Origin of the sequence: Pandoraea commovens (assembly GCF_902459615.1) — a bacterium.
Lineage (GTDB): Bacteria > Pseudomonadota > Gammaproteobacteria > Burkholderiales > Burkholderiaceae > Pandoraea > Pandoraea commovens.
In genome coordinates, this window is sequence record NZ_CABPSA010000009.1 from 57,332 (window position 1) to 115,002 (window position 57,671).

At 62.7% G+C, this 57,671-nt stretch carries 52 protein-coding genes and 2 tRNA genes (2 of these 54 running past the window's edge); 32 read left to right on the plus strand and 22 right to left on the minus strand.

The annotated features are described in order from the left end of the window. On the plus strand, positions 1-1,810 hold the 3' portion of the coding sequence (locus tag PCO31010_RS22075; protein WP_150666173.1) for a penicillin acylase family protein. 638 nt of this gene lie to the left of the window's left edge; the window shows 1,810 of its 2,448 coding nt (coding positions 639-2,448); its start codon lies off the left edge, out of view; the stop codon is at positions 1,808-1,810. Between the two features lie 99 nt (positions 1,811-1,909). Here PCO31010_RS22075 and PCO31010_RS22080 read toward each other — a convergent pair whose 3' ends face one another. Continuing rightward, positions 1,910-3,409 carry an MDR family MFS transporter gene (locus tag PCO31010_RS22080; protein ID WP_150666174.1) on the minus strand — a complete coding sequence of 500 codons (1,500 nt, stop codon included), beginning with the start codon at positions 3,407-3,409 and terminating at the stop codon, positions 1,910-1,912. Positions 3,410-3,763: 354 nt separating this feature from the next. After that, positions 3,764-4,021 carry a GlsB/YeaQ/YmgE family stress response membrane protein gene (locus tag PCO31010_RS22085; RefSeq protein WP_039393436.1) on the minus strand — a complete coding sequence of 86 codons (258 nt, stop codon included), beginning with the start codon at positions 4,019-4,021 and terminating at the stop codon, positions 3,764-3,766. A 308-nt stretch (positions 4,022-4,329) separates the two neighbouring features. Here PCO31010_RS22085 and hemA point away from each other — a divergent pair, with 308 nt between their 5' ends. The 5 genes from hemA (at position 4,330) to PCO31010_RS22110 (ending at position 8,636) form a co-directional block, all read left to right on the plus strand. Next, a complete protein-coding gene (hemA, locus tag PCO31010_RS22090; RefSeq protein WP_039393438.1) occupies positions 4,330-5,616 on the plus strand; it encodes a glutamyl-tRNA reductase in 1,287 nt (428 codons plus the stop codon). Further along, positions 5,617-6,699, plus strand: a complete 1,083-nt coding sequence (gene prfA, locus PCO31010_RS22095) for a peptide chain release factor 1 (protein ID WP_150666175.1) — start codon at positions 5,617-5,619, stop codon at positions 6,697-6,699. Further along, complete coding sequence (gene prmC / locus PCO31010_RS22100) at positions 6,699-7,574, plus strand: peptide chain release factor N(5)-glutamine methyltransferase (RefSeq protein WP_150666176.1); 876 nt, start codon at positions 6,699-6,701, stop codon at positions 7,572-7,574. The genes prfA and prmC overlap by 1 nt, the downstream gene beginning before the upstream one ends. Positions 7,575-7,667: 93 nt before the next feature. Continuing rightward, a complete protein-coding gene (gene grxD, locus PCO31010_RS22105) occupies positions 7,668-7,982 on the plus strand; it encodes a Grx4 family monothiol glutaredoxin (protein ID WP_150666177.1) in 315 nt (104 codons plus the stop codon). A 36-nt stretch (positions 7,983-8,018) separates the two neighbouring features. Further along, positions 8,019-8,636 (plus strand): UbiX family flavin prenyltransferase, encoded by a 618-nt coding sequence (locus PCO31010_RS22110; RefSeq protein ID WP_150666178.1) that lies wholly within the window; start codon positions 8,019-8,021, stop codon positions 8,634-8,636. 48 nt (positions 8,637-8,684) lie between these two features. Here PCO31010_RS22110 and PCO31010_RS22115 read toward each other — a convergent pair whose 3' ends face one another. Continuing rightward, positions 8,685-9,224, minus strand: coding sequence for a VOC family protein (locus PCO31010_RS22115; protein ID WP_174985048.1), 540 nt, complete (start codon positions 9,222-9,224; stop codon positions 8,685-8,687). A 262-nt stretch (positions 9,225-9,486) separates the two neighbouring features. On the opposite strand from PCO31010_RS22115, the gene PCO31010_RS22120 reads away from it, so the two are divergent. The 7 genes from PCO31010_RS22120 (at position 9,487) to PCO31010_RS22150 (ending at position 16,432) form a co-directional block, all read left to right on the plus strand. Beyond that, on the plus strand, positions 9,487-9,780 hold the full coding sequence (locus PCO31010_RS22120) for a hypothetical protein (RefSeq protein WP_150666180.1): 294 nt from the start codon (positions 9,487-9,489) through the stop codon (positions 9,778-9,780). 148 nt (positions 9,781-9,928) lie between these two features. Next, complete coding sequence (locus PCO31010_RS22125) at positions 9,929-10,249, plus strand: hypothetical protein (protein WP_246184727.1); 321 nt, start codon at positions 9,929-9,931, stop codon at positions 10,247-10,249. 725 nt (positions 10,250-10,974) lie between these two features. Beyond that, positions 10,975-11,286 carry a hypothetical protein gene (locus PCO31010_RS22130; protein ID WP_150666181.1) on the plus strand — a complete coding sequence of 104 codons (312 nt, stop codon included), beginning with the start codon at positions 10,975-10,977 and terminating at the stop codon, positions 11,284-11,286. Positions 11,287-11,387: 101 nt separating this feature from the next. Continuing rightward, positions 11,388-13,085: a methyl-accepting chemotaxis protein gene (locus tag PCO31010_RS22135; protein WP_150666182.1), complete on the plus strand. Its 1,698-nt coding sequence runs from the start codon at positions 11,388-11,390 to the stop codon at positions 13,083-13,085. A 116-nt stretch (positions 13,086-13,201) separates the two neighbouring features. Further along, a complete protein-coding gene (locus PCO31010_RS22140) occupies positions 13,202-14,044 on the plus strand; it encodes a CheR family methyltransferase (RefSeq protein ID WP_150666183.1) in 843 nt (280 codons plus the stop codon). Next, a complete protein-coding gene (locus tag PCO31010_RS22145; protein ID WP_150666184.1) occupies positions 14,028-14,555 on the plus strand; it encodes a chemotaxis protein CheD in 528 nt (175 codons plus the stop codon). Before PCO31010_RS22140 ends, PCO31010_RS22145 begins: the two co-directional genes overlap by 17 nt. Next, complete coding sequence (locus PCO31010_RS22150; protein ID WP_150666185.1) at positions 14,552-16,432, plus strand: chemotaxis protein CheW; 1,881 nt, start codon at positions 14,552-14,554, stop codon at positions 16,430-16,432. Before PCO31010_RS22145 ends, PCO31010_RS22150 begins: the two co-directional genes overlap by 4 nt. A 573-nt stretch (positions 16,433-17,005) precedes the next feature. On the opposite strand, the gene PCO31010_RS22155 is transcribed toward PCO31010_RS22150, so the two are convergent. The 4 genes from PCO31010_RS22155 to PCO31010_RS22170 all read right to left on the minus strand — a co-directional run bounded on the left by PCO31010_RS22155 (position 17,006) and on the right by PCO31010_RS22170 (position 21,347). Next, on the minus strand, positions 17,006-18,187 hold the full coding sequence (locus PCO31010_RS22155) for a DUF3734 domain-containing protein (RefSeq protein ID WP_150666186.1): 1,182 nt from the start codon (positions 18,185-18,187) through the stop codon (positions 17,006-17,008). An 83-nt stretch (positions 18,188-18,270) separates the two neighbouring features. Further along, positions 18,271-19,056 carry a 3-hydroxybutyrate dehydrogenase gene (locus PCO31010_RS22160; RefSeq protein WP_150666294.1) on the minus strand — a complete coding sequence of 262 codons (786 nt, stop codon included), beginning with the start codon at positions 19,054-19,056 and terminating at the stop codon, positions 18,271-18,273. A 167-nt stretch (positions 19,057-19,223) separates the two neighbouring features. Next, complete coding sequence (gene ettA / locus PCO31010_RS22165; protein WP_039393466.1) at positions 19,224-20,891, minus strand: energy-dependent translational throttle protein EttA; 1,668 nt, start codon at positions 20,889-20,891, stop codon at positions 19,224-19,226. Positions 20,892-20,957: 66 nt separating this feature from the next. Beyond that, a complete protein-coding gene (locus PCO31010_RS22170; RefSeq protein ID WP_343039223.1) occupies positions 20,958-21,347 on the minus strand; it encodes a 2Fe-2S iron-sulfur cluster-binding protein in 390 nt (129 codons plus the stop codon). 112 nt (positions 21,348-21,459) lie between these two features. On the opposite strand from PCO31010_RS22170, the gene PCO31010_RS22175 reads away from it, so the two are divergent. From PCO31010_RS22175 to PCO31010_RS22190, 4 genes are all read left to right on the plus strand, one after another. After that, complete coding sequence (locus PCO31010_RS22175) at positions 21,460-21,846, plus strand: nucleotide pyrophosphohydrolase (RefSeq protein WP_150666187.1); 387 nt, start codon at positions 21,460-21,462, stop codon at positions 21,844-21,846. 223 nt (positions 21,847-22,069) lie between these two features. After that, positions 22,070-23,182 carry a metallophosphoesterase gene (locus tag PCO31010_RS22180; protein WP_150666296.1) on the plus strand — a complete coding sequence of 371 codons (1,113 nt, stop codon included), beginning with the start codon at positions 22,070-22,072 and terminating at the stop codon, positions 23,180-23,182. A gap of 14 nt (positions 23,183-23,196) precedes the next feature. Then, positions 23,197-23,496: an acylphosphatase gene (locus tag PCO31010_RS22185; RefSeq protein ID WP_150666188.1), complete on the plus strand. Its 300-nt coding sequence runs from the start codon at positions 23,197-23,199 to the stop codon at positions 23,494-23,496. A gap of 64 nt (positions 23,497-23,560) precedes the next feature. Then, positions 23,561-24,019 carry a GNAT family N-acetyltransferase gene (locus PCO31010_RS22190; protein WP_150666189.1) on the plus strand — a complete coding sequence of 153 codons (459 nt, stop codon included), beginning with the start codon at positions 23,561-23,563 and terminating at the stop codon, positions 24,017-24,019. Here PCO31010_RS22190 and infA read toward each other — a convergent pair. Then, the gene (infA, locus tag PCO31010_RS22195) at positions 24,016-24,237 is read right to left on the minus strand and encodes a translation initiation factor IF-1 (protein WP_039393473.1); all 222 of its coding nucleotides are present in this window, start codon (positions 24,235-24,237) and stop codon (positions 24,016-24,018) included. The genes PCO31010_RS22190 and infA overlap by 4 nt on opposite strands. 566 nt (positions 24,238-24,803) lie before the next feature. Between infA and PCO31010_RS22200 the strand changes: the two genes are divergently transcribed. Continuing rightward, a complete protein-coding gene (locus PCO31010_RS22200) occupies positions 24,804-25,280 on the plus strand; it encodes a CBS domain-containing protein (RefSeq protein ID WP_150666190.1) in 477 nt (158 codons plus the stop codon). A gap of 192 nt (positions 25,281-25,472) precedes the next feature. Here the strand turns inward: PCO31010_RS22200 and PCO31010_RS22205 are convergent, their stop codons facing one another. Further along, the gene (locus tag PCO31010_RS22205) at positions 25,473-26,951 is read right to left on the minus strand and encodes an MFS transporter (protein WP_150666191.1); all 1,479 of its coding nucleotides are present in this window, start codon (positions 26,949-26,951) and stop codon (positions 25,473-25,475) included. A 466-nt stretch (positions 26,952-27,417) separates the two neighbouring features. Between PCO31010_RS22205 and PCO31010_RS22210 the strand changes: the two genes are divergently transcribed. Then, entirely contained in the window at positions 27,418-27,933 is a 516-nt protein-coding gene (locus PCO31010_RS22210; RefSeq protein ID WP_150666192.1) for a glycine zipper 2TM domain-containing protein, read from the plus strand. 277 nt (positions 27,934-28,210) lie between these two features. Further along, on the plus strand, positions 28,211-29,626 hold the full coding sequence (locus PCO31010_RS22215) for an undecaprenyl-phosphate glucose phosphotransferase (protein ID WP_246184728.1): 1,416 nt from the start codon (positions 28,211-28,213) through the stop codon (positions 29,624-29,626). A gap of 48 nt (positions 29,627-29,674) precedes the next feature. Here PCO31010_RS22215 and PCO31010_RS22220 read toward each other — a convergent pair whose 3' ends face one another. Then, positions 29,675-30,490 (minus strand): WecB/TagA/CpsF family glycosyltransferase, encoded by an 816-nt coding sequence (locus tag PCO31010_RS22220; protein ID WP_150666193.1) that lies wholly within the window; start codon positions 30,488-30,490, stop codon positions 29,675-29,677. A gap of 138 nt (positions 30,491-30,628) precedes the next feature. On the opposite strand from PCO31010_RS22220, the gene PCO31010_RS22225 reads away from it, so the two are divergent. Both PCO31010_RS22225 and PCO31010_RS22230 read left to right on the plus strand, forming a co-directional pair. Continuing rightward, a complete protein-coding gene (locus PCO31010_RS22225) occupies positions 30,629-32,338 on the plus strand; it encodes an FAD-dependent oxidoreductase (protein WP_150666194.1) in 1,710 nt (569 codons plus the stop codon). Between the two features lie 13 nt (positions 32,339-32,351). Further along, positions 32,352-33,284: an NAD-dependent epimerase/dehydratase family protein gene (locus PCO31010_RS22230; RefSeq protein ID WP_150666195.1), complete on the plus strand. Its 933-nt coding sequence runs from the start codon at positions 32,352-32,354 to the stop codon at positions 33,282-33,284. A gap of 44 nt (positions 33,285-33,328) precedes the next feature. On the opposite strand, the gene PCO31010_RS22235 is transcribed toward PCO31010_RS22230, so the two are convergent. The 4 genes from PCO31010_RS22235 to PCO31010_RS22250 form a co-directional block, all read right to left on the minus strand. Then, on the minus strand, positions 33,329-34,627 hold the full coding sequence (locus PCO31010_RS22235; RefSeq protein ID WP_150666196.1) for a lipopolysaccharide biosynthesis protein: 1,299 nt from the start codon (positions 34,625-34,627) through the stop codon (positions 33,329-33,331). Between the two features lie 52 nt (positions 34,628-34,679). Continuing rightward, positions 34,680-36,374, minus strand: a complete 1,695-nt coding sequence (locus PCO31010_RS22240; RefSeq protein WP_246184729.1) for a glycoside hydrolase family 44 protein — start codon at positions 36,372-36,374, stop codon at positions 34,680-34,682. Then, the gene (locus PCO31010_RS22245) at positions 36,352-37,653 is read right to left on the minus strand and encodes a hypothetical protein (protein ID WP_150666197.1); all 1,302 of its coding nucleotides are present in this window, start codon (positions 37,651-37,653) and stop codon (positions 36,352-36,354) included. Before PCO31010_RS22245 ends, PCO31010_RS22240 begins: the two co-directional genes overlap by 23 nt. 123 nt (positions 37,654-37,776) lie before the next feature. After that, the gene (locus PCO31010_RS22250; RefSeq protein WP_150666198.1) at positions 37,777-38,493 is read right to left on the minus strand and encodes a polysaccharide biosynthesis/export family protein; all 717 of its coding nucleotides are present in this window, start codon (positions 38,491-38,493) and stop codon (positions 37,777-37,779) included. Positions 38,494-38,749: 256 nt separating this feature from the next. Here PCO31010_RS22250 and PCO31010_RS22255 point away from each other — a divergent pair, with 256 nt between their 5' ends. From PCO31010_RS22255 to PCO31010_RS22265, 3 genes are read left to right on the plus strand one after another with little or no spacing between them, the layout of a single operon-like run. Beyond that, complete coding sequence (locus PCO31010_RS22255; protein WP_174985052.1) at positions 38,750-40,879, plus strand: GumC family protein; 2,130 nt, start codon at positions 38,750-38,752, stop codon at positions 40,877-40,879. 18 nt (positions 40,880-40,897) lie between these two features. Then, positions 40,898-41,887 (plus strand): DUF6492 family protein, encoded by a 990-nt coding sequence (locus PCO31010_RS22260; RefSeq protein ID WP_039393485.1) that lies wholly within the window; start codon positions 40,898-40,900, stop codon positions 41,885-41,887. Between the two features lie 13 nt (positions 41,888-41,900). Beyond that, positions 41,901-43,103, plus strand: coding sequence for an acyltransferase family protein (locus PCO31010_RS22265; protein WP_150666200.1), 1,203 nt, complete (start codon positions 41,901-41,903; stop codon positions 43,101-43,103). A 19-nt stretch (positions 43,104-43,122) separates the two neighbouring features. On the opposite strand, the gene PCO31010_RS22270 is transcribed toward PCO31010_RS22265, so the two are convergent. The 3 genes from PCO31010_RS22270 to PCO31010_RS22280 all read right to left on the minus strand — a co-directional run bounded on the left by PCO31010_RS22270 (position 43,123) and on the right by PCO31010_RS22280 (position 43,648). After that, positions 43,123-43,347 (minus strand): hypothetical protein, encoded by a 225-nt coding sequence (locus PCO31010_RS22270; protein WP_039393487.1) that lies wholly within the window; start codon positions 43,345-43,347, stop codon positions 43,123-43,125. A 132-nt stretch (positions 43,348-43,479) separates the two neighbouring features. Continuing rightward, positions 43,480-43,555 (minus strand) — tRNA-Glu (locus PCO31010_RS22275). Positions 43,556-43,572: 17 nt separating this feature from the next. Continuing rightward, a tRNA-Ala gene (locus PCO31010_RS22280) sits at positions 43,573-43,648 on the minus strand. A gap of 223 nt (positions 43,649-43,871) precedes the next feature. Between PCO31010_RS22280 and PCO31010_RS22285 the strand changes: the two genes are divergently transcribed. The 5 genes from PCO31010_RS22285 to PCO31010_RS22305 all read left to right on the plus strand — a co-directional run bounded on the left by PCO31010_RS22285 (position 43,872) and on the right by PCO31010_RS22305 (position 48,996). Further along, on the plus strand, positions 43,872-45,065 hold the full coding sequence (locus tag PCO31010_RS22285; RefSeq protein WP_246184730.1) for a hypothetical protein: 1,194 nt from the start codon (positions 43,872-43,874) through the stop codon (positions 45,063-45,065). After that, the gene (locus PCO31010_RS22290; protein WP_150666201.1) at positions 45,056-46,195 is read left to right on the plus strand and encodes a hypothetical protein; all 1,140 of its coding nucleotides are present in this window, start codon (positions 45,056-45,058) and stop codon (positions 46,193-46,195) included. Before PCO31010_RS22285 ends, PCO31010_RS22290 begins: the two co-directional genes overlap by 10 nt. Positions 46,196-46,245: 50 nt before the next feature. Next, positions 46,246-46,896: a hypothetical protein gene (locus tag PCO31010_RS22295; protein ID WP_150666202.1), complete on the plus strand. Its 651-nt coding sequence runs from the start codon at positions 46,246-46,248 to the stop codon at positions 46,894-46,896. 63 nt (positions 46,897-46,959) lie between these two features. Then, positions 46,960-48,357, plus strand: coding sequence for a CsgG/HfaB family protein (locus tag PCO31010_RS22300; protein ID WP_246184731.1), 1,398 nt, complete (start codon positions 46,960-46,962; stop codon positions 48,355-48,357). A gap of 174 nt (positions 48,358-48,531) precedes the next feature. Then, on the plus strand, positions 48,532-48,996 hold the full coding sequence (locus PCO31010_RS22305) for a CreA family protein (protein WP_150666203.1): 465 nt from the start codon (positions 48,532-48,534) through the stop codon (positions 48,994-48,996). A gap of 45 nt (positions 48,997-49,041) precedes the next feature. Here the strand turns inward: PCO31010_RS22305 and PCO31010_RS22310 are convergent, their stop codons facing one another. Then, positions 49,042-50,991, minus strand: coding sequence for a sigma-54-dependent Fis family transcriptional regulator (locus tag PCO31010_RS22310; RefSeq protein ID WP_150666204.1), 1,950 nt, complete (start codon positions 50,989-50,991; stop codon positions 49,042-49,044). Between the two features lie 325 nt (positions 50,992-51,316). On the opposite strand from PCO31010_RS22310, the gene exaC reads away from it, so the two are divergent. Both exaC and yiaY read left to right on the plus strand, forming a co-directional pair. Next, complete coding sequence (gene exaC / locus PCO31010_RS22315) at positions 51,317-52,837, plus strand: acetaldehyde dehydrogenase ExaC (RefSeq protein WP_150666205.1); 1,521 nt, start codon at positions 51,317-51,319, stop codon at positions 52,835-52,837. A 160-nt stretch (positions 52,838-52,997) separates the two neighbouring features. Continuing rightward, complete coding sequence (gene yiaY / locus PCO31010_RS22320) at positions 52,998-54,146, plus strand: L-threonine dehydrogenase (RefSeq protein ID WP_150666206.1); 1,149 nt, start codon at positions 52,998-53,000, stop codon at positions 54,144-54,146. Between the two features lie 21 nt (positions 54,147-54,167). On the opposite strand, the gene PCO31010_RS22325 is transcribed toward yiaY, so the two are convergent. The 4 genes from PCO31010_RS22325 to PCO31010_RS22340 all read right to left on the minus strand — a co-directional run. Beyond that, complete coding sequence (locus PCO31010_RS22325) at positions 54,168-54,701, minus strand: DUF4410 domain-containing protein (RefSeq protein ID WP_150666207.1); 534 nt, start codon at positions 54,699-54,701, stop codon at positions 54,168-54,170. 280 nt (positions 54,702-54,981) lie between these two features. After that, the gene (locus tag PCO31010_RS22330; protein WP_150666208.1) at positions 54,982-56,340 is read right to left on the minus strand and encodes an MFS transporter; all 1,359 of its coding nucleotides are present in this window, start codon (positions 56,338-56,340) and stop codon (positions 54,982-54,984) included. Positions 56,341-56,408: 68 nt separating this feature from the next. Then, entirely contained in the window at positions 56,409-57,086 is a 678-nt protein-coding gene (locus PCO31010_RS22335; RefSeq protein WP_150666209.1) for an aspartate/glutamate racemase family protein, read from the minus strand. Positions 57,087-57,109: 23 nt separating this feature from the next. Beyond that, positions 57,110-57,671: the 3' portion of an MFS transporter gene (locus tag PCO31010_RS22340; protein ID WP_150666210.1), read on the minus strand. 914 nt of this gene lie beyond the right edge of the window; only the last 562 of its 1,476 coding nucleotides appear in the window; the start codon falls outside the window, past its right edge; its stop codon occupies positions 57,110-57,112.

Here is a 57,671-nt window from a genome sequence, read left to right on the forward strand (position 1 = left end):
ACCCGCGTGGAAGACCCAGGTGCCTGATGGCCTCGACCCCTGCCTGCCGGACGATCTGCTCAAGGTCTTCGACCTCGCCACGCAGGGCGTGAAAATCACCAGGGATTCGTTGCAACACGCCAACGCCGACATTGTCCAGCTCGCCGAGAACGGTCCTTACGACGTCTCCACCGAATCGGCGGAAGGCAGTAACAACTGGGTCGTCTCGCCGCAGAAGTCGGCCACGGGGCGCGCCATCATGGCCAACGATCCGCACCGCGCTTATGCTGCGCCGAGTCTGCGCTACATCGTGCAGGTCAGCACGCCCACACTGAACCTGATCGGCGCGGGCGAGCCTGCGATTCCCGGCGTCGCCATCGGTCACAACGGCACCATCGCCTTCGGTCTCACGATCTTCAACATCGATCAGGAAGATCTCTACGTCTACGAACTCAATCCGGCCAACCCCGACCAGTACCGTTACCGGGGCAAGTGGGTGCCGATGCGCACCGTGCACGAGACGATCGACGTTCGCGACGGCGCGCCGGTTCAGACCGACCTCAAGTTCACGAAGCACGGCCCTGTGATTTATGTAGATGCCGCGAAGCATCGCGCTTATGCCGTGCGCACCGCATGGCTGGAACCTGGCATGTCACCGTACTTCGACGCCATGCGCTACATGCGCGCGAAAACCTACGCCCAGTTCCAGACAGCGCTCGACACGTGGGGCGCACCGACCGTCAATCAGGTTTATGCGGATGCCTCGGGCAATATCGGATGGGTGCCGAGCGGCATGGCACCGATTCGCCCGAACTGGGATGGCCTCATGCCCGTGCCCGGCGACGGACGCTATGAGTGGGCAGGCTTCTGGCGTCGCGATCAGTTGCCGTCCGCGTACAACCCGGAAAGTGGCTACTTCACAACGTCCAACGAAATGAACATGCCCGCAGGCTATCCCTACGCGCAGCGCAAGCTCGGCTTCGAGTGGACGAACGGCTCACGGCATGCGCGCATCGACGAAGTCCTGAAGGCGAAGGACACGGTCTCGCTGGAAGACTCGGAGCAGTTGCAGAACGACATCGTGTCGATTCCGGCGCGGCGTCTGATGGCATTGCTCGCACCGCTGTCGAGCAACGATCCGCGCACGTCCTCGGCGCTCAAGCTCCTGAAGGGATGGGACGCGCACATGGGCGCGGACTCGGCGCAGGCCGCGCTCGAAGAGGTCTGGTTCAGCCGTCATCTGGGGCGCGCATACAAGAATGCGGTGCTGCCGAAGGCCGCCGCCGACACGTTCGGTGCGCCCGACCCGGCATCGATGCTCGACGCGCTCGAACAACCGGCCGTCCGCTTCGGCGAGAACGCTGCGGCCAAACGCGATGCCGTGCTGCTTGCGAGCCTTGGAGACGCCTGGGACGAGATGGTCAAACTGCAAGGGACCGATCCTGGCGCTTGGCAGTGGGGCAAGCTCCAGACGAACCTGAATGCTCACCCGCTCGCCGACGCCGTGGACGCCGACATGCGCGCCAAGCTCAATGTTGGTCCGTTGCCGAAGGGTGGCAGTCCGTTCACGCCGAATCAGTCGACGTATCGCGTGAGCGATTTCCGTCAGACGAACGGGCCGTCGTTCCGGATCGTGGTCGACGTGGGGAACTGGGACAACACGCGTGCGATGAACTTGCCGGGCGAATCGGGTAACCCCGACAGCCCCCACTATCGCGATCTCGCGCAGAAGTGGCTCGACGGCGAGTACTTCAAGCTCCCGTACTCACGCGAGGCCGTGGAAGCGGCGACGGAATCGCGTCTGCACCTCGTGCCGGAGACGTCGCGTTGATGACGTGAGCCAGCGACATCGCCGGAAACGAAAACAGCCGGTGGGTACACTCCACCGGCTGTTTCGAGAACTGCCATTACGAGGCTCGGCCCCTTCGGCTCAATGGCCGCCGGGCACGAACTCCGGCTTGTCTCGCTTCGTGCCGCGCGTGCTGTCGACGGCGTTCGTCGGCACCAGCATGAACAGCAACATCACGCCAATCGAGATCGCGAGGATCGACAGGAACGTCAGGTGCAGCGAGTGTTGCAGTACCGCGCGAATCGCCTGATCGGCCAGCGACGACACGCCGCGATCTTCCAGCACGTGGCGCAGTTGGTCCGACGTCACCGGTGCCAGCCCGCTCGAATGCGTCAGGCCGAAGTTGAGCACAGCGCCAAAGAGCGTCGCACCCAGTGTGCTGCCGAGGTTGCGCGAGAAGATGTTCGACGCCGTGGCGCTGCCACGCTCCGAGGGGCCGACCAGTTCCTGAATCAGCACCAGCGCGCTCACGCTGCCCGTGCCCATCGAGAAGCCCATGATCAGCGAGCCGAAACCGGCCAGCATCGGCGAGCTGCTTGGTCCAAGCAACGCGAAGACAAGGCCGCCGACCGGCATGAGCAGGCTGCCGCCGACCAGCACGCGACGCAGGCCGAAGCGCGTGAAAGTCTTCGCCGCAATCGTCGAGCCGATCGGCCAGCCGACCATGATCATCGTCAGGGCCATACCGGCGACGACCGGCGTCTGACGCAACACGCCCTGCGCGTACATCGGGAGGAAGGTCGTCAGGCCCATCAGCACCATGCCCGAGAGCAGCGTCGCCGCGTTGGCTGCTGCAATCGGACGACGACTCCACAGTGCGAACGAAATCATCGGATCCTTCGCGCGACGCTCCTGCCAGACGAACAGCAACGACGCCAGGACGCAGGCGAGCACGCCACCCCAGACATGCGTGTCGGTGAAGGCATTGGCGTCCGTCAACGCGATCATCAGGCCCGCGACGGCAATCGTGAAGAACACGGCGCCCATGTAATCGATGCTCGGACGCTGACGCGGTGCCTCTTCGTGCAGATACGCGATGAAACCTGCCGCAGCCAGCAAGCCGATCGGGATGTTGAGCCAGAAGATCCACGACCACGACATATCGCGAATGATCAGACCGCCCAGCATCGGGCCAAGCACCGCCGAGATGGCCCACACGCTCGCCAGATAGCCCTGCACCTTGCCGCGCTCGCTGATCGGGTAGTAGTCGGCAATGATCACCAGACTGACCGGCTGAATACACGCCGCGCCCACGCCTTGCAACAGGCGGAACGCGATCATCGCAGGCATCGACCAGGCGAAACCGCCGCCCAGCGAGGCGACGAGAAATACGGCGATGCCAACGAGAATGACCGGCTTGCGTCCGTAGATGTCGGCGAGCTTGCCGAACACTACGGTCATGGCCGTTTGCGCGAGAAGGAAGGCGGAGAACACCCAGCTATAGAGATTCAGGCCGCCGAGTTGGGCCACGATTTGCGGCATGGCCGTCGAAATGATCGTGGCCTCGATGGCAACCATAGAGGTCGCCGCCATGACGGATGCCACAATCAATGGCCGCACGGAATTGCGTGTCGCAGACATGTGTTTTTTTGAAGTGGGGGATACGGCGTAACAACTTGCGAGAAAGGCGCGACACCCGTGTCAGGTGCAGCAGCCGCTGCCAGATGGCGGAAGACGGGGATCGAACGTGGCGGTCGTGCCGCACGCGTAGTCAAGACGACTTGGGCCTGGCGATGGCGACAAGCATAGCTGAATGCGGCAAAACACGTACGAGGCGCATCGGCACGATTCGCCTCGTCGCCGTGAAGCGACGCGCGACGTCCCGAAATCCGATGCGAACTTGCGGCCTATCGTCGCAGGGGAGCGTAGCGCAAAGCGCGTCGAATTATCACCTGGTGAGAATTTCCGCCCGACGACATCTCGGGCGGATGGCGGTTACGCCGTGCCGCGATTGCGTTTGATCACGCCGTAGATCGCAAGCAGCACAATGGCGCCGATGATCGAAGCGATCCAGCCTGCGGACTGGCCTTCCGAATACAGGTGGAGAAACTGACCGACATACTTGGCGAGCAGCGCGCCCGCAATCCCAAGGATGATCGTCATGATGATGCCCATGCTGTCCCGCCCGGGATGCAGGGCGCGTGCAATGAGACCGACGACCAGACCGACCACGATAGTGCCGATGATGCCCATGAGGAATCTCCAAGGACGGGAACCCGAACGCAGTATAGACCCGAATTCCGAAGACCCGCACCCAATATCTGAACCGGACGACGCTAGCCCTCCGACGGCCCCCAACACCTGATATATCAAGCAAATTGCGCCCGACCGCCGTCCCGGCGCGGGCCTTCTCTATGTCGGGTATAAGGGATGACTATTTGTCAAAACCCGACGGCTGCGCGATGATGGGGCACGCCGTCCCAATGCGCGGGGACGCGAGACCATTGAAACGGGCATCGCGTCGACGCGCTATAATCAGGGGCTATTAGATCCCCCACACCATGCAACTGCTCGCTCTCGGCCTGAACCACCACACGGCGCCCGTCTCGCTGCGCGAACGGGTGGCGTTTCCGTTCGAGCGGATCGAGCCGGCGCTGGCGGGCCTCAAGAGTCTGTGGACCGGCAGCGGCAAGTTGAGCGCGCCCGAGGCCGCCATCCTGTCGACGTGCAATCGCACCGAGATCTACTGCGTGACGGACGATGCCGCAGCGCGTGAGCGCGCGGTGCACTGGCTGTCCCAGTTCCACAACATTCCCGCCGGCGACCTCGCCCCCCATCTGTACGCCCTGCCCCAGTCCGACGCCGTGCGTCACGCCTTTCGCGTGGCCAGCGGTCTGGACTCGATGGTGCTGGGTGAGACGCAGATTCTCGGGCAGTTGAAGGACGCCGTGCGCACCGCCGCTGAGGCCGGTGCGCTAGGCACGTATCTGAACCAGCTTTTCCAGCGCACGTTCGCGGTGGCCAAGGAAGTCCGTGGCCAGACCGAGATCGGTGCGCATTCGGTGTCGATGGCCGCTGCGGCGGTGCGTCTCGCGCAGCGTATTTTCGAGAGCATCAGTACGCAGAAGGTGCTGTTCATCGGCGCGGGCGAGATGATCGACCTGTGCGCGACACACTTCGCCGCGCAAAATCCGAAAGCCCTGTACATCGCCAACCGGACGGCCGAACGCGGCGAAAAGCTCGCCGAGCGTCTGGGCGGCACCGCGATCCGTCTGTCGGAGCTGCCGCAACGTCTGCACGAGTTCGACATCGTCGTGTCGTGCACGGCGAGTACGTTGCCGCTGATCGGGCTGGGCGCTGTCGAGCGCGCCATCAAGGCCCGTAAGCACAAGCCGATGTTCATGGTCGATCTGGCCGTGCCACGCGACATCGAACCGGAAGTCGGTCGTCTGGCCGACGTGTTCTTGTACACCGTCGACGATCTCGGCGCGGTCGTGCGCGAAGGCAACGCGCTGCGTCAGGCAGCAGTTGCGCAAGCCGAAGCGATCATCGAGACGCGCGTGCAGAACTTCATGCAATGGCTCGACGCGCGCAGCGTCGTGCCGGTCATTCGCGATATCCACGGCACTGCCGAGGCCATGCGTGTGGCCGAACTTGAGCGTGCCCAGCGCATGCTCGCGCGTGGCGACGATCCTGCCGCCGTGCTCGAAGCCCTGTCCCAGTCCCTCACCAAGAAATTCCTGCACGGCCCGACGCACGCGCTCAATACGGCGCGCGGCGATTCGCGCGAGCAAATCCTTCACCTCATTCCCGAACTGTTCCGCACCTCGGGATCCGCCGACAAATAGATGAAAGCGAGCATGCAAGCCAAGCTCGACCAATTGACGCAACGTCTGGTCGAGCTTGATGGCCTATTGAGCCAGGGCGACGTTACCCGCGACCTGGACAACTACCGCAAGCTCACGCGCGAACATGCCGAGCTGGCGCCCGTCGTCGCGCAATATCAGCAATATCGTCAGGCGCTGGGAGATGTGGCGGCCGCGCAGGAAATGGCGTCCGATCCGGAAATGCGCGAGTTCGCCGAAGACGAAGCTGCGAACGCCCGTACTCGCATGGAAGATCTGGAAGGCACGCTGCAACGCATGCTGCTGCCGCGCGATCCCAACGACGACCGCAACATCTATCTCGAAATCCGCGCGGGCACCGGCGGCGACGAATCGGCGCTGTTCGCGGGCGATCTGCTGCGCATGTACTCGCGCTATGCGGAGCGTCAGCGCTGGCAGGTCGAGATCATGTCGGCGAGCGAATCGGATCTGGGCGGGTACAAGGAAGTCATTGTCCGGCTCGTCGGTCAGGGCGCCTATTCGCGTCTGAAGTTCGAGTCGGGCGGCCATCGCGTGCAGCGCGTGCCCGCCACCGAAACGCAGGGACGCATTCACACGTCCGCCTGCACCGTCGCCGTGATGCCGGAAGCGGACGATGTCGCCGACGTCGAAATCAATCCGGCCGACATTCGCATCGACACGTTCCGTGCCTCAGGCGCAGGCGGTCAGCACGTCAACAAGACGGATTCGGCCGTGCGCATCACGCACTTGCCGACGGGCATCGTCGTGGAGTGTCAGGACGACCGCTCGCAACACCGCAACAAGGACAAGGCGCTCAAGGTGCTCGCCGCGCGCATCAAGGATGCGCAACTGCGCGCCCAGCAAGCCAAGGAAGCCGCCACCCGCAAGAGCCTGATCGGTTCCGGCGACCGCTCGGAGCGCATTCGCACGTACAACTTCCCGCAGGGGCGGATGACGGATCACCGCATCAACCTCACGCTCTACAAGCTCGAATACATCATGGACGGCGATCTCGACGAGATGATCAACGCATTGGTGACCGAGCATCAGGCGGAATTGCTGGCGTCGCTGGGCGAGGCGGCCTGATGACGCAGGATGGGCAGACCGCGCAAGACGGCAGCGCCGCCCCCGTCGGGGTGGCCACCGTCGCCACGCTGCTGCGTGAGCCGGGCCTGCCGCCCATGGAGTCCCGCATCCTGCTCTCGCACGTGCTCGGCTGGAGCCGCACCCAACTGATTACCCGCGACCGCGAGCCGCTCGCACCCGAGACGGTCGCCGTCTACCGGGCCTTGCATGCGCGTCGTGTGGCGGGCGAACCCATCGCCTATCTCACCGGCACGCGGGAATTCTTCGGACTGACGCTCACTGTCAGCCCGTCCGTCCTCATCCCCCGGCCGGAAACGGAACTGCTCGTAGAGCTTGCGCTGGCGCGCATCGAAGGACGCCAGACGCCGCGCGTGCTCGATCTCGGCACCGGCAGCGGCGCGATTGCGCTGGCCATCGCGCATAGTCGTCCCGATGCGCGCGTCACCGCGCTGGACCGATCTGCCGCCGCCCTCGACGTCGCCCGTGAAAACGCCCGGCAACTCGGGCTGGACGGCCACGTCCGGTTCCTGGCGAGCGATTGGTATGACGCATTGCCCGCCGACGAGGCCCCGTTCGATCTGATCGTCTCCAATCCGCCCTACATCGTGTCGGGCGACGAACACCTCTCGCAGGGTGATCTGCGCTTCGAACCGGTCGACGCCCTGACCGATCACGCCGACGGCCTCGCCGCCCTGCGCGTCATCGTGGCGGGCGCACCGCAGCGGCTGAAGCCCGATAGCTGGCTGCTGTGCGAGCATGGCTACCATCAGGCAGCGGATGTCCGGGCGCTTTGCACGGCGGCGGGTTTCACGGACGTGGCCTCCGAACGCGACCTTGCGGGCATCGAGCGCACGACCGGCGGACGCCGCTCCTGATCGAACGTCAGAGCGGGCGCCGACGGGCGGCGCGGAAAACCGTTAAAATGCCGGATACGCCGACTTTCCGGCATCCCCACGGGCTTTACGAACATGACCACCCAGCAACGTATCCAGCAAATCGTCTCCGAGCACCCCGTTGTCCTTTTCATGAAGGGCAACGCACAATTCCCGCAGTGCGGCTTTTCCGGCCGTGCCATGCAGATCCTCAAGGCATGCGACGTTAAAGACCTGCACACGGTCAACGTGTTGGAAGACGAGGAAATCCGTCAAGGCGTAAAGGAATTCGCCAACTGGCCGACGATCCCGCAGCTCTACATCAAGGGTGAATTCATCGGCGGCTCGGACATCATGATGGAGATGTACCAGAGCGGCGAACTCAAGCAGCTCATCGCTGAACTCGTCTAAGTTGCCTTAGCGCCCGATCTCTCCGATCGACAGTCGATGGCCCTATCGACGGGTATTACCCGAACGTCCGCACCTTCGCGTCTGATCGTCGCCATTACCGGCGCGACGGGCGCGGTGTACGGCGTGCGCCTGCTCGAACGCCTGCGTGCGATGGGCGGCGTCGAAACGCATCTGATGGTCTCGAGTGCAGGCTGGCTCACGCTGCGCCACGAACTCGGGCTGGAACGCTCGGACGTGCAGGCGCTCGCCGATCAGTACCACAGCGTGCGTGAGATCGGCGCGAACATCGCGAGCGGATCGTTTGCCACGGCCGGTATGGTCGTCGCCCCCTGCTCGATGAAGACGCTCGCGAGCGTCGCCCACGGGCTGTCCGACAATCTGATCGCCCGCGCCGCCGACGTCACCCTGAAGGAACGCCGCCGTCTGGTATTGATGGTGCGCGAGACGCCCTTCAACCTTGCGCATCTGCGCAATATGACGGCCGTCACCGAAATGGGCGGCATCGTCTACCCGCCTCTTCCTGCGTTCTACAACCGCCCGGCATCGCTCGATGCGATGGTCGACGACACCGTCGCGCGTGTGATCGATCTGTTCGGAATTGCGCCGCCCGTCGCCTCAAGCTGGGACGGTCTGGGCAAGGACGTCGAAGGCTGAGCGTCACGCGCGCCCTCGCTTCTGGCGCACGCAGTATCCCCCTTCCGTTTATCTCACCCCGTCGACCCAGCGTTGCAGCGTGTCGAGCGCGCCCTGAGACTGTCCGGCGGCGGACTCCGGTGTCTGCACGCACAGTTCCAACATGATCTCGTTCGGGTCGAGCAGATAGAGATGCTCGCCGTCGCCATGACGCTCGACGGCAAACGGCACCTCGTGGGCAGTGAGCCGCGACTTCCAGCGCTCCAGCGCTTCAAGGTCGCGCACGCGTAACGCAACGTGATGAATCTGAGTCGCGGGCGTGTCGGAATGAGGTTCGGGTGCGAGGCCGTCGCAATTGAAAAACGCCAGCGCCTGTCCGGGTTCGATCTGATAACTGACGAGCAGATAGGGTTTGCCCCACAACCGGCTCATGCCGGTCTGAGCGCCTGCGAGTGTGAAACCCATCACGTCGACGTAGAATCGGTGCGTGAGCGTCGCATCGTAGCTTGGATACGCGACGTGATCGATGGCCACCGGCGTGACAGCCGGTGCAGCGGGCGCAGCCCGCCCGAGTGCCGTGGAGTCGACGGCAGAAGTGGGATCCAGCATCGCCTGGTTCATCTCGATCCCCCGGACGGCAAAGTCGTGATGGCATTCAGGAAACTGCGTCTGTAGTGTAGTCCTGCAACCTGCGTGGCATCAACCGAGTGTCAGCAAGACCCGCATGGACTATAGTGAAAACGCCACACTTTGCGTGCCGAACCGCATGGTTGCGTCTCTCCAGGGACTTTCGCATGAATGCACCTGCCCTGGATGCCGCCCCGACACGCATCCCCCCAGTGGTGTGACATGTACGCGACCGGAGTTTGTCATGGAGACCGCCCTCTCGCCTGTTGTCGTCTACGCCGTTGTGACGCTCGTGTTCGTCATGCTGGTCCTTGTCGTGCCTGCGGGCGCGCGCTGGCGCAACGTCGCCTGGCCTGCTGCCGTACCACCGCTCTCCCCGCACCGTCCCGGCGACCTGCTCGGCACACCCCGCACACCGTACTGGCGTTCGCCGAACGACACCCACGATTTGCGTCGGCCGTCCTACTTCGCGACCTCCGAACGACGCGGCCGGCGTCCGGCAAGTTTTCTCGCACCACGAGACCACGAACGCCGGTAGGTCTGCTGACGCTCATCTCCTTCGCCACCCTTACGCCTTGTTACATCTGTAGTGCCGCCGTAGCACCGGCGGCGGCTCCTCGTCCGTAAAATTTCAATTAGGGATCGCGCGCCAGCACACACAGCGCAGCGCTTAATAAGGAGAACAGATGCAACGTCGTTTCTGGATGGCCACCGCCACCCTCGCGGGACTCACTGCAGCATTCGTGTCGGGCAGCGCTTTCGCACGCACCGACGTGTCGGTCAACATCGGCATTCCCGGCCCGGCTATCGTGGCGCCGGGTCCGGTCTACGCACCGCCGCCCGTCTACGCCGCACCGGCACCGATGATGGTCGCTCCGCCGCCCGTCGTGTATGGCCCGCCCCCGCGCTACTGGCGAGGCCCGCCGCCGCGCCACTGGCATCACGATCGCGGCTGGGATCGCCGTGGATGGGACCATCGCGACCATCGCGACTATCGCCATCGCTAGCATTCCCCGCCTTCAAGGCGATACAGCGTCAAAGAAAAGCCCCGCAGGTCAACCGACCTGCGGGGCTTTCACTTTTAAGCACGTCCATCGTTGAAAACGTCGTTCTGACGAACGTCGCTGCGAACGGATTGCATCGACCTATGCAATGCACGCATGAAGCCTCGACGATTTATCGACGCTTCATGCGCCATCGCGCATTCAGGCACTCATCGGCATTCGAGTAATTTACGACCTCGCTTTAACGCGACGAATGGTTTCGTAGCTCACCAGGCAATGCACTTTCGATACTGCGAGAGGAACTTGGGCCCAAGTTATTTCAATAGCGATAGCAGCAACGATGCCCGTAATAACCACCACCGTAATAGGGCCGTTCCGGAACGACAACGCATCCGGCAAGCGTGATAGCAAGCAACGCAGCGACGACTAACTTCATGATCTGACTCCACAGGTAAGAACGCGAATCCGTTCGCTTTCTTTATATCGCCGCCCCTGTAGGAAGCCCATCACGCGTCTGTAAGCCGTGTAAGCGAAGGTTGCCAAACCGGGAAAGTGTCGCACTTTGTTACGTAACGCGTGCCGTTTGTGGCCGTAACATCGGCCCGTCGCCGATATCGCGACTTTCCGAAAAGCCAGCAACGACGCGGGTTTCCTGAGACCCCGTTGTCTGGCACGACGCTTGCATAGTGGTAAGCGTCGCCCTTTCAATTGCCCCGAAGAGTGCGGCTTTGACTCAAACCCTCCTCCCGTTGCAGACACGGGAGGAGGCTTTTTTTCAAATTCTTCCGATCCTTGCGGAGCCGAATCTCCGACACGTGATCGCGACACTTTCCTGCACCGCGAACGTGCAGGCGCTTTTGTATTCTCATTTCATCTGTGCGTTTGAAATGTATCGACGCTATAACAGCGTCGACTTCCTATTTGTTTCCTTTATCTTTAAAGCCTTATTGGACGTGGCTTTCGAAGCGATTTTCAACGTTATCGGCATAAACCTCATGCGGGTACTCACCGATCTCAAGTTGACTCCTCCGCTGTCGTAATCGCGTCTATAGAGGACTGCGTATTCAATCGGGGGAACGCAGCATCCCTTTCGTGACGGCCGCACGACACGTGCCGGGGCAAACGTATCAGGGGAAAAGTCATGGAAATCGCCACGCCTGAATTCCAGATGGAACAACAGGAACTACAGGCCGTCACCGCCGCGCTCAACCGCGTGCAGGCCGTCATCGAGTTCGATTTGCAGGGACGCATTCTTCACGCGAACGAGAACTTCCTGCAGACCGTTGGCTACCGTCTCGATGAAATTCAGGGCCAGCATCACCGCATGTTCTGCGAGCCCGATTACACCGCCTCGAACGCATATCGGGATTTCTGGGCGAAGCTCGGTCGTGGCGAATTCGATTCCGGCGAGTACAAGCGTCTGGGCAAAGGCGGACGCGAAGTGTGGATCCGCGCTTCCTACAACCCGGTCTTCGATGCGAACGGCGTGGCATACAAGGTGATCAAGTTCGCCACCGACGTCACAGCCGACCGCACGCGTCAGGCCGAATTCGAAGGCAAGGTTCGCGCGATGGACATCGCGCAGGCCGTCATCGAATTCAATCTCGACGGCACGGTCATCACGGCCAACGACAACTTCCTGAAAACGCTGGGCTACTCACTCGACGAGATTCGCGGCAAGCATCACCGCATGTTTTGCGAACAGGATTACGCCGCCGGTAACGAGTATCGCGACTTCTGGGCCAAGCTCAATCGCGGCGAATTCGATGCGGGTCGCTACAAGCGCATCGGCCGTGGCGGACGCGAAATCTGGATTCAGGCAACGTACAACCCGATCCTCGACGCGAACGGGCGCCCCTACAAGGTCGTGAAGTTCGCCACCGACATCACCCCGCAAGTCGAGCTCGAAGCGAGCGTGAAGCAGCGCGCGGACGACGACCAGCGCAAAGTCGCACTGCTGCTCGACACGGTCAACCGCGCGGCTGCCGGTGACCTCACCGGCGCCATTGCGGTGAACGGCACCGATCCTATCGATCAGCTGGCCGACGGCATTCGTCACATGATGGACGACCTGCGCGGCGTGATCGGCAAGGTCGTCAACTCCGCAGGCGAGTTCTCCGGCGCATCTCGCGACATTGCAGACCGCGCCAATACGGTAGCGACCGGTGCACAAGCGCTGGGGGCGACGGTCGAAGAGATGAACGCGTCCATCGAGGAACTGACGGCGTCGATTAACTCGATTGCCGACAATACCAAGGGTGCCGACCAACTCGCCAAGTCGACGCAGCAGGAAGCCGAAACCGGCTCACGCGCCATTGCCCGTTCCATCGAGGCCATGGACCTGATCAACAAGTCGTCGGAAGACATCAGCGAGATCGTGAAAGTGATCGGTGAGATCGCCGGGCAGACCAACCTGCTCGCCTTCAACGCCGCCATCGAAGCAGCGCGCGCGGGCGAACACGGCCTCGGCTTCTCGGTCGTGGCAGACGAAGTGCGCAAGCTCGCCGAGCGCTCGTCGCAGGCCACCAAGGAAATCTCCAAGCTCATCAACGAGTCGACCAAGCGCGTGTCGCAAGGCAGCGACGTGTCGCGTCAGGCAGGCGAAGCGTTCGAGAAGATCGTGAGTGGCGTGTCGCGCACCACGCAGGCCATTTCCGAAATCTCATGTGCCGCCGAAGAACAGCTCGTCGCCGCGCGCGAAGTGAGTCTCGCGATTCAGCATGTGGCGGAAGAGACGGAGAAGTCGGCGGGCGCGTGCGAGACCATCGCCCAGGCGACGACCGGCCTCAATCAGGGTGCAGAGGAACTGGATCACACCGTATCGAGGTTCAAGGTGTAGGCCTTGCCCGGCGAGCCGCATTCTTCGCACCCCGGGAATACGCTCGCCGGTATTTTTTCCGGTGACGGCCAACCGACTGGCCGCATTGGAACCCACGTCCGCCAAGAGGGCCCGATATGGAAATCGAAGCCGACGCCGACGCCGTCACCCAGCAAGCGCTTCTGCGTGCTGTTCACCGGCATACCGGCATCTCGATGAACGAGAAGAAGTGGACGATGTTGCAGGGCCGTTTGCGCCCGCGCCTGCGCACGCTCTCGCTGCGCTGCTATCGCGACTATCTCGCGCTGCTGGAGAACACGCCGGACGAGATTCGCAACTTCGTGAATCTCGTCACGACGAACGAAACCACGTTCTTTCGCACCCCGCGCGTGTGGGATTACTTCGCTCAGCACTACCTGCCACGCTGGCATGCCGCCAATCCGGGACGCGCCTTCCACATGTGGTCGGCCGCCGCTTCCTCCGGTGAAGAGTCGTATTCCGCCGCGATGATCTGCGAGGAATTTCGGGCGCGTCACCCGGGCTTCCAGTATCAGATCCACGCGACCGACATTTCGAGTCAGGTGCTGGCCGTCGCAATGGCGGGTAACTACGGCGGTCGCAGTATCGACGGGCTGAAGCAACAGCGTCCGGCCATGCTCGCGAAGTACTTCCGTCCGAGCGCAGGCGGGTTCACGGTCGCGCCCGAGTTGCGTGCACACATCACGTTTGGCGAGCACAACCTTTACCAGCGCCTGGCGCGTCGCGAGGCGTTCGACCTCGTCATGCTGCGCAATGTGCTGATCTATTTCGAGACGGGCGATCAGGAACGGGTGTTGGAGAACGTACGACGCACGCTTACCCCCGAAGGCGTGCTGATCGTCGGCGAATCGGAGTCGCTCTCGCGACTGTCCACCGGCTATCAATTTGAGCAACCGCTCATTTACCGCAATCAGGGGGCGTCGAATGGGGCCGTCGCATGACATTCAGGTGTTGATGGGCGAGGTGCGCATCGGGCGCGGTGAAGACGTGCTGCGGGCCACCCTCGGTTCGTGCGTCGGCATCGGGCTGATGTGGCGCTCGCGCGGGCTCTACGGCCTCGCACACTGCCTGCTTCCGGAAGCGCCGAATCCGACGCTGGCCATCGGTGCGAAGTACGTCACACAGGCGGTGCCGTCGTTGCTCGCGCTGATGAAGGCGGACGGCGCACGCCGTAGCGAGATCGAAGCGGTGATCGCCGGTGGCGGCAACATGATGCCGCACCAGCCACCGGCCAAGCATGGTCTGATCGGCGTGGCGAACGCCAAGATGGCGCAGGCGCTGATCGCCGAGACGGGCATACCGATCGTCCACGTCGAAGTTGGCGGGGAAGTCGGACGGCAACTGTTGATCGACTGCGCGCGTCACGCGTTTCACGTGCGCACCATTGGCTCGAACGGGGGTGCCGCCATGCCGCGACGCCCTGCTCTCAAACTCGTGGGACGTGATTCATGAATGCACGGACACCGGGATTTCCGTTTCTCCAGCGCGACGCCGTCGCGGGCACGACCGTTTTGCCGCCAACGGTATCGCCTTACCAGGGTTATCAGGGCGTTAAGGGCTATGGATGCGGCTACGGACCGATGCCGGGCGTGACGACATACATGCGCGATGCGGAGCTTTTACCATCCTCCTCATCGGATACGCATGACTTGCCTGAGCCGTGTGCCGACGGCGCGCTAGTAGACGTGGCGTCGCCATCGCTGGCGTCTACCGAAGTCACGCTGACGACGCCAGCAAAAGTACGCGTTGCAACTGCGGACGACATCGAGGTGTTCGGCTCGTTTCATCTGGGCGACGTCGAATTTGCGTTGCCGATTGCGGCGTTGCAGGAGGTCGTGAATTTCCCCGAGCGCATTACGCCTGTGCCACTTTCGCCCGCCTTTCTGCTCGGGTTGTTCAACCTGCGCGGCACGCTCATTCCCATCGTCGATCTGAAGCCGTTGCTGGCGATTGCTGGCGCAACGAACGTCGCGGGCGCCGGGTCCCGCAATGCCACGCCGGTGACGGAGAAGATCGCCATCGTGGATGTGGAAGGCATTCGCGTCGGACTGTTGTTCGATAGTACGAGTGAGATTCTGCGTGTGCGGGCGTCGCAACGAACGGCATTCGAATACGACCCGTCGCACGTTGCGCCGCAGGTGGTGTCCGGTGCCATCAAGCTCGATGGCGGCGACCGCATTTTGCAGATCCTCGCACCCGGTGCGCTCGTCCACATCGAGAACATGCCGCAATTGCTCGCGCGTCAGGCGCTCAGCGCGCCGCAGCGCCGCCAGCAGCGGCAACGGCTGCAATGCGTGTCGTTCACCGTCGAGCACTCGCGTCTGGCGCTGCCGATGAGCGCGATCCGCGAGATCATCCGCATCCCCGATTTGCAGAACTCGGCGCTGGCGAGTGTCTTCTGCGTCGGCATGCTGAACCTGCGCGGCACGGTCGTGCCCGTCATCGATTTCGCGCATTTTCTGGGGTTGCAGGCGAGCCGTCCGGCGCCGGAGATTGCAGGGACGGCGTCCGACCCGAGGCGCATTCTGATCGTCAAACAGGAAGACGTGCACTTCGGTTTGCTGGTCGACGCAGTGGACAGCATCGTCACCTATTACGCTGACGAGTTGCTGGCGATGCCGTCGTTCAGCGCATCACACGCGCAGCTCTTCGCAGGATGCATTCCGCGCGAGCCGGTGGACGCGGGAGGTGCGACCGTCACGTCGAACGACATCGTGCTGCTCAACGCCGACGAACTCTTCACGCATTCGCAGGTACTCGAACTCACACGCGGGCATCGCGAGTTGTATCGCGAGACGGACCCGGCGCAACGGGCAAAAGCGGGTGAGGCGACTTGGCGCGGCGCGAAATCGTCGCGCGGAACACGTCACGCGTATGTGTCGTTCCGTTTGCAGCACATGCTCGCGGTGCGTCTCGACCAGTTGCGCGAGATCATTCACGATTCGCCGGATGTGATGCCTGCACCGGGGGCACCGTCGTTCGTGCGTGGCATGCTCAATTTGCGGCGCGAACTGGTGACCATCGTCGATCTGCGAGCGCTTTACGGCATGCCGATGCAGGACGATGCGCAGGCGCGCAAGATTCTGGTCATCGAACACGGCAAGGACAAGTTCGGGCTGCTGGTCGACGCCATCGAGAACATCGTCACGTTGGACGAAGCGGACAAGTTGCCCGTCCCCGCCATGCTGCTCGGACGCGCGACCCACGAGATGCGCAACGACATGCGTGAGGCGGTGGAACTCCCGACGGCGGACGGTGCTGCGCGCACAGCGATGCTGCTCGATCTTCAGCCGCTCAAGATGCGTCTGGAGACAGCGTTGGCGCAATGAGTCGCGGCAACAAGGCCGTTCAAGGGTGAGGAAGCGGCAAGCGCGGGATGTAAGTACTGAAGTAAAACCGGCGGATTCGCGAGCGCCGGTGCAGGGCCCTGCGGCGTGTCGGGGGGCACGCCGCAGGGGTGGTATGCACGTTGCATAGCGTCGAATTGCCAGCGAGACCGAGCTTACAAATCGAATTCCGCCTGCGCTCGCTCCCAACGCTGCCACGTTTGAGCAAAGCGATCCATGGGCTTGAGCCAGTCTCGAAGTTTCGGATTGAGCCATCCACTCACAATTTGCAGCTCGCGGAGGCCTTCGCAACCTAGGCGACGAAAAGCAGTCCTCCAGTTCACTCCATTCCATTACCTGCCGTACCCCGGACCTCGTGTCGTTGAACGATGAGGAAAACGAGTATACTTTCGCCGCTGCCCTAAACTTCCTCTCCCAGCTTCCATACTGGTGATGACGCTAGGTATGTATTTGGCCTCACCCGCGTGGGGTCATCCGAATCGCACAAAAAACCCGCTCGCGCGGGTTTTTTGTTTTTCGGTGCACTCCCAAGACTTCCTTTGTCGGAACACTTCCTCAAATCACTTCATGACGATGGATATCGTGCGTGACGAAGCCTCGGGCATCATCCGGCATCGCTAGCCAGTCGGGATGCGCCAGTGTGCGGCGAACGTCGTCGAGACCGCTGGCCCAGTGATCGAGCATCGTGGACAGCCCGAATTGATAGTCCTTGTAGTGCCCCTCGTATTCCTTGTTGCGATAAATCAGCTGCACGACGTTGTAGCGCTTGCTGCACGCAATCTCCTGCGCCGCATGACACCACGGATCACGCGCACGCACATCCGCAGGCACACGATCGAGCACCTCGCGCAACACGCGTCGATAGTGCTGGGCACGCTGCAAGTTGTCCGTCACCAGACGAGTACGGCTTGAGAACTGGATGTCCTTCTGCCGTCCCGCGACGTCGTTCAGATTATCGGGCAACGGCCCCCGCGCACTCCACAGATCGACCTGAAACGCGAGCGTGTCCCGGCGCGGCGACGTGCCCAGCACCTCCGAGAGCGGCGTGTTCGACACGAGGCCGCCATCCCAGAAATACTGCCCGTCGATCTCCACGGCAGGGAATCCCGGCGGCAACGCGCCCGACGCCATGAAGTGCTCCGCCCGCAACGTCTCGCGCGTGTTGTCGAAATACACGAAGTTGCCGGTATGCACATTGACCGCGCCGACCGACACACGAATCTCGCGCGCATTGATCCGGTCGAAATCGGCGAACCGCTCCAACGTTCCGCGCAACGCAGACGTATCGTAATAACTCGCATGCGCCGGGTCGCCCATGGCCGTGGGCAATGGCTGCGGCCAGCGCGGCGTGAAAAAGCCCTTCTGGCCCTCCGCCATCGCGCGCCACGCCTGCCAGGCGCTGTAAGCGATGCGCCCCGACTCCGGGCCGTTGAGGATGGCGGCTTCGAACGGTGCGGGGAGCGGTGGAAAGACGGCGGGCTCGCAAATCGTCCGCCAGAACGCTTCGAGTTGCTCGACGCGGCGCTCCGGCGCATTGCCCGCAATGATTGCCGTGTTCAGCGCACCGATGGAAATCCCAGCGATCCAGTTCGGTTCGATACCCGACTCGTACAGACCGGCGTACACACCCGCCTGATAGGCCCCTAACGCACCGCCCCCCTGCAAAACGAGCGCCACCGTCTCGTACGGCGGTAGATCGATGGCGCGTTTGGGGACTTTGGGCGGATTGGCCGTCATGACCGTTCTCCTGATGCTTGCTGTCTGATGATGAACACCGTCCCGACAAAGTCGCTGCCGGGACGGCGAACTGCCTCGTGCACTTACTGCATGAACCAGCCGTGGCTCACGACGAACGACTGTCCGGTGAACGCCGCGCTCGGGAACGTCGCGAGGAACAGTGCCGTCTGCGCAACGTCGTCGACTGTGGTGAACACACCGTCGACCGTGCCGCCCAGCATCACCTTCTTGATGACTTCGTCTTCCGAAATGCCAAGCTCCTTGGCCTGCTCGGGAATCTGCTTGTCGACGAGCGGCGTGCGCACGAAGCCCGGGCAGATGACGTGCGAGCGCACGTTATGCTTCGCGCCTTCCTTGGCCAGCACGCGGGCGAGGCCGAGCAAAGCATGCTTGGCCGCCACGTACGCCGACTTCAGCGGCGACGCCTCATGTGAGTGCACCGAACCCATGTAAATGACGATGCCACCGCGGTCGTCCTTGTACATGTGCTTGAGCGCCGCCTTGGTCGTCAGAAACGCGCCGTCGACGTGAATCGCCTGCATCTTCTTCCAGTCGGAAAACGCGTAGTTCTCGATCGGATTGACGATCTGAATGCCCGCGTTCGAGATCAGGATGTCCACGGAACCGAACGTTTCCACGACCTTGTCGATGCCACTATTCACCGCCTCCTCGTTGGTGACGTCCATCGCCACCCCGATGGCGCGGCCACCGGCTGCCTTGATTTCTTCGACCACGGCGTCTGCGCCCTGCTGGTTCAGATCCGCAATCGCGATGGCCGCACCGGCTCGCGCCAGCGTCAGCGCAATCTCTTTCCCGATGCCGCTGGCAGCCCCCGTCACCACCGCGACTTTCCCATTCAACTGATTCACCGACTGGCTCATTTGCACACTCCTGATTCGTCAAAATGGCGGACCATGCAACGCGATGCGTGCGCATGGTTCGTCGAACACTGGCTGATGGCGGACGTCCCCGCATCGATGGGCAGGTCCAGCCGCCGCACAAACAGAAAAGGCGCCTTGCGGCGCCTTTTCCTGCATTACCGCGCGATCGGCTTGTAGCGGATTCGCTTCGGTTTTGCTGCCTCCTCGCCGAGGCGCTTCTTCTTGTCGGCCTCGTACTCCTGATAGTTGCCCGGGAAGAACTCGACATGCGAGTCGCCTTCGAAGGCCAGAATATGCGTGGCGATACGGTCGAGGAACCAGCGATCGTGCGAGATGACCATCACACAACCGGCGAACTCGAGCAGCGCGTCCTCGAGTGCACGCAGGGTTTCGACGTCCAGATCGTTCGACGGTTCATCGAGCAGCAGCACATTGCCGCCGGAGATCAGCGTCTTGGCCATGTGCAGACGGCCACGCTCACCACCGGAGAGCGAACCGACCTGCTTCTGCTGGTCCGAGCCCTTGAAGTTAAAGCGGCCGATGTAGGCGCGCGACGGCGTTTCGTACTTGCCTACCGTCAGCACGTCAGCGCCGCCCGAAATCTCTTCGAACACGGTCTTCGTGCCGTCCAGCGCATCGCGGCTCTGGTCGACGTAAGCCATCTTGACCGTCGGACCGACCTTGATCTCGCCGCTGTCCGGCTGCTCGCGACCCGTGAGCATCTTGAAGAAAGTCGACTTACCGGCGCCGTTCGGGCCGATGATGCCGACGATGGCGCCCGGCGGCACCTGGAAGCTCAGATCGTCGATCAGCAGACGGTCGCCGAAAGCCTTCGACACGTTCTTGAACTCCACGACCTCGTTACCCAGACGCTCACCCACCGGGATGAAGATTTCCTGGGTTTCGTTGCGCTTCTGGTATTCCTGGCTATTCAGCTCGTCGAAACGGGCAAGACGCGCCTTCGACTTCGCCTGACGGCCCTTCGGGTTCTGACGCACCCACTCCAGTTCCTTCTTGAGCGCCTTCTGACGTGCCGATTCGCTCGACTCTTCCTGCTTCAGGCGTTGCTCCTTCTGATCGAGCCAGGAGCTGTAGTTGCCCTTCCAGGGAATGCCGTGACCCCGGTCGAGTTCGAGAATCCACTCGGCCGCGTTGTCGAGGAAGTAGCGATCGTGGGTGACGGCGACGACCGTGCCCGGGAAACGCGTGAGGAACTGTTCGAGCCAGTCGACGGATTCGGCGTCCAGGTGATTGGTCGGTTCGTCGAGCAGGAGCATGTCCGGCTTGGAGAGCAGCAGACGGGCCAGCGCGACACGACGCTTCTCACCACCGGAGAGCACGCCGATCTTGGCATCCCATGCGGGCAGACGCAGCGCGTCGGCAGCAACTTCCAGCGTTTGCTCGATGTTGTTGCCATCGCTCGCGGCGAGGATCGCTTCGTACTTGGCCTGCTCAGCGGCCAGCGCGTCGAAGTCGGCGTCCGGCTCGGCGTACGCGGCGTAGATTTCGTCGAGCTTCGTGCGGGCTTCCATGATCTCGCCCATGCCGCCTTCGACGGCTTCGCGCACGGTCTGCTCGGGGTCGAGTTGCGGCTCCTGCGGCAGATAACCGATGTTCAGGTTGGCCATCGGGATCGCTTCACCCTCGATCTCCTTGTCGACGCCAGCCATGATCTTGAGCAGCGTCGATTTGCCCGAACCGTTCAGGCCCAGCACGCCGATCTTGGCGCCAGGGAAGAACGACAGGGAGATGTCCTTGAGGATGTGACGCTTGGGCGGCACGATCTTGCCCACGCGGTTCATGCTGAATACGTACTGTGCCATTCGGCTTTCCTGATCCTGAAACGGTTATGACGGCTCACAGACGAGCGCCAGATAGCGGCAAGTTTATCAAAGCGCGGCACGCACAGCATCGGGCGCGTCGATCACCAGGTCGGCGCACGCGTACGCGCAGCACGGCAGCAGCCAGCCCTGCAGCTTCTCGTCGCGCGACAGACCCGGCCACTCGATCCGGTACGTCACCGGTGCACTCATGCCACCGGTCTGCGCCTGACACAAACAAGCACGACACGTACCGTTGCGACACAGACTCGGCAGCTTGATGCCCGCTGCCTGTGCTGCGAGCAAGATCGGCATGTCGACCGGCACGTCGAACTGCCAGCTTGAGGGCATGAGCGTGACGCGATACGGCGTGATGGGCTTTGCGTCGCGGGCGTCGTGATTGTGCCCATTGGCAGCAGACGATCCCGTGTCAGGGGCAGCGGAGATGGCGCGATTCAAGGACGGAGGCAGCTACGGTGAGCGGTCGAAGGCGCTCGAAAGCGATGAACGTGCTACGCGGCGAATCTTGCAGCAACGCGCTACCATAACCCACTTTCGCCTCTCGAATCTCATGTCCGACGCTCAGAAAACCGACACCGCGAATGCTGCCGATACCCCTGTGAGCCCCGTCGGCCGCCTCATCGACACCACGGGGCTGCGGGCCGAGCTACAAGCCTTCGCCGATGCCCGCGACTGGCATCAGTACCATTCGCCCAAGAACCTTGCGATGGCACTGTCGGTCGAAGTGGCTGAACTCGTCGAGATCTTCCAGTGGCACACCGAGGCGCAGGCCAACGCCGTCATGCAATCGAGTGAAGCGCGGCATGTCGAACAGGAACTGGCCGACATCACGATGTATCTGGTGCGTCTGACGATGGTGCTTGGTATCGACCTGAATCGCGCGGTCGCCGACAAACTTGTCCTGAACGCGCAGAAGTACCCGGCAACGAAGGCGTGACCCGGCGCGGCGGAAATCGTGCCGAGGCTCTGAATTGAGTGTCCGCCCCTTGCAATCGGGCCTCACGCCCGCATAACGGCCAAAGTCCGCCCCCGAATTTCGATCCGACAACGCTATGTCCCAATCCTCACAGGCTTCCCAGACGTCAGACGCGCCGCCCGGCGCGAGTCACACGCACAGCAAGCCGTCGAAACGCACACTCCCCGCACGTCCGCGCTGGTTGATGCTCGCCATCATCGCGCTGCTGCACGCGTACATCGGCTGGCGTCTGCTGACACCGTTGCCCGTGGCCATTGGCTGGAAGGTGCTGGGCGGGTTGTGGCTCGCCGTCTCGACCGTGCTGATTCCGCTCGGTCTGATGAGCCGCGCTATCCAGAAGGAACCGCTCGCCACGTTGCTGACGTGGACCGGAATGACGGCGATCGGGGTCTTCTCCTCGCTCTTCGTGTTCACGCTGCTGCGCGACGTGGTGCTCGGGGTCGCGATGGCCTTCTCGGCGCTCGACGCCCAGCTCGTCACCCGTTCGGCGGTCATCGTGCTGATACTGACGGCGGTGTCGACGGTGCTGGGCTTCTACAACGCACGACGCCTCGCCCGTGTGGTCGACGTCGACGTTCCGATTGCCAACCTTCCGTCCGAGCTCAAGGGCTTCACCATTGTCCAGTTGAGCGACATTCACGTGAGTTCGACGATTCGACGCGGCTATATCGAAGCGATCGTCGAGGCATCGAACGCGCTCAAGCCGGATCTCGTCGCGATCACCGGCGATCTGGTGGACGGCGGCGTGCCCGCGCTTCGCGACCATATCGCGCCGCTCGGCCAACTGACCTCCCGCCACGGCACCTACGTCTGCACCGGCAACCATGAGTACTACTCAGGTGCCCCGGCGTGGGTCGCGGAATTGCGACGCATCGGTCTGACCGTTCTCGAAAACGAGCATGTGGTGCTCGACCACGAGGGGGCATCGCTGACGGTCGCCGGCGTGACAGACTTCACCGCGCATCAGTTCGATCCGGAAAAACGTAGCGATCCGCAGGCGGCCATCGACGGCGCACCCGACGGCGTGCCGCGCGTGCTGCTCGCGCATCAACCGCGCAGCGCCCCCGCCGCGCAGGAAGCCGGTTTCGACCTGCAACTCTCCGGACACACGCACGGCGGACAATTCTGGCCGTGGATGTACTTCGTGCCGCTGCAACAGCCGTTCGTGCATGGGCTGCACCGTCTTGACCGTCTCGCAATCTATGTGAGCCGGGGAACGGGCTATTGGGGACCGCCGAAGCGATTCGGTGCACCATCGGAAATCACGCGCATCCGGCTCGTGCCGGGCAAGGTTTAACTGGATTTAATGCGATGAAATCTCTTTCATCCGGCAGTGCTTCGCTGGAAACCGTAGCTGTGCGCCTGCGCGGCAAGATTCAGAGTGTGGGGTACCGTCATGCGGCCGTGCGCGAGGGGCATCTGATCGGCGTTCGCGGATGGGTGCAAGCACTGCCCGAGGGCGACATTCTCGCCGTGGTGCAGGGCACACCCGATCAGGTCGACAAGATGCTCGAATGGATGCGGCGCGGACCGCCCGGCGCGCGCGTCATGGAGTTCGAAAGCGAAGTGGAGTACACGGGCCGTCGTTTCGATCGGTTCGAACAACTTTGATCTGAGATTCGCGCGCAAGCGCTTGTCCGTTCCGATCCTGCCCCCCCCCCCGATACCGACCCCGATGCCAACGCCTACGCCCAGCACCCGTCGCGCTATCGACGAAGACGCACCCCGCATCGTCGCACTGCTCGCGCAGTTGGGCTACGAGACACCGCTCGACATCGTTCGTCGCAATATCGCGCTATCGAATGCGGAGGGCGATGACGCGGCCTTCGTCGCCGTGGACGAGAACGCACAGATTGTGGGATGTATCGGATTGCACGCACTCACCATGTTTCATCTGGCGGGGCGTCTGGGGCGCATTACGGCGCTGGTGGTGGAGGAGAATGCGAGAGGCTCGGGCGTCGGGCACGCGCTGATGGCGGCCGCTCACGCGTGGTTCAACGAGCAAGGATGCGAGAAATTCGAAGTGACGAGCAGCGACCATCGGGTCGCCGCACATCGCTTCTATGCGCGCCACGGCTATGCCCGCGATGGGCAAAGACTGGCGCGCAAAAGCCAGACGTCGTCGCTGACTTAATTCTTGTGACGGTAGTTAATGCGGCCCTTGCTCAGGTCATAGGGCGACATTTCCAGCGTCACGCGGTCACCCGCGAGAATACGGATGCGGTTTTTCTGCATGCGGCCGCTCGCATATGCCACCACTTCCACGCCGTTCTCGAGCGTGACGCGAAAGCGATTATCCGGCAGCACATCCGAAACGTGTCCGCTGAATTCGATCAGTTCTTCCTTGGCCAATATCGTGTCCTCTTGAGGGTGCCGCTCGCGAGGGGCGCAGCACCGGTGTTACTGTAAGTTCGTTCGCCAATACCGTCCCCGCACCCTGAAAACTAGCGGGGGTGCACATCGAACGCCAAAAGGAGCCTACCCGGTCGACCGGCCATGAAGGCAAACGGTGCACCGAAAGCGGCGATGGTTCGAAGGAACAAGGCACATTGCGGCAGTGCCACAAAGACGAGCAGTGCGTGTCGGGAGGGCGAAGACCGGTTCGGTCTGCGTCATCGGCACAGCGAGTGATCCGGCTCGCAGGACATGGCTGTCAGCGGCGCCGATAAAGCATTTCGCGATCGTCAGGCGATGATCGGCGAATTTTCGCCGATCCCGCAAGGATACGCCTTTCTCCGTCGCCCGTGTGGAAAAAATGGCGCACACAGGCCCATTTGAACGCTTTTGTCGCCTAATTGTGGCGCAATGCACCAATGAGGCCCGCCAGCAGCCGGATTTCCCTCGGGGTCAACGCGGATGTGACGCGCAGCGCGCACTCAACTATGCTGTAAGTACCCGTAGCCCGCAGGAGAATGACCATGAAAACAGTCGCTCAGATCCTGAAATCCAAATCGGTCGACACGGTATATAAAGTGCGGCCGTCCGATTCGGTACTCGATGCCCTGACCCTGATGGCCGAAGCCCGCATCGGGGCAGTACTGGTCAGCGAGGACGACCGCGCCATCGTAGGCATCTTCACCGAGCGCGATTACGCCCGCAAAGTCGCGCTGATGGGACGAACCTCCGTCAACACGCCCGTGCGCGACGTGATGACCTCCGCCGTGCGCTACGTCAGCCCCGAACAGACCAACGAAGAGTGCATGACGCTGATGACGCAGCATCGCATCCGTCACCTGCCTGTCATGAAGGACGGCGAGCTGGTCGGCCTGCTGTCCATCGGCGATCTGGTCAAGGCCATCATTACCGAACAGCAGTTCACCATCGATCAGTTGGAGAACTACATCATGGGCGGCGGCGCGGCCCTGGTCGGCACCTCGCCGTCGCGCCCAAGTTAAAGCGCAAGCCGGATCGACCCGCTCCCGCGCGTCAGGCGCGTTTCAGACGCACCTCAGAATTAACGCCGACAGCGAATCAGGGGCACGGCGCTTCACGCGAAGCGCCGCTTTTTTTGTCGACGACAAAGAAAAACGCCACGCTAGCCTTTGCGCTAGCGTGGCGTTCCGTTCGTCGCGCTAAACCGTCAGCGCTCAGAAATCTTCTGCGTCGACGTCGTAGTTCGACGGCTCCCAGCGAATCGCCAGCAACGCCAGCAACCCGATGGCCGGGGCGATGGCGATCACCCAGAACACCTTGGTGGCCAGTGCGGCCGCCAGCACCGGGAACAGGAACAGCGAGGCGGTCGAGCTGGCGCGCATCAACGTCTGGTTGAAGCCCACGCCTACACCACGCAGCGACGTCGGGTAGCTCAGCGACGCGAACGTCATCGAATGCGCCCCCGGGCCGAAGCCCTGCCCGAGCAGGAACAGCGCGAGGAAACCGAGCGCCCATGCCACTTCACCGCCATTGCCCGGCTTGCCGACAAGCGCCAGACCCACGAGGGCCGTCAACTGGAATGCATAACCCACCACTGTCAGCTTCCACGCCCCTACCTTCGGCACCAGACGCACGCCCAGCAAACCGCCCGTGAACGCGAACAACAAGTTCAGCGCGAGCGACATCAGAATCGTGGTGAGCATCGACTGCGCGAGGAAGCTGGCGATGATCACCGGCAGCCCGAACGCCACCGCGTTATACGCGAACGACGAAGCCACCGCGATGATGGTCGCAAGCGTCGTACGGCGCAGGTACACACCCTTGAGCAGCTTGCCGTAGTTGCTCCACGCGGCCGGACGCTTCTGCGCGACACGCTCCGCATCCTTCGCCACGACAGCATCGATCCCGTATGAGCGCTTGAGAATCTTCGCCGCGCCTTCGAGGTCACCCTGATTGGCAGCCCACACCGGCGACTCACTCATATAGCGGCTACGCACGGCAATGATGGCCAGCGCAGGAATCGCACCGAAGCCGAGGATGATCCGCCACAGCAGTGCGCTATGCGACGCGGGCAACACCGAGTAGCACAGCAGCACCAGCAAATACGATCCGCAAATCGCCGCGTACCAGGTGGGACACCACATCGCCACCCGCGCCGCCTTGTTGCCACGTCCCTTGAGTTTCGAGAACTCCGCCAGGAAAGCCATGGCGACGGGCAAGTCGATGCCGACGCCCAGCCCCATCACGAAGCGCGCTCCGGCGAGTACGTACTCGTTCGGTGCCAGCGCGCAGGCGATGGCGGCGATGACAAAGCACAGCATGTCGGCCATGAACACACGGTAACGGCCGATCCGGTCGGTGAAGTACCCACCGAGGAACGCACCGACGATGGCCCCAAACGTAATGGCCGACGCCACCATGCCTGTGCCAGCGGGCGTCAGTTGAAATTCGCGGGCAACGTCCTTCAACCCGAAGGCGAGCGCACCGAGATCGTAGGCGTCGAGGAAGACACCGCCGAGGGCGATCGCCACGATCCAGCGTGCGTTGGAGACGCGCGCGCCGCCCTCGTTGACGAGTTGCGCGACATCGGCTGCGGAACGGATAACGGCCGGGGCACCGACACGCGCGGCGGAAGATGCTGTGGAACTCGCCTGCGCAGGCGCGGCGGAAGACAGGGAAACGTCGACTGACATGAGACTGAACCAGAGAAAGCGGAATGCCAAAGGTCGCGATGTTACCGCTTGGTACCGAGGCGACCCAAGTGTTTTCTCGTTATATGCTTAGACGATTCCCGCTCCACACATCATAATTTGCTCATTTAACGCCAAAAAACCACGCAACCATCCCAAATCTCGAGCGATTCCCACTCATGAGTTAAGCGTTTGCAGAGCATGACACCACGTCTCGCCAGATGGGAATATGATCGAGGAACACTTCGAATCGTCGCGCGTTGGCGTTGATGCAGCGGCAAACCCGCTCGCCACGCCGCTTCCATGCGGATGCACAGTCTTTACAGTCGCTTACCTTTTCTTACAGCAAAAAGGTCCGCGGAACCCTACATTCCGCATCGTGGTCGTAGCAGATGCGCACTACCGGGCACTACCGGGCAGTCACATGCCCCTAGCAAACATCAATACCTCACGCTCACGAGGACGAAAAATGAAGATCAAAGCACTTACGGGAATCAGCGCGGCACTGGCCGCCGTCATGCTCGCCGGTTGCGTGGCTCCGGGCCCGCAATATGGCTATCAGCAACAGGGCTACCAGCAGGGATATCAGCAAGGCTACCAACAGCCGGGCTATCAACAGGGGTACCAACAACCTCCGCAACAACAAGGTGCGCTTTACGGCACGGTGCAGTCCATCGAGCAACTGAACGGTCCTAACAACAGCCCGAACATTCTCGGCACGGTGCTGGGTGCTGCGGCCGGCGGTCTGCTCGGCAACACGATGGGTGGCGGACGCGGACGCACCGCCACGACCATTGCCGGTGCGGCCATCGGCGGCATCGCAGGCAACCGCATCGAGAACAGCATGGGCGAGCCGAACGTGCTGTATCGCATCACCGTGCGTCTGGACGACGGCCGTGTCGCGACCGTCACGCAAGCGCCGCCGCTGCGCGTGCAGCAAGGCCAGCGCGCCGCAGTGTCGAACGATACGGTGTACCCGTACTAAGCGACATTCGCAGCAAAACAACAACGCCCGCCGGGTTTGCGCCCGGCGGGCGTTGTTGTTTTCATGCCTGACATTCAAGGAGACGGGGGACGCCCGGGGGACGGCGGCCTCCCATAATTGACGGTTAGTGCGCGTCATCGCACGGGCTTCGCACGTCACACGCAAAGCGAATTTGACCTGCTAAGATACGCGCGCAATCGGTGCGACCATCGGAGGGCCCCCGCCGTTCCGGATCTTTGTCGAGTCCGTCAGTTACCGCTACCCTTCGAATTTCGTCATGTCGACTCAGACGACTTACCACCATCGGCTCTTCATGGCGATGGTCGGCGGCTTTAGCGCAGTGCTCAATGCAGGCGCCTTTTTCACCGTCCTGCGACTGAACGGACACGACCCCTATACCCCTTACGGACTGACGCTCGTCTGCACGTTGGGCGCAGCAGCGTTTATCGTCTTCGCGCGCTTTCATCTGCTCGCCAGCGCCCGCAATCTCGGGTGGATGCTCGGACGCGGTGCCATGCGCTGGTGCCGCGTGCTGGTCACCGCCATCGTGTTGTTGTTCCTGACGTACGAGAGCAGCGAAGACGTGCGCATGATGGTGGCCCAGTGGCTGCTCCTCGCGCTGCCGCTGCAAATGATCGGTCTTGCCGTGCTGCGCGGCATGGCGCACAGCATCAACAACGCCCCCGGCAATCAGCGCCGCGCGGCCTTCTTCGGACTCGGGCCCGAAGCACGCAAGCTGAATCTGCGTCTGCAACGCTCGCCGATTCTCGGCATTCAGGTCGCGGGCTATTACAGCGAAGCACCGATCACGCCGGACGACGGCGAAGTCCTCCCGCCCTATCTCGGCCGTTACGCCGACGCCGCCGCGCGCATTCAGGCCAACGAGTACGAGATCGTCTTCATCGCCATCGGCCAGCAGGACAACAAAGAGCTCACCAGCGAGATCGTCAACCGTCTGTACGATTCGACGGCGGCCATCTACTTGCTGCCGGAGTTCAACTTTCCCGGCGATTTGCCGATGTCGAGCACCGACATCGCAGGCGTGCCGCTGCTGGCGCTGCACGACGTGACCGTGCAGGGTCTGCTGCGCATGATCAAACGCGGCATCGATCTGCTCGGCGCATCGGTGATCATCTTGCTGCTCAGCCCGGTGATGGTGGCCGTGGCCATCGCGGTACGACTCGACTCACCCGGCCCGATCCTCTTCCGTCAGCGTCGCTACGGCGAACGTGGCGAGCCGATCGTCATTCACAAATTCCGTTCGATGCGCGTGTTGCAGCCCGAAGATGCCGCAGCAGCAGCCACGGGCGGACTGCGTCAGGCGCATGCAGGCGACAGTCGCATTACCGCAATCGGCAAGCATTTGCGCCGCACGTCGCTCGACGAATTGCCGCAGCTCTTCGACGTGCTCGCCGGTTCGATGAGTCTCGTGGGGCCGCGTCCGCACGCGGAAGAACATAACGAAATGTACCGGCGCGTGATTCCCGGCTACATGCTGCGTCACAGCGTCAAACCGGGGATCACGGGATGGGCGCAGATCAATGGTCTGCGCGGAGAAACCGATACACCGGACAAGATGCAGCGGCGCGTGGAATACGACCGTTACTACATCACGCATTGGTCGTTGTGGCTCGACATCAAGATTCTGCTCAAGACGATTCCCGTCATGGTGACGGGACGTAATGCTGTCTGAGGCTGTCTGAGGCTGTCTGAGTCGAACGGGCGCGTTGCCCGGTTCAGGTTACTTGCGTCCGAGTTCGCGCCACTGACGCCAGCAGATGCCGATGAAACGGCGATCGTCGACGAGATAGCGACGCCACATACGGCCGGGGTTTTGCAAGATGCGATACATCCATTCCGAACCGGTGCGCTGCATCCATTTCGGCGCACGCTTTTGCATGCCCGCAGCGAATTCGATAGCAGCCCCGACGCAGAGCATCAGACCGCCGGGCATCGTGTCGGCGTACGCCATCGCCCAGCGTTCCTGCTTCGGCATACCGAGGCAGACGAAGATGAGATCGGGCGCGAGGGCACGAACGCGCTGTGCGATGTCCTGGCCTTCGGCGCCGGTCGGATCGAACGTCATCGACGGAATCAGCAGCGTAAAGTCGAGTCCGGGAAAACGTCGCGACAAGCCTTCCGTCAGTTGGGCTTCCTGTCCGGGACGTCCGCCGACGAAGACAGCTTTACGGCCCGACGCACGTGCGTTGTCGCACAGCGCAGGCAGCAGGTCGGCGCCGGTCACGCGACCCGGCAGCGGTTTGCCGAACAAGCGGCTCGCCCAGATGATGGGCATGCCGTCGGCAAAGAGAAAGTCGGCGTTGCGATATTCGCGCTTGAATTCCGGCTGCGTGTCGAGACGCACGATGTGGTCGACGTTTGGCGTGACGACGATGCGCGAGCGGCCATCGCGAAGCATGGCGGTTTGCGTGAGCACCTCGACGGCGGTCTCGAACGATACGGCGGCAATGTTCAGACCGAACAGTGCGACGTTAGGCTCGAAGACTTCGCGTACGGAAGATGCCGGTGCAGCTTGCAGATCGGTGTCGCGGCTCATGACGTTTCGTACCCCTGGTATCCCTGCTTTTTTGACGTGCGACGTCCGCACGCATTCGAGAGCAGGCACGATAGTAGCAGCGCACTTCGCGCACGTCAGTGACACTTTTCACAACACGTCGCGTATTTTGAACACACGATGATCCTCGACGCCAACGACATTCCTGCCGGTACCGAACTGCAAGCCGACTTGTGCATCGCAGGCGCAGGCGCGGCGGGCATCACGCTCGCGCTAGCGCTCGAAGCCAGCGGCCTCGACGTGATCCTGCTCGAGAGTGGCGGCGACGCCCCCGAGCCCGCCGTGCAACAGCTTTACACGGGCACCGTCGCGGATGCACGCCTGCATCCGCCTGCCGATAGCTATCGCGTGCGCCGCTTCGGCGGCTCGACCACGCTGTGGGGCGGACGCTGCATGCCGCTCGACGCCATCGACTTCGAAGCGCGCGACTACATGCCGCACAGCGGCTGGCCCATCGGCCTCGACGCGCTGATGCCGTGGTACGGACAAGCCAACGCGCTATGCGAAGCGGGCGAGTTCGCATATACCGCCGAGCAGGCGTTTCCGCGCGCCGACCATCCCTCGCGCCCGATGATCGGCAACTTCGAGAGCGATGTCTTCTCGACGAACACACTCGAAAGGTTTAGTTGTCCGACGGACTTCGGTGCACGTTACCGCAACCGTCTCGCCAAAGGTCGCGTGCGCGTAGTGCAGCACGCCAATCTCTGTCATCTGCCTCAGACGAGTCACGCAACGCGCCTCGTCGGTCCCGCGCAAGTGAAGACGCTCGACGGAAAAGCCTTCACGGTGGCGGCCCGCGCGTATGTGCTGGCGACGGGCGGGCTGGAGGTGCCGCGTCTGTTGTTGAACAGTCCCGGCGTCAGCGGCAACGGACTGGGGAACGCACACGATGTCGTCGGCCGCTACTACATGAGCCACATCGCCGGGACCATCGGCACGCTCGATCTGTCGGGGGCCAGTACCGTGTGGCACGGCTACGACGTCTCCGACGAAGGCATTTATTGCCGTCGGCGTCTCGCGTTGCGCCCACAGGCGCAGCACAACCTCCACGCAGGCAACTTCATCGCCCGTCTGCATCACCCGCGCATTCCGGACGCGGGGCACGGCAACGGCATTCTGTCGGCCCTCTATCTCGCACGGCCTATCGTGCCGTACGAATATGCGAAGCGTTTGTACGGCGACGCGCCGGGCGGCGCAGGCAACTGGCTGGCTCACGCGCGCAACGTCATCGCGGATGCGCCCAACACCGTGCGCTTCCTCACGCACTGGCTGACACACCGCACGCTCGCCACGCGCAAATTCCCGTCGGTGATCGTGCGTCCGGCCAATCTGCGCTTCAGTCTCGACTTCCACGCCGAGCAAGCGCCCTGTGAAGACAGCCGCGTTATGGTCGGCAAAGAGCGGGATGCGCTGGGCATGCGACGCATTCACATCGACTGGCGCTACACGCGACAGGACGTCGAGACCGTCACGCGCTCGCTGGCCGCGCTCGCGCAGGAGATCGCACGCACCGGCGTCGGCAGCTTCTCCTACGATCCCGCCGAAGTCGAAGCCGAGATGACACGCTACGGCGCTTACGGCGGCCATCACATCGGCACCGCCCGCATGGGCGACGATCCGCGCACGAGCGTGGTCGATGCCAATGGCCGTTTGCACGAGGCCGACAACGTATTTATCGCGGGCGCAGCGGTCTTCCCGACGTCGGGTCAGGCCAATCCCACGCTGAGCATCGTGGCGCTCGCGCTGCGACTCGCAGACCATTTGCAGCGGCAGGCGAATGTGACCGCCCTGCCCGTTCCCGTCACCTCGACATCTTCCACCGCTATCTGATCCCGTCAGCCCTATGAAAGCTCGCATTCTTGTTACCGGCGCGACCGGGTTCATCGGCCGTCACATCGTGGCCGCACTCGCCGCCAGCGACTGGGCAGAGCCCGTCGCTGCATCGCGCCGTCCGGGCACAGGCATGCGCGTGGTCGACGCGTTGTCTGCCGCCTCGCTGGGCGAAGCCCTCGCCGACGTCGACGGTCTGGTGAACTGCGTCGCCGGGTCGCCGGAAGCGATCGTGGCGAATGCCCGCGCGTTGCGTCAGGCACTGGACGCACGCAGCACGCCGCTGCCTGTCGTCTACTTCAGCTCGATGGCCGTGTACGGCGTTGCCGAAGGTCATGTCGACGAATCCACTGCACTCGCCGGCGCGAGTCCCTACGGCATGGCCAAAGTGGAAGCCGAGCAGGCGTTGACCGGTCTGCCGACGGTGACGTTGTTGCGTCCGGGATGTGTGTACGGCGGCGGCAGTCCGCAATGGTCCGCACGCATCGCCGAACTGCTGCGCGCAGGCCGCCTCGGCGACCTTGGTGCCGCAGGCGACGCGCATAGCAACCTCGTGCACGTGGACGATGTTGTGAAGGTCGCGCTGAACGCACTGCGCAACCCGGCAGCCGGCGGTCACGCCTACAACCTCGCCATGACCGGCTCGCCGCGCTGGAACGAGTACTTCACCGCTTACGCGATAGCGCTGGGCGCAACGCCTGTGAAGCGCATCGGCGGACGGCGTCTGAAGATCGAAACGAAGCTCGTCGCCCCGGCACTCAAGATCGCCGAGATCGCGGGACGAAAGATCGGTGTGAAGGGATTGCCTGCGCCGTTGCCGCCGTCGCTCGCGCGTCTGTGGCAGCAGGACATCGTGCTGGACGGCAGCCGCGCGGAAAAGACGTTCGATTTGTCGTGGACGCCCTGGCGCGACGCGGTTCTGGCGGAAGCAGTGCGCGACCGGTAAGACACGGTCGCTACGATACAGCGGGGCCGCAACGGTCCGTCAAATCAACGACGCGACAGTCGCCCCGCCGTCCAACGCCAAAGCATCGCGAATGGCGACACGCCGAGCAACCGGCGTGCGGCCCACGCGGCAGCGGCACCGTTCACGGCAATCGCCAGCGACGCCGCGACCGACGCACCGACACTGCCGCCCATCGGCGTGAACGCCGCCAGCCCCACGAGCAGCACCACGACCGACACCACGTTGATGCGCATCAGCGCGCGTGTGTGCGCCGTCATGCCGAGCAATTCCGGCATCGCGGTGAAGCAGGCGGCGGCGATCTGACCAAGTGCGAGCACGCGCAAGCTGCTCGCGCCATCGTCGAACCCGTGACCGAACAGCCCCAGCAGGAACTGCGGAATGACGAGCATGCCGAGCGTGACCGGCAGCGCCAGACACAACACCAGCCCGATGGCCTGCGCCGCACTGCGCTCGAGCCCCGGCAGATCCTGACGCGCGTAAAGACTCGCAAATCGCGGCGCGGCCATGCCGGTCACGCCGCTGATCAGAATGTTGACGACCAGCGCCAGACGCCACGCCAACGCGAACAAACCCGTCTCGCGCGACGACGCCACAATCCCCAACACAATGGCCGGTGCCGACGTAATCAGCAACTTGGTGAGTTCGAGCGAGAAGAGCGACAGACCGGGTTTGAGCAAGCCGGGAATCGCGCCATGCGGCGCACCCGCAGGTACTTCACGCAGGAAACGGCGAAGCAGCACCGCGCCCACCAACGCTGCCACCGTGAAGCTTGCGGCTGTGAGGATCAGCGTGTTGACGACCGTAAGCTTGCCCGTCGCCACCAGCGGAATCGCCGCCACGCAGAAGACCGCAGGCCACAGCCACGAGTAGATCATCTGGCTGAAGCCCACGCGTTGCAATCCCGCGAGCGCACCCGCCACCGCCGCGCCCATGTTCTGCGGAATAAACGACAACGCGCCCAGCATGAGTGGCACGACAAGCTCCGGCTTCTTCAGGATGTCGTTGGCAAAAAGCGCAGCCCCGCCAGCGAGCAACACCGAGACGGCGGCCGACGCGATAAACACATGCGTGAGTGCGCGACGGATCGTCGGCCGCACAGCGGCGGACTCACCCGATGCGATGTCCATCGCCAACTGACGCGTGAGCGCCTGATCCATGCCGAGACGCCCGAAGCCTGCGAGCGCGACCATTGTGCTGAAGACGATGTAGAAGTTACCGGTCTCGACAACGCCCAGCGCCGCCGCAATCAGCAGGTGAAAGCCGTAGCGGCTCGGCAAATCCAGCAGCCGCACCCCGAGGCTGATCACACTGCCGCGCAGCATCGAAGCGCCGGATTTCACAGACGGTGCGGACCTGTTTGGCGTGTCTGACATCTCAGTTCACAGCTTTGCGAAGCACAAACAGCAGAACGCTCTGCGGCGGCAGATCAGCGCGCAACGCGCTACCGGAATAGGTGAGGTCCGGCTGGCGCGTCAATTTGTTATCCGCCAGTTGCCAGACTTCACCCGTGCCCGACGCAGCGAAATTGGCAAGCGAGACGTTGGCCTGTGCCGCGCGGTCGAGTTGCTTGTTGATGACGACGACGGTCAGCGCGCCGTCCTTCGGACGCACGGCCGCGAACGCCGACACCGTATCGGGATCGGGGACGGTGGCCGACACGCTGGTCGAGCCGAATTCGCCGCCGTGGCCGTCGTAATTGCGATACAGCTTGATCGCCTTGTACACCGGCATCGACGGATCGAGCGTGCCCCAGCGCGTCGCCATGTCCAGCTTCTCACGTCCAAAGATACCGAGGATGTCGGCTTGCGCCGTCGCCCCGTTCATGCGAGTGTCCGCGCCCCAGTTATATTCGGTGAGCGCGATGGGTGTGCCGGGGTAGTAATACGTATCCACCCACTGACGCATCATCGGAATCAGCGCGACCACACTGTTGATCCAGGTCGGATCCTTGTAATTCGGATCCCACAGATTGCGCGTCGACCGGTTACGCATGAGCGCAATCTCGGTCGAGTTGCCGTCGGCCGGTTCCTCGTACTCTTTGCTCTGCGGGTAAAAGTGCAGGCTAAAGATGTCGACCGGACGACCGGCTTTCTTCCATTGCGTGAGCAGCCACGGAATGTACGGCACGCCGCCCGTCTCGCCCTGACGGTCCGGTGCCTGCGCGTAGCCGTGCGTGACCGAGTACTGCTGATCGAAGCCACTGTAGAGATAGCCGTTCCAGCCCCACTCTTCCGGCGCGAGCACCTTGGCGCCAGGGTCTGCCGTCTTCACCGCACGCGAATATGCGATCACCTTGGCGGCGATCTCGCTAGCGTGCGCACCCGTCGGATGCGAGTTGTTGTGGATCAACTGCCACAGACTCGGCTCGTTATCCATCGCGTAGTACTTCACACCGCCCGCGCGCGCCGGGCCGAACTGCTGCACCAATGCCGTCACACGGGCTTGCTGGCTTGCGGGATCGTCGGGCACGGTGGCGTCGTCCGGATCGTTCTTGACGGGTGTGCCGTCGCGCAGAATGCCGTTGCCCGCGTCGGTCATGCCGTCCACGTCGTGGTTCTGCTGCGGGCCGTACTTGGCGATGGAGAAGCTGGCCAGCCGGTCGCGCGAGCGCGAGAGCGTAGCCACACGGCCGAGCATGGAGATGGTGATGATCGGCTGTGCCCCGGCGGCCTGCGTCAACGCGACGAAGCGGTCGCCGAACTGATCGTTGATATCCGCCGGATTGACGGGCAGGCTCTCGTAATACCAGTCGCGACCGGCGTTACGTGCGTCGAGCCGCCAGTTGTACGCCGACGCACTGTTGCCGCCCGAACGGTTCAGCGGCGCGCGCAGATCCTGCAACATCGCCGTCGTACCGAAGTTGATGCCATAGATCAGCGGACTGATCGGATGTCGGTTGGCCGCCGCATCCACGGCGATCTCTACGGGCAGCGGTCCGCCGGGCGTGGCTTGGGTGCACGCGGCGGACGACAGCATCACGCCCGCGGCCGCAAGCTGAATCAGACGGGGAATGACGCGGGAAAGCGAGGATGACTGGGAAGACGCACTACGGCGCGGCAACACGCGCATGGAGACTCCGGGGAACGGCACGACGGTCGAAGCCACCCACACGCCACACGTAGACGAAGATCGCCAGAATCACGGCGGTCTCACCCGGGGCGAGCGTTGGCGGGTAGAAGAAGGACACCAGCAGCACGAAGACCAGATAGTCGTACAGCGCGCCGAGGAAATCGTCCTCGACTTCCGCGCGCAAGCGTCGATAGAAGAACAGTCCGCGCAGCTGGAAACACAGAATGACGAACGCGCCGATCAGGCCGTACTCGAACACGATCCCGAGCCACGTGATGTCGGCCAGGAAGAAGAAGTGGTGGAAATAAGTGGTCAGCGTGTCGCCGCTCGCCGGACTGATCGTGCCTACGCCGAAGAGCCAGCGCAGCGAATCGTTGCCGAGAAAGCGTGTCGCCAGCAGCGCCGAGATACGGCGCGTATCGAAACCGGTTTCCGCGTTGGCGCTGAAGATGGTCGCGAGATACCCCATCGAGAACACGCCCACCAGCACAATCGGAGCCACGAGCATCAGCCCGATGCGCGCACGTGGGCGCGCCCACACGAACGTGTTGATGACGAGCACACCCATGATGCCGATGGCGAGTGCACGCGATTTCACGATCAGCAGCGCCACCGCCAGACCGATCAGCACGCTGATCAGGTAGCCCACGTTGCGCTCGAAGAACGCGCGGCGATAGCAGAAAAACAACAGAATGAACGGGAAATACATCGACATCCGGATGCGATGCCCGCGACTGTCGTTCGTGAAGAACGGCGCTTGTCCGAAAACGTAGGTTTCCTTGTACCAGCTTGCCGGCACCAGCAGCCACATGAGAATCAGCGCACCGACGATGACCACGCCGAGAATCAGGAAACTGCGTCCCAGCTCATGCAGCGTGGGCTTGAGCATGAGCAGCAGCGCGAGAAAGGAAAAGAAATACAGAATCGGCAACAACTTCACCTGCGCCGTCACGCTGGTGAAAAAGCCTTCGTGGAAGTAAATCACCGCCGCGAAGCTCGGCACCAACACGAGCCACGCGAAGCTCAGCAATACCTGCCGCGTGATCGGAAAACGCGGCTGACTGCCGAGCCGCAGCACGAGCGGCAGCGTCAGAATCGGGAACGCTTTGGAGAGCGCCCACAGCGGGTACAGCGCCGTGATGTAGTGGAACGTCTGGCCGAACAGCGGGAGCAGCGCCACGAGAATGCCGACGACGAACGTGCGCGGCAAGCCACCCGAGAAGACGTCAGGCAGATCGTCGGTCGTCCCGGCGATCGCACCGGAGGTGGCGGGCTTCATTTCGAGAGAGGGCTGCGCAGCTGTCACGAAGCGGTTGAAATCGATAAGTAGACTTGACGGGTTTGCATCACGAACGACGACATCAGCCGTCGCGAACATCGTGCGACGGCTGAGCTCAGGCGATCAGAAGCTGCGAGCGCCGTTGATGTCGTAGTTGACGTTCTTGTTGAACGGCAGTGCCTTGTTGATGTACTGGTCGACCCACAGATCCACTTCGGCGATGGACGACTTCGGCACAAAGATAGTGTCGTTCGATTGCAGAACGATGTCTTGCGCCGGATCGCCTTGCTGCGTGAGTGTCTTGATATCGACGGTGCGCAACATCGGACGACCGTCCGGGCTGCGGCGAATCAGCACGACTTCGCCGGTACGTGCGGTATCGAGCAAGCCTTGCGCGGTAATGATCGCCTGCATCACGCTCATGCCCGGCGTGAGTGCGAGTTCACCCGGCTTGCCGACTTCACCGCCGACGAAGACGTGCGCAGCGGTTTGCGTGACGGCGACCATCGCCATCGCGTTGGCCGTCATGTGGTTGTTCGCGAGCGCCCGGTTGACCGTATCGCCGAACTGCGCGAGCGTCTGGCCCGCCGCAGGCAGATTGCCCGCGAACGGCATGGCGACCGTGCCGTCAGGGGCCACACGGCCCTTGTAGTTGAGTTCGATGTTGAAAGGCAACACGACGGAAATGTCGTCACCCGGCAACAACTTGTACGGACTCGGCGTGGCGTCGACCCACGTCGCGAAGCGATCGGGTTGTTGGTATTTGGTGTCGACCCAGGTGTGGGAGCAGGCCGTCAGCGCCATCAGCGCCAGTACACAGGCCGGGCGGAGCATATTCATGGGACAGATGGCACGAGGCCGAGGTGGTTTCACGGTTTGGACCGTACTCTAGTGCACTTCTGCCGTCTCGCCAAGCACGACAAATCAGCGTCGGATTTACGATAATGCACGATTTAGGGGGACTTTCCGGGGACTTTCTTGCGTAATATATGCGCCTTGAAACCAACTACCTTGGTCGGGCAACCTTTCCGCTTCTTGCATCCCTATGGCAATTACGACTAGAACAAGGCCTGACCGGCACGCTGCGGTCGTCGACGTGACGATCCGGGACTACCTCAACACCCTTTTCTACTACCGCAAGATCGCGACGACGGTGTTCCTCGCCATCGTGGCGCTCGGTGTGCTCGTTGCACTCTTCGTGCCGATTCCGTATCGCGCGCAGGCCACGTTGCTCGTGCTCAATGCGGGGTATTACGACCAGACCAACAATCCGAACGGCGGCGTATCGCTGCAACCGCCGCCGGGACAGCTGAACGGCGTGGAAGCGCAGATTCTGTCGAGTCCGGAATTGCATCGGGACGTCATTCTCTCGAAGCTCGGACCGGGTGCGACGGCCAGCGACATTGATCGCGAACTGCAGAACTTCGAGAAGCGCCTTCACATCGAACAGAACGATCTCGCCAACACGATCACGCTGACGTATTCGGATACGGACCCGAAGGCCGCCGCCGATGCGCTGGCGCGCCTGCTCGACAAGTACTTCCGTCAGCGCGCGTCGATCTTCACGCAAGGTCGCGTCAATCTGCTGGTCAGCCAGCGTGACGACGTAGGCAAGCAACTCGATAAGGCCGATGCCGATCTGCTCGCGTTCCAGAAGAAACACGGCATCGTCAAGATCGACGATCAGACGTCGCGAGCCGTGCAGCTCGAATCGCAGCTGGTGCAGCGCAAGCTCGAAACCGATGCGAAGCTCGCGCAGGACCGCAGCGAACTGAAGTCGTTGCAATCGTCGACGAAAGATGTCCGCAACACGATTCCGATCTACACGGACGACTCCGAAACCAGCCGTGCGATCAACATTCTGCAAGGCTCGCTGAGCGAACTCGAGAACAAGCGTGCGGACTTCGCGTCGCGCTACATGGCGACGTCGCCCTTCGTCGTGCAGCTCGACAAGCAGATCGCCGACATGCGCGCGAACATCGCGAAGCAGCGTCAGGAAATGATGACGGCGACGCGCATGGGGCATAACAACTACTTCGACGTCGTGCAGGAACGTCTGGCCGTGCTGAACGCCAGCATTGCCGGTGGCGTCGCACAGCAGACCGCGCTCGAAGCCCAGATCAAGGAAACGCGCGACAAGCTGCAAGGCATGAGCGACGTGTCGAGCCAGTTGAGCCAGTTGCAGGCGCGTCGCGACATTCTTGCCGACAGCTTCAAGGAACGTTCGCGTCAGGTCGAACTCGCCCGCGTGCAACAGGGTCAGGTCAGCCAGATCAACGGCACCAACGTGCGCGTGATTCAGGCGCCGTTCCCGCCGTCGCAACGCAGTGTCTCGGCCAGTCTGCTGATCGCCGCATCGATTGCCGCAGGTTTGCTGATCTCCGCGCTGACGGTGCTGATTCTGTCGAGCCTGCGCGAGACGTTCCTCAGCCCCGAACAAGTCGAGCGCGCCCTGCTGTTGCCGGTGGTGAACGCCCCCGTGCTGCTGGGCGGCGACCGTCGTGGAGCCGCCGCCGCAGGTGCGGCAGCCAGTACCGGCGCGAACGTCGAACCGGCTTACGCGCGGCCAGCACATCTGGCTTATGGCCGCATGATTGCCGCAATCAACAGCAGCACGGACGGCGTCGCCAAGGTCGTCATGGCTCTGTCCACCGGCAAGAACGACGGTCTCTCGTCCGTCATTCAGGGCCTGACCAGCGAACTCGAACATCGCTCCGGCAAGCCGATTCTGATTCTCGACATCGCTTCCACGCCGGATTCGCCGATGTACGGCAAGCCGAATGCGCAGGGTCTGCTGGAGTGGCCGTCGAACGGCGGCAGCGGCACAACCAGCGTCGACGCCGTCAAGCCGACCGGCACGGACGAATCGAGTGTGCTGACCGATCTGAGATTCACGCGTGTCGACCGTCACAATATTGTCGTGGCGCAGCCTCACAGTGGCGCGGTGCCGTCGTCGTGGCAACTGGTCACGCGTCTGTTCGATGCCCTGCGTGAGTCGCACGACTACATCGTGGTTCATGCGCCGCCGTCGAGCCAGTCGTTCACCGGCATCGAAAACGCTCCGCTGGCGGATGCTACGGTGCTGGTCGTGCGCGCGGAAGCCACGCGCAAGCCGGTCATCGCCGGGCTCAAGGCGCAGGTCGAAGACGCCGGTGGCCGTTTGATCGGCGTGGCGCTCACGCATCGTCGCGGTTATATTCCGAGCTTCATCTACCGGTTCTTCTAGTCGTCGGTTCAGCCCAACATGCAACAAATCAGCGCGATTCTGCCGATCAAGACACGTGGACGTCACTACGCCGACAACATCGGCCGGTGCGACATTCTGTTCTCGTCGTTGCGTCACTTCACGACGCCGTCGCTGTTCCATCGTTTCGTGATCATCGTGCCGCACGACGAAGTGGAGGAAGTGCGCGGCTACGCGAAAGCGTGGTCCGACTTCCCCATCGAAGTGATCGACGAATCGCTGTACATGGGCGCGTTCAACGAGTTCTCGCAGCGTCACCAGATTCGCAACTGGCACCGTCAGCAGATCATCAAGATCAATGCCCCGGAGTGGATCGAGACGGAATACTTCCTGATCTTCGATCCGGACTGCTTCGCCACGCATCACTTCGACTACGACTCGCTGATCGTCGACGGACGCGCAATTACGCACCTCAAAGGCCGCAGCGTCGAGCCGTACTACTGGGAAGCGTCGGCCAAGCTGCTCGACGTCGATCCGCATCTGGATCGCGAAGGCGTTTGGTGGACGCCCGCCACGCTCTCGCGATCGCTGTGTGTGTCGTTGCAGGAGCGGCTCGAAGCCGTGAACGGCACCGACTGGAAGCGCGTGTTGCTCGCGAACTACGCCATCGACTGGACGGAATACACGCTGTACTGGCTCAACGCCGAGCGTGCCGGTCTGCTAGACAAGTACCACACGCAGGCTGTGCCGCCGCAGCGCACGCTGCACGCAGACGAAAGCGTGTGGTTCGCCGACAAGATGCAGGAGTGGGACGCCGCCCACTACTTCGCGCCCGAGAGCGACGGTCTGTTCGCCGTGGTTCAGAGCAACACGAAGATCCCGCTCGATCAGGTGGTGGCGAAGCTCTCGCCGTATTTCCCGATCAAGATTCAACCGTACGACCGTCACGTCGACCCGGTGCTCAAGGGCGCCGAGCTATACTCCGCCGTGGTCCGCAAAGGACTGAAAATGGTCCAGAAGCTGCTGGGCAACGGAACGGGTATCAAGTGACCGGGGTAGGTTGATGGGCAGTCGCAAGACGGGGAACGGCGTGGACGGTGCAGTGAACGCGGCAGTGAACGCAGCAGTAAGCAGCACCAAAGGCCGGATGGTCGGCATCGAGATTCTGCGTTTCTTCAGTGCGTTCGCGGTGCTGATCTGGCATTACCAGCATTTCTTCTTCCGCCCGGAGACGGCGTCTATCGACGTCGTGCGCAGCGCTCAGCCGCTCTACGCCCTACTGCATCCGTTCTACGATTTCGGATGGCTCGGCGTCAACGTCTTCTGGACGATCTCCGGCTTCATCTTCTTCAATCGCTATTTGTCGAAGATCGTCGCGCGCAAGGTCTCCGGCGGTCTGTTCTTCCTGAATCGCTTCTCGCGGCTATATCCGTTGCATATCGTCACGCTCATCGCCGTGGCGCTGTTGCAGGCGTATTACGTGCGTGAAAACGCCGCATTCTTCGTCTACCCGTACAACACGCCGTACGACTTCTTCGTCAACGTGATCTTCGCGTCCGGCTGGCTCACACCTTACACCGACTCTTTCAACGGCCCGGTGTGGAGTGTCTCGACGGAAATCGTGATTTACGTGGCGTTCTTCCTGCTCGCGCGCTTCTGCCGCATCGGGCTGGTGTGGACGTTGCTGCTGATGTGTGCGTCGGCAGCAGCAGGTGGATGGCTGATCCATCTGCAGATCAAGGGCAGCGAATCGAACATCGTCTTCTGCGCCTTCTATTTCTTCATGGGCGGCGCAGTGCATCTGATCTACGAGCGGTTGCGCGACATGATCGAGCAGCACCGCCGTGCGACGGTCGTGCTTTGCTGTCTGGCCTATGTGGGGCTGATCGCGTTCTGCGCGGTCTTCGGCGGGACGAAATATCTGGCAGCGACGGTGATCGCACCGGTCTCCATCGTTCTGCTGCACGCAATCGAGCCGTGGATTCCCGAGCGGCTGGCACGGCCCATCGCCAATCTGGGCAATACGACCTACTCCAGCTACCTCATCCACTTTCCGCTGCAACTGACGACGGTGATCGTTCTGCACCGCATGGGCATGTCGAGCGCGACGCTCGCCCTGAACCCGTGGTTCCTGGCGGCGTACCTGATCGTGGTGTTCTCGCTGGCGCGCGGGGTGTTTCGCGCGTTCGAAGCACCGGCGCAGACGTTCCTTCGGCGGCGTCTGGCGTGGATCGGCGGGCGCTCGGCGACGAGCGCCGCCCGCTAACCCACTAACTTGCTGACGCTCAATGATGGTGATGGTGGTGATGCGACCAGAGCGGGTCCATCGAGTCGACGAACGACGCGACAGCGTCCTTGTCGCCCGTGGCGTGGCGCATCAGCTGGCCGCACTTGCACCAGCCCTGATAGGGCGTGATGTGCGAGCAGGCAGTCGTCTTCTGCAAGTACAGCGTGACGGGTTTGGCGCACTTGGTGCACTTGAACTTGAGAGTGAGCGCGGGTTTGCTCATCGAAAACTCCAAAAATACGCAAAAAAGCCGGATGTCGTGAAGACACCCGGCTTTCTGTTTTGCATGACCGACGCTGTGCGAATCTGACGCCGGTCGACTTCGATGTGCCAATGTCACACCGTTGCCGTTAGATGGCGTCCCCTAGGGGATTCGAACCCCTGTACTCACCGTGAAAGGGTGATGTCCTAGGCCTCTAGACGAAGGGGACAAAAATCGTCATTCGTTTGGTGGAGGTAAGCGGGATCGAACCGCTGACCTCTTGCATGCCATGCAAGCGCTCTCCCAGCTGAGCTATACCCCCGTGCGAAGAGGCGTGACTATAGCGCATTTGGGGAAAACCCGCAACTCCTCTCGGTAACAGCCCCCGGAAACGCACCTACATACCCCATACATGAGGCCCAGCGAAGCACCTATCAATTTAGATAGGATGTCGACGCATTTCATTGACTGAAAATCGTTAGTAATCCAGTATTCCGCGATCTCGCATCCGTTAGTTGCGGATGCGTAACGGGGAGCATAACAACATGAAAGTCGGCGGGTTTCTCTTCCGTCTTGCTGTCGCTATTTCGACGGCATTCTCAGTGACGTTTGCGGGGCAGGCTCAGGCCCAGACGACGGACAAGACAGTCACTTTTGCAGGCGCAGCCTACGGCGGCGACGCCGCCAGCATCGACAAACGATTTCCCTATTCGCGTGCTTACGAAGCCAGCCTGAAGACGACGGGCGACTCGCCCTACAAGCGTCTGCTGGCAGCCGTGAATCAGAATCCTGCGCAGCACTTCAAGCTGACCACGGGCCCCATCGATCAGCTCAAGGGGCGCGATCAGGCACTCGTCGTGTCGCTCGTCGTCAATACCGAGACAGTCTCCGTCGAGCGCTTCGGTGCGATTCGCAAACTCTTCGTGCTGTTGCGCGGTCAGGTGCTGTTCTTCGACTTCAAGTCGATGACGGTGCTGCGCTCCTATCCGGTCAGTTTCGGCTATGTCGACAATCTCGACCATGAGCCGACGCGAGCCGAGGTCCTTGACCGGGTGCGCATGGTGTACGACGGTGCGAACGGCAAGCCCGGACTGTATGCGCGCTTCGCGTCGTCCGTTGCCGAAGCGCAGTTGCCCGATCAGGCCCCGCGCTACCTGCAAGTCACCCACGTCGACGTGACGCCCGAAGCCGTCGCCTTCCTGCCCGACTATCTGAAGGCGACGCCCGCCGCCGCCCAGACCTGGGTAGCGGACATGGTGAGCGAAGCCATTTCCACGCGCATCGGCGTGCCGGTCGTGCCGTACTCGAAGGGCTACGCCATCGGCAACGTGATGTCGATGCAGATCATGGACGGCACCATCTACAACCTGAAGCTGCCGCAGCCCGACTACGAAATCGATGTCTCGCTGAAGAACTTCAAGAAGATCAAGTACAGCGAAAACGCCGTCGGTACCGCGTATATCTACGGCAGCTATGCGGATATCGCCATTCGCGAGCCGCTGACCGGCGCGACGTACCTCAACACGTCGCTCAAGAACGGCGAGGTGAAGCCAGTACCGGCATCGCAAACGTGGGTGGACGACTTCCCCGCGTATTACGACTCCGTCAATGGACTGTTCGTGAAGCTGGCCGAATCGGTGGCCGGTAAGGACACGTCATGGGTGAAGTCTGCCGCTTCGGCGTCGGACATTTCGTCGCAAATCGACAAGACGATGGGATTGATGAAGCTATGCAAGTGATGAAGAAACTGATGCTCATGTTCGCTGCGGCGCTGTTCGCATCGAGCGCGATGGCCCAGGTGCAGCAAGCCCGTGGCAAGGCGACCGTGACCTACGAGGGTTGGTCGATCTCGCGTGACGACAAGGCGCGCGCTCTGTCCGCCGCCCAACTGAAGGCCGTAGAGTTCTACTACGCCGAAGCGGGCGAAGCCGAGTCGGAGAACTTCGACGCGATTCGCCAGAAGATTCTCGCCGAGCCGGATCGCTACATTCTCGACTCGACAATCCTCGCGGAAGACGAGAACTCGGACAAGAAGCAATACACGGTGGCCGTGCGCGTCTCGCTCAACGTCGCCAACCTGCGCAACGCCGTGAAGTCGAACTCCGCCGTCGTCAAGGGTGGCCCGGCCGCACGCTCGCCGCTCGCGTTCATCTTCGTGTCGCGTGAAGTCGGCACGTCGCGCGCCTACGACGACCGCGTCTACAAGCGCATCGACCGTAAGGCGGACGTGAATGCCCAGGTCAGCGCCTCCGAGCAGGGCGTCGAAGGCGAGAACATTCGCGGCAATTCGATTGGCACGAATGCGTCGACGAACTCGAAGGTCGCAGCTTCGGTGCATAGCTCGGCGTCGGTCGAGACGGGCGGCAGCACCACGCGTCGCGCCACCGATTCGACCTACCGTCTCATTCCGAGCGCCAACCTGTCGCAAGTCTTCACGTCGACGTTCGCGAAGGCGGGCTTCAAGGTCAACGAAGCGGCACTGGTCGAGCCGTACACCGGCGGGCAGTTCAAGGTCGCCAACGTTGAGAACGACTATAAGAGCGGCATGGATCTGAAGCCTGCAACGCTCGCGTCGATGGTCAGTGGCATGCGCGTGGCGAAGATGGCTTACATCGCGCTGGGCACGCTCGACGTCGGCCTCGCCGACCGCGATCCGAACTCGGGCCTGATGCGCGTGGCCGTCACGGTCAACGCGAAGCTGCTCGACATCGGCCAGACCATTCCCGACACCGTGGCGTCGGTCGGCCCCGTGCAGTACGCGGGCACCGGCCCGACGGAAGAAGAAGCACGTACCAATGCGCTGCGTCTGGCGGCCAACAACGCCTCGCGCGAGTTGACCAGCCAGATCACCAATCTCAGCTTGCGTTAATTGCACGACTCACTAATCCGTTTCATTCATCCCCTGTGGAGAAGACGTTCATGAAGAAGATCATTGCCTGCGCCGTTGCAGCTGCATTCGTTGGTGTTTCGGGCGCTTCGTACGCCCAGCTCGGCGGCCTGACCAGCCTGGTCGGCGGCGGCAGCAAGTCGGACAGCTCGGTGGACCTGAGCGGCCAGCAAGCCGCACTCGTGAAGAACTACGTTGCCGCTAACGTCGACGTGCTCAACGCGAACGCCAAGATGGGCGAAGCGCTGGGTCTGAAGACGCAAGCCGAGCAGGCCGCTGCTGTCGTGGCGCAACTGTCGTCGGGTTCGACGCAGGATAAGGATTCGGCATCGAAGGCCGTGAACGCCGTGGGCGACACGAGCGGCGCCATTGCGGCGAAGCTCAAGGAAAAGCCGGTGCTCGACGACGCTTCGAAGAAGACCTTCGCACAAGGCCTCGGCCACCTCGCGCTGGGTATGGTGCACTACGCTGGCATGCGTAACGACGTCACGTCGATGGGCACGAACATGAAGAGCGCATCGCCGATGGCGCTGACGTCGCTGGGCGGCGCGGCCTACGTTGTGTCGAACTTCCCCGGCTCGGTGACGGAAGCTGGCAAGGCGCTCAAGAACGCCATCGACTTCGCGCGCAGCAACGGTATCGAAGTGCCGTCGGACGCCACGAAGGCCCTCGCCGCTCTGTAATCACGGCAAGCCGACACCACACATAACAACGACATGATGCGTAAATCGCTCACGGGGGCCCTGGTGGCCCTCTTTTTTATGGCTGGCTGCTCCGAAAAGGCGGCTGACACTTCTCAGGCGCAAGGCCCTGCCTCGGCACCGTCCGCCGCCGCCCCGGTGCCGGACGTCGGCAAGGTAGAAACCGAAAAGGTGACGGCCTCGGGCTTCGGCGACACCGCTGGCGAAGCCACGACGGAAGCCATGAAGCTCGCGCTGTTGCAGGTCAACGGCGCGGTTGTGCAAGCACAGAGCGTCGTTGCCAAGTACGGCCTCGACGTCAGCCTTGGTCAGGATTCGGCATCGCTGCGCGCGAATGCCTTTGCCGAAGTCGTCGCGCAGCGTTCGGGCGGCGTAATTCAGCACCTGCGCGTACTGAGCCTCGATGAACCCGGCGTGCTCAACAAGCGTTTCAAGGCCACCATCGAAGCCGACATCGCGAAGTTCAAGCCGTCTGCCGACATGCAGAAGCTGAAGGTCGTCGTCGGCCCGGTGCTGTTTGCGCAGGATCGTCTGCCGATGGGCGACATCGCGGTGCCGTCGAGCGAAGTGGCGGCCGTGCTGCGTCAACGCGTGAGCGATGCGCTGGTGCAAACCGGACGCTTCGCCGTGCTCGATCGCGAGATGAGCCCGGAGATCGAGCATGAACTCGACATCATCGCGTCCGGTCAGGCCCCGAGCGCCGAGCTGACGAAGCTCTCGCAGGCAGCCAGCGCCGACCTGGTGTGGAGTGCGCGCGTGAGCGCGTTCAACTACACGCGTATGGCCCGCCAGCTGCGCACGAGCGATCGTCAGCTCGTGAGCTATTCGGGCGGCTGGGCACTCTCGCAGAAGATGGTGAACGTGGCGACGCGTCAGGTGACAGCAGCCGGTTCGTTGAGCAACGCGATGCCTGCGACGGCCCCGACCACGCTGAGCAACGGTGTCGACAGCCAGCGCATTCTCACCGAGATGACCGATCAGGCCAGCAAGGCCATCGTGAGCGCGATTCTGCAATCGACGTTCCCAATCACGGTGCTCGCCCGCGACGGCACCAACGTCGTCGTCAGCCAGGGCGGTCAGGCGCTGCGCGAAGGCGGCCGTTACGCGGTCGTGGCGATGGGCAACGAGTTCAAGGATCCGCAGACGGGGCAAAGCCTCGGCCGCACCGAGAACCCGTGCTGCGAGCTGGTCGTGGAACGCGTGACGCAGAACCTGTCGTACGGCCATCTGGACAACGTGCGTGCCGGTCTGAACCTCGACACGCTGCCGATTGCCGGTCTTCAGGTGCGCGGCGAGCTGGCAGGACGTCCTGCACAGGCGTCGCAACAAGCTGCGGCGCAAGCCGGGACGCAAGCCGTAGCATCGGCCGGTCCGAAGGCGGCGAAAAAGTCTGCGCCGTCGGCGGGTGTTCAGACAGCGCCTGCGCAGGACGACAAGTGGTAAGACGCCATGCCCGTCGCGTCAGTCCGATATGAGGACGCGCGACGACGGCGCAAGAGAGGTTCCCGGAAGGGCTGAAGCGGCGATGGTCGCCGGTCACGCGATGCGAGTAGAATCCGCAACGCGCATGGCTGGCGATCGTCGCCGCTTCCGCAGTTTTTGACGGGACACACGCTCATGAAGAAAGTAGTCGCGCTGGCGCTGATGCTCGCCGCGAGTTGGGCCCACGCCGAGAAGATCGGCGATGTCAGCACCGCATTCAAGTTCCTCGGCCCGGATCACAAGATCGTTGTCGACGCGTACGACGATCCGAAAGTGCACGGCGTAACGTGTTATGTCTCGCGCGCCAAAACCGGCGGCCTCAAGGGCATGGTGGGACTCGCCGAGGACAAGGCCGAAGCGTCCATCGCGTGCCGTCCGGTCGGTCCGATCTCTTTCACCGGCCCGCTCCCCAAGGAAGAAGAAGTCTTCTCCGAAGGGCTGTCGCCCCTCTTCAAGAAGCTGCGCATCGTGCGCATGGTCGACAAGGCGCGCAATACGCTCGTCTATCTCACCTACTCCGACAAGCTCATCGACGGCTCGCCGCAAAACAGTGTCACGGCCGTGCCAGTGGATCGTGCAACGCAGATTCCGATGAAGTGATGCTTGCGAGGGTGGGCGTTGACGTCGACGCCGTGCTGCGCGACGTCACCCGCGCAGCAACCCGAAGCGCCTGAGCTTGCGATACAGCGTGTTGCGGCTCACGCCGAGCCGTCGCGCGGCGGCACTCACCTGCCCCTGACAGGCGTCGAGCGCCGCACGCAGCGCCTGACGCTCGGCCGCCTCCAGCGGTGCCTCGGACAATCCGTCGGTTGTTGAATCGGACGGTGAAACACCCGCCACCGCGATTCCCGCTTCGCGCAATTCGTCCGGCAGATCGTCAACGGTGACGACGCCATTCTCGCTGAGCGCCACCAGCGTCCGAATGACGCTGCGCATCTGACGCACATTCCCCGGCCACGTGTGATGACACAACCGGTCGAGCGCGGCGGGCGTCACATGCATTGCGGGGCCATGGCCAGACACTTCCGCCTGTGTGAACAGTCGTTCAATCACCTCCGCCTTATCCTCGCGCTCGCGCAGCGGCGGCACTGTGACTTCGAGCCCGCTCAGGCGATAGAACAGATCCTCGCGAAACAAGCGCTCTTCGATGCGTTCGGAGAGATCGCGATGCGTGGCACTCAGCACGCGAATGTCGAGCGGCACCGGTTCGCCACCGCCCAGTGGCGACACCATCCGCTCCTCCAGCACGCGCAGCAGACGCGTTTGCATCGCGAACGGCATGTCGCCGATCTCGTCGAGAAACAACGTGCCGCCGTTCGCCTGCCACAGCTTGCCCGTCATCCCTTCCTTGCGCGCGCCGGTGAAGCTGCCGCCCACGTAGCCGAACAACTCGCTTTCGATCAGCGACTCGGGAATCGCCGCACAATTCAGCGCGACGAACGGCCCGCCCGAACGTGTGCTCGCCGCGTGTACCGCGCGCGCGAACACTTCTTTGCCGCTTCCTGTTTCACCACGAATCAGCACGGGCACGTCGTGCGCGAAGACTCGGCATGCCTTTGAGAACGCGCGCGCCAGCGTGGGATCTGAGAACGGCTCAGTGAGAACCTCCGGCACAGGGCGCGACACACTGGGCGCACGCCGGAGCACACGTGCAGGTGCGCGCAGCATCGCCAGCAACGACTCCCCGGCGTTCGCACCGGTATTGGCGTGCAACGGCCAGCACGTACTCGGCGACGGATGCGCCCGCGCGAGGAGGGCGTCGAGCGTCTGCACGAACCATCGGTCCACGCGCGTGCCCACCAGCGCGTCGCGCGTCACGCCAAGACAATTCAGTGCGCTTTGATTCGCGGCCAGCACGCGCCCGGCATCGTCAAACGCGAGCAGCGCCTGCGCGAACCCACCAAGATGGTCGGCTTGCTCTTGCCATTGCAGCAGCCATTCGTCGCGATAGTGCTGGAAGAAATACTCGCTCTCGACAACCTTCGCCGACAGATTGACGAGCGCCAGCGTATGAAACTGACTCTGACGCGTGAGATCCGTACTGGTGGAGGACACGTCGATCACCGCCAGCAGATCGCCCTGCGGCGCAAACACCGGACTCGCCGTGCAAGTGAGCGGCGTATGCAGTGCGCGAAAGTGATCCTGCTGACAGATGATGACGGGCGCGCGCTCGACGGCGCACGTCCCGATACCGTTGGTGCCCTCGCAAGACTCGCTCCAGTCCGCCCCCGGCCACAGCCCGGCGCGATGGAAGTCGTCGCGAGTGCCGTCATGCAGACGCGAGTCGACGATCACGCCGTCCGGGGCGGTGAGCAACACGGCCTGACGCGGGTTCATCAGCTGACGTTGCAGACGTTCCAACACTGGCATGGAGACGTTGCGCAGGCGTTCCATCGCACTGCGGCGTTCGCGCAATTGCGAGGATTCGAGCACGCGCGGCGCCATGCGTGCGCCCGGGTCGAGCGCGTGCGTGTCGAGGCAGCGCCGCCACGAACTGGCGATGTTCGGGTCGGTCGCCACCGAGCCCGATGGCGAATGGCCCTGTGCGACGTTCAGCACACGGCGTGCGTGTGCGGCTTGCGTACTGGCTGGCATTGGTCGTCTCCCCCGTGCCGGATGATCTGATGATCTCGTATCGTTCCCGAAGCATCCCCCATGCGCGAAGCGATTGCAATGCGCCATGTCAATCGGGAAACGCAAAGCGATTGACGCAGGCTCTGACGCCTGCGGGAGTGTCACGGTCCTGAGACAACGTGTGCCACACCGCAGGACACAGGTGTCACGGAATCGGTACACACCGTGCTGTCCCGCATGCCGGCGGGGCACGTCGTTGCGCGAATGGCAGGGTCTGGCCCACGACTTGCTTAGTAGCGTCTCGCGCAGTCAACGTCCGCGCTACAACGATATCCGGAGACACAACATGAAATACGCCCCGCCCGGCACGCCCGGTTCCCTGCTGTCCTTGCAACCGCGTTACGAGAACTTCATCGGCGGCAAGTTCGTGCCGCCCGTCGAGGGCCAGTACTTCACCAACACGTCGCCAGTCACCGGCGCGGTCATCGGCGAATTCCCTCGCTCGAACGGCGCAGACATCGAACTGGCGCTCGACGCGGCCCATGCGGCGGCGGCCAAGTGGGGAAAGACGTCCGTACAGGCCCGCTCGCGCATTCTGTTGCAGATCGCCGACCGGCTGGAATCGCAACTGGAGCGCTTCGCCGTGGCGGAGACGTGGGACAACGGCAAACCAGTGCGCGAGACACTCGCCGCCGATTTGCCGCTGGCCGTCGATCACTTCCGCTACTTCGCCGGTTGCATCCGTGCGCAAGAAGGCACCGCCGCCGAGATCGACGAGCACACTGCCGCGTATCACTTCCATGAGCCGCTGGGCGTAGTCGGTCAGATCATCCCGTGGAATTTTCCGCTGCTGATGGCGGCGTGGAAGCTTGCCCCCGCACTCGCGGCAGGCAACTGCGTGGTGCTCAAGCCCGCCGAGCAAACGCCGCTCACGATCACGCTGTTTGCCGAGCTGGTCGGCGATCTGTTGCCGCCGGGCGTCCTCAACATCGTGCAGGGCTTCGGTCGCGAAGCCGGTGAAGCGCTGGCGACGAGCAAGCGCATCGCCAAGATCGCCTTCACGGGCTCGACGCCCGTCGGCAATCACATCCTGACGCGCGCCGCCGCCAACCTGATCCCGAGCACGGTTGAGCTGGGCGGCAAGTCGCCGAACATCTTCTTCGACGACATCATGCACGGCGAGCCGGAATTCATCGAGAAGGCCGCAGAAGGCCTCGTGCTGGGCTTCCTGAATCAGGGCGAGGTCTGCACATGTCCGTCGCGTGCGCTCGTTCAGGAATCGATCTACGAGCCTTTCATGGAAGTGGTGATGAAGCGGGTCGAGCGTATCAAGCGCGGCGATCCGCTCGATACCGAGACGGCCGTGGGCGCGCAGGCGTCGCAACAGCAGTTCGACAAGATCCTCACGTATCTCGATCTGGCGCGCAAGGAAGGTGCACAAGTGCTGACGGGCGGCGGCATCGAGATGCTCGACGGTCCGCTCGCGTCGGGCTTCTACATCCAGCCCACGCTGCTCAAGGGCGAAAACCAGATGCGTGTGTTCCAGGAGGAAATCTTCGGACCGGTGGTGGGTGTGACGACCTTCAAGAACGAAGCGGAAGCCCTCGCCATCGCCAACGACACGGAGTTCGGTCTGGGCGCAGGCGTGTGGACGCGCGACATCAATCGCGCCTATCGCATGGGCCGTGGCATTCAGGCAGGGCGTGTCTGGACGAACTGCTATCACCTCTATCCGGCTCACGCGGCGTTCGGCGGCTACAAGAAGTCCGGCATCGGTCGCGAGACCCACAAGATGATGCTCGACCACTACCAGCAGACGAAGAACTTGCTGGTGAGCTACGACGTCAATCCGCTCGGCTTCTTCTGAGCAATCCCTCTAGTCGTATGTGACCTTGCAGTAGATCAAAGACGCATCGCGCGGCGAGTGCGATGCTGTCTTTGATGCATGCAAAAGATGATTCTGGACACCCCGTCGCGCCATTTGCGCGCGGGGAGTGCCCCTCACAGAACAGATAAGGAGCATGACGATGAGCACGACTTTCTTCATTCCCGCCGTCAACATGATGGGCGTGGGCAGCCTTGACGAAGCGATTGCCGCCCTGCGCCAATACCATTTCCGCCGCGCTCTGATCGTGACCGATGCCGGTCTCGCGAAGGCGGGCGTCGCCGAGAAGGTGGCGAAGCTGCTGACGCAGCAGGACATTCAATCGATCGTCTTCGACGGCGCGAAACCGAACCCGACCGTGAGCAACGTCGAAGCCGGTCTGGCAATCCTGAAGCAGAACCAGTGCGACTTCGTGATTTCGCTGGGTGGCGGCTCGCCGCACGACTGCGCGAAGGGGATTGCACTGTGTGCGACGAACGGCGGCCACATCTCGGAGTATGAGGGCGTCGATCAGTCGAAGAAGCCGCAATTGCCGCTCGTCGCGATCAACACGACGGCCGGGACCGCGAGCGAGATGACGCGCTTTTGCATCATCACGGACGAAAAGCGTCATGTGAAGATGGCCATTGTCGACCGCAACGTCACACCGCTGTTGTCCGTCAACGATCCGGCGCTGATGGCGGCGATGCCCAAGGGGCTGACGGCCGCGACCGGCATGGATGCACTGACGCACGCCACCGAAGCTTACGTGTCGACCGCTGCCACCCCGATCACCGACGCGTGCGCGCTCAAGGCCGTCACGCTGATCTCGCAGAATCTGCGTCGTGCGGTGTCGCACGGCGACGACATGAACGCACGCGAGAACATGGCGTACGCACAGTTTCTGGCGGGCATGGCGTTCAACAACGCGTCGCTCGGTTACGTGCACGCGATGGCGCACCAGTTGGGCGGGTTCTACGATCTGCCGCACGGCGTGTGCAACGCGGTTCTGTTGCCACACGTGGAGGAGTTCAACGCGAGCACCAGCGCGGCGCGTCTGAAAGACATCGCGCAGGCGATGGGCGAGAAGGTTGAAGGGCTGAGCGACGACGAAGGTGCAAAGGTCGCCATCGCGGCGATTCGCCGGTTGTCGAAGGACATCGGCATTCCGTCGGGGTTGGCCGAACTCGGGGCGAAGAAGGAAGACGTCCCGACGCTCGCCGCCAACGCGATGCAGGACGCCTGCGGGTTCACCAACCCGCGTCGCGCTGAGCAAGCGGAAATCGAAGCGATTTTCCTGCGAGCGTTCTGAAGTCGACGCGGGCTACGCCGATTAGCGCGTGGTCATGCCGACCGGCGGCTGGACACGTTGAATCGTGTTCACCTGAACACCGGCGAGTGTGGCCACGCCGTTGGCGGCTTCGGAACCCACGTTTTCGGCAACCAGACCAATGCCGTTAATCGACGAACGAGCCGTGTCTTCAACGGAGTACGTCTTCCCCGACACGTCCACGCGGGCCTTGATGTGGTCGCTGCCCGACATAAAGCCGAGCACCAGACGGGCGGCGGCCGAACGTGCGTTAAATTCCTCGACAGTAATCTTCACCGGCACGCCACTGGCCGAAACCGCCATGCCGTTCTTCTCGGCCTGCAATTTGAACGCATCGAGAATGCCCGTCTTCACTTCGGGGCTCAGTTCATGGCCGTTCGATTCGATGGTCGGCAGTGCGATGCCCTGCTTGAGCGTTGTGGCCAAAGCCGGATCGACGGAGCGCGAAGTATCCAGCGTCGACGACGTCGAAGCACACCCCGTCAGCGCGAGCGCCAGAATTGCAACACCTGCATGAAGGACTTTACGTACGTTCATTCCATTAACCCCAGTTATGTGAACATCTGATAAATGATCCGGGACGGTGCGGCTCCTCAATTTGATCCGCTTTCTATTTCTAAGAGCGCCTCGGATTCCCAACCGGCGAGAACCGGTCGGAACAGAGCATTACGGATGCAGACACTGATTTCTTTAGGGTAGCGACGGAATTTTCGTTCTTGCGCTTTCTATCTGCGACCTCTCCGCTCGGCCAACGACGCCATAGAAAAACAAAGGGCTACGTGAAATTACGTAGCCCTTAACGTTTTTCGGGAAATCCTCACGCCACCGCAGGCACCCCCGGCACCCGCTCGCGCCGTTTCATCCGCCACCAGATCAGGATGGCGACGAACGCTTCGAGTGCCGCTACGATCCAGAGGCCGCCGTTGAAGCTGCCCGTCGCATCTTTCACGATGCCCAGCAGATAAGGTGAGCCGAACCCCGCAAGGTTTGCCACGGAGTTGATGAACGCCACGCCCATCGCGGCAGCACCGCCCGCGAGATAGGCATTCGGCAACTGCCAGAACACCGGAATCGCGCCCATCGTGCCGGACACGGCAATGACCAGACACAGGAACGCCGCCACGCCATTGCTTCCCGCAAACACGCCGACGCCCGCTAGTCCACACGCCCCGATGAAAACCGGAATCGCACAATGCATGCGCGCCTCGCGACGTTTGTCCGCGCTGTAGCCGATGGCGATCTGGAAGATTGCGCCGAAGACGTACATCACACCGACGAGCAACCCGATATGTAACGGATTCGTCGGACCCAACGCGCGCACGATGGTCGGTGCGAAGAATGAGAGCGTTGCGTTCGCTGCCACGATACCGAAGTAGATGCCTGTAAGCAGCCACAGCTTCGGGCTGCGCACGGCAAGCATGAAGCTATGCTCGCGCTGCCCCGCGCCCTTACGGTCGTTGTCCAGATCGGATTGCAGCAGGCGCTTCTCATGCTCCGACAACCAACTGGCCTGCTCCGGCTTGTCGACGAGGAACCACACAGCCAGCGCGCCCGCGAGGACCGTCGGCACACCTTCGAGCAGGAACAGCCATTGCCACCCGGCCCAGCCGTTCACGCCGTGCATACCGTTCAGAATGACCCCCGCGAGCGGTGCGCCCACCACCGACGACACAGCCGACGCCGAGATGAACCACGCAAACGCCTTCGCGCGTCGGTGCGCCGGGAACCAGAACGTCAGATACAGCAGCACGCCCGGCTGGAAACCCGCCTCGAACGCGCCGAGCAGAAAGCGCATGACGTAGAAGTACGCGGGCGAGTGCGTGAACATCATGAGCACGCAGATCGTCCCCCAGCCCAATGTGATGCGTGCGAGCGTGCGACGCGCGCCGATGCGCAACAGCAGCCAGTTGCTCGGGATTTCCAGGAAGAAGTACCCAAGGAAGAAGATACCCGCGCCGATGCCGTACACCGTCTCGCTGAAGCCGAGATCCTGCTGCATCTGCAACTTCGCGAAGCCGACGTTCACCCGGTCGATCCACGCAAGCATCCACAGCACAAATATGAACGGAATGATCCGCCACATGATCTTGCGATAGATGGGGTCGAGCATGTGATCCTGCGGATTGGCGAACGCGTGTGTGCCGTCGCTCGCTCGCGACGTTGGCTGTTGGTTCATATCGACTCCTGCATTGTTCTGTATTCACCATTGATGTTGGGACCAACGACGACTTTAGACGGAATGGATTACGCGGCTTCGTCCAGTCCCATTGCCTGAAGCAGCGCGCTGCAGGCCGCCGGCACCGGCCCGATCACCGGTACTGAGAAGCGCTCGCCGAGCGCCTGCGCCGCCTCACCCAGCGGGCCGCCACCGATCACGACAGCTTGCGCCCCGTCGAGCCGAATGCACGCGTCGACGGCACCGGCAAGGCTGCTTTCCAGTTGCGACGGCTCGTCGCCGAGCGCAAGCGGATCGCCCGTCGTGAACCGCGCCCCCGTGAAGCTCGCGCCCAGGCCCAGCTTCCGGACGTTCGACGCAATCGAGTCGGCCAGTTGCGGTGTCGTCGTGGCGATGCCGAAACGACGGCCGCCCTCGCCTGCCTCTCGCACCGATGCCGAGCCGATCCCGACCACCGGCACGTCCAGACGCGCCCGCAGCGCTTCGATCCCCGGGTCGCCGAACGCGCCGACGATCACACCGTCCGCCTGCTCCGCAAGCGCAACGATTTGCGGATCGTTCACGGCGTCAGCGGCCACCGCGAGGTCCTGCTCGTCGACGATCATTGGCGCGCCGCGCGCGACCGTCGCGCCAACCACCGTCGGCGGCGACGTCATCACGCTGGCGAAATACGTGCGGGCGATGTCGACCATCATTTGCGTCGTCGCCGTCGACGTGTTGGGGTTAATGAGCAGGATGTGAGTCATGGAAATCTCGGCGAATCAGGAGTTCAAGAAGCGTGCGAAGCGGATGCGGTGGAGGCTGGCGCGTCGGAAGACGTCCTGGCAGCCGCCTGCGGATCGTCGTCGCCCGGCGCGTCGGGGCCGTCGATGGGCTTGCCGAACGTCTCCGGCGCAAAGGTCAGTGCGATGGCGAACACGGCGTACATCGCGGCCATCATCCCGAACATGCCGCCGATGCCGTACTGGTCGAATACGCGGCCAGCCACCAGCGGCATCGCCGCACCGGCCAACGTCCCCAGCGCCAGAATGAACGCCGTGCCAAACGCCCGCACTCGCGTGGGATAGAGTTCCGGCGCGTAGATCCAGATGGACGTATTGAGCAGCAGCACGCAGAACTGGAAAGCCGCACCGAACGCGAGAATCAGGGGCTGCGACTTCGACAAAAACCCGAAGCACAGACCGATCACACATGCGGCGATAGCACCGAGCGTCAGCACGCGTTTGCGCGGGAAGCGGAAGCCGAAGTACGACGCCGTGATCGCGCCGAGCAGGCTGCCCGACTGCATCACGATGGTGAACACGAAGCTCTTGCTCAGCGTGTAGCCCTGC

Coding starts and splice junctions, on each gene's coding strand:
- PCO31010_RS22225 (WP_150666194.1), top strand. CDS start 30,629: ATGATCCTCGACGCCAACGACATTCCTGCCGGTACCGAACTGCAAGCC.
- PCO31010_RS22145 (WP_150666184.1), top strand. CDS start 14,028: ATGGGGCCGTCGCATGACATTCAGGTGTTGATGGGCGAGGTGCGCATC.
- PCO31010_RS22085 (WP_039393436.1), bottom strand. CDS start 4,021: ATGGGCATCATCGGCACTATCGTGGTCGGTCTGGTCGTCGGTCTCATT.
- PCO31010_RS22150 (WP_150666185.1), top strand. CDS start 14,552: ATGAATGCACGGACACCGGGATTTCCGTTTCTCCAGCGCGACGCCGTC.
- PCO31010_RS22080 (WP_150666174.1), bottom strand. CDS start 3,409: ATGTCTGCGACACGCAATTCCGTGCGGCCATTGATTGTGGCATCCGTC.
- exaC (WP_150666205.1), top strand. CDS start 51,317: ATGAAATACGCCCCGCCCGGCACGCCCGGTTCCCTGCTGTCCTTGCAA.
- PCO31010_RS22235 (WP_150666196.1), bottom strand. CDS start 34,627: ATGCTGCGCGGCAGTGTGATCAGCCTCGGGGTGCGGCTGCTGGATTTG.
- ettA (WP_039393466.1), bottom strand. CDS start 20,891: ATGGCACAGTACGTATTCAGCATGAACCGCGTGGGCAAGATCGTGCCG.
- PCO31010_RS22310 (WP_150666204.1), bottom strand. CDS start 50,991: ATGCCAGCCAGTACGCAAGCCGCACACGCACGCCGTGTGCTGAACGTC.
- PCO31010_RS22125 (WP_246184727.1), top strand. CDS start 9,929: ATGCAACGTCGTTTCTGGATGGCCACCGCCACCCTCGCGGGACTCACT.
- PCO31010_RS22230 (WP_150666195.1), top strand. CDS start 32,352: ATGAAAGCTCGCATTCTTGTTACCGGCGCGACCGGGTTCATCGGCCGT.
- PCO31010_RS22295 (WP_150666202.1), top strand. CDS start 46,246: ATGAAGAAGATCATTGCCTGCGCCGTTGCAGCTGCATTCGTTGGTGTT.
- PCO31010_RS22220 (WP_150666193.1), bottom strand. CDS start 30,490: ATGAGCCGCGACACCGATCTGCAAGCTGCACCGGCATCTTCCGTACGC.
- PCO31010_RS22215 (WP_246184728.1), top strand. CDS start 28,211: ATGTCGACTCAGACGACTTACCACCATCGGCTCTTCATGGCGATGGTC.
- PCO31010_RS22140 (WP_150666183.1), top strand. CDS start 13,202: ATGGAAATCGAAGCCGACGCCGACGCCGTCACCCAGCAAGCGCTTCTG.
- PCO31010_RS22120 (WP_150666180.1), top strand. CDS start 9,487: ATGGAGACCGCCCTCTCGCCTGTTGTCGTCTACGCCGTTGTGACGCTC.
- PCO31010_RS22175 (WP_150666187.1), top strand. CDS start 21,460: ATGTCCGACGCTCAGAAAACCGACACCGCGAATGCTGCCGATACCCCT.
- PCO31010_RS22240 (WP_246184729.1), bottom strand. CDS start 36,374: ATGCGCGTGTTGCCGCGCCGTAGTGCGTCTTCCCAGTCATCCTCGCTT.
- PCO31010_RS22335 (WP_150666209.1), bottom strand. CDS start 57,086: ATGACTCACATCCTGCTCATTAACCCCAACACGTCGACGGCGACGACG.
- PCO31010_RS22135 (WP_150666182.1), top strand. CDS start 11,388: ATGGAAATCGCCACGCCTGAATTCCAGATGGAACAACAGGAACTACAG.
- PCO31010_RS22270 (WP_039393487.1), bottom strand. CDS start 43,347: ATGAGCAAACCCGCGCTCACTCTCAAGTTCAAGTGCACCAAGTGCGCC.
- PCO31010_RS22115 (WP_174985048.1), bottom strand. CDS start 9,224: ATGCTGGATCCCACTTCTGCCGTCGACTCCACGGCACTCGGGCGGGCT.
- PCO31010_RS22155 (WP_150666186.1), bottom strand. CDS start 18,187: ATGACGGCCAATCCGCCCAAAGTCCCCAAACGCGCCATCGATCTACCG.
- yiaY (WP_150666206.1), top strand. CDS start 52,998: ATGAGCACGACTTTCTTCATTCCCGCCGTCAACATGATGGGCGTGGGC.
- PCO31010_RS22245 (WP_150666197.1), bottom strand. CDS start 37,653: ATGAAGCCCGCCACCTCCGGTGCGATCGCCGGGACGACCGACGATCTG.
- PCO31010_RS22265 (WP_150666200.1), top strand. CDS start 41,901: ATGGGCAGTCGCAAGACGGGGAACGGCGTGGACGGTGCAGTGAACGCG.
- hemA (WP_039393438.1), top strand. CDS start 4,330: ATGCAACTGCTCGCTCTCGGCCTGAACCACCACACGGCGCCCGTCTCG.
- grxD (WP_150666177.1), top strand. CDS start 7,668: ATGACCACCCAGCAACGTATCCAGCAAATCGTCTCCGAGCACCCCGTT.
- PCO31010_RS22305 (WP_150666203.1), top strand. CDS start 48,532: ATGAAGAAAGTAGTCGCGCTGGCGCTGATGCTCGCCGCGAGTTGGGCC.
- PCO31010_RS22325 (WP_150666207.1), bottom strand. CDS start 54,701: ATGAACGTACGTAAAGTCCTTCATGCAGGTGTTGCAATTCTGGCGCTC.
- PCO31010_RS22210 (WP_150666192.1), top strand. CDS start 27,418: ATGAAGATCAAAGCACTTACGGGAATCAGCGCGGCACTGGCCGCCGTC.
- PCO31010_RS22290 (WP_150666201.1), top strand. CDS start 45,056: ATGCAAGTGATGAAGAAACTGATGCTCATGTTCGCTGCGGCGCTGTTC.
- PCO31010_RS22200 (WP_150666190.1), top strand. CDS start 24,804: ATGAAAACAGTCGCTCAGATCCTGAAATCCAAATCGGTCGACACGGTA.
- prmC (WP_150666176.1), top strand. CDS start 6,699: ATGACGCAGGATGGGCAGACCGCGCAAGACGGCAGCGCCGCCCCCGTC.
- PCO31010_RS22180 (WP_150666296.1), top strand. CDS start 22,070: ATGCTCGCCATCATCGCGCTGCTGCACGCGTACATCGGCTGGCGTCTG.
- PCO31010_RS22185 (WP_150666188.1), top strand. CDS start 23,197: ATGAAATCTCTTTCATCCGGCAGTGCTTCGCTGGAAACCGTAGCTGTG.
- PCO31010_RS22110 (WP_150666178.1), top strand. CDS start 8,019: ATGGCCCTATCGACGGGTATTACCCGAACGTCCGCACCTTCGCGTCTG.
- PCO31010_RS22250 (WP_150666198.1), bottom strand. CDS start 38,493: ATGAATATGCTCCGCCCGGCCTGTGTACTGGCGCTGATGGCGCTGACG.
- PCO31010_RS22190 (WP_150666189.1), top strand. CDS start 23,561: ATGCCAACGCCTACGCCCAGCACCCGTCGCGCTATCGACGAAGACGCA.
- PCO31010_RS22285 (WP_246184730.1), top strand. CDS start 43,872: ATGAAAGTCGGCGGGTTTCTCTTCCGTCTTGCTGTCGCTATTTCGACG.
- PCO31010_RS22330 (WP_150666208.1), bottom strand. CDS start 56,340: ATGAACCAACAGCCAACGTCGCGAGCGAGCGACGGCACACACGCGTTC.
- PCO31010_RS22260 (WP_039393485.1), top strand. CDS start 40,898: ATGCAACAAATCAGCGCGATTCTGCCGATCAAGACACGTGGACGTCAC.
- prfA (WP_150666175.1), top strand. CDS start 5,617: ATGAAAGCGAGCATGCAAGCCAAGCTCGACCAATTGACGCAACGTCTG.
- PCO31010_RS22205 (WP_150666191.1), bottom strand. CDS start 26,951: ATGTCAGTCGACGTTTCCCTGTCTTCCGCCGCGCCTGCGCAGGCGAGT.